This is a genomic window from Klebsiella sp. CN_Kp088 (assembly GCF_040064335.1).
GTDB lineage: Bacteria > Pseudomonadota > Gammaproteobacteria > Enterobacterales > Enterobacteriaceae > Klebsiella > Klebsiella aerogenes.
In genome coordinates this window covers 1-57182 of sequence record NZ_JBEAIQ010000037.1, presented here as the reverse complement: position 1 = coordinate 57182, position 57182 = coordinate 1, and the positions used below count along the sequence as shown (strand labels likewise).

The following is a 57182-nucleotide window of genomic DNA, read 5'->3' as shown; positions in this document are numbered from 1 at the left end:
AGCCGGTGCAGTTCACACCGTGAGTGGAACGCACGATTTTGTCATGCTGCCAACGCTGGCGGTATCCATCCTCCCAATCCCGGTTGGTTTTAAGAAGCTGGCCGTGCCCATCGGCAAAGGTTTCACCCTTCTGTTTGAAGTAGCGAAACCGGTCCAGAAATTTACTCATCGGGTTTCTCCTGATATGGAGCCTGACGGCTCTCTGATAAATCGACATTGCTGGATTTGCAGCGAAAATAGCGCCATGCCGGAAGAGGAGAATTGATGGCGATCAATGCGAAATAGCTTATAAATCCGCACCCAACCCGCAGATACCACCAAAGTAGTAATGATATTTATTAAATATCTAATTGTTTTATAAGGATTATTTTAAATATGACAGAATGTTAACCGGGATTTATGCCACGCTTAGGTATTAAGTGGTAGATGACGTACCGATAGTTATTTCCCTGAATTCAACAACTTTGCACAAGTAAAAGTATGTTGTAACTAACAACAAATAATAAAAAGGGCGCACCCTGTGGCGCGCCCTGTCACTTCACATTAAGAAAAGACTTATTTCTGTTTACGGCCGTATACCGCCCAGGTGATTACTACGCAGGCAATATAGAAAACGAGGAAGACTTTCATTGCCCCGGCCGGCGAGCCGGTCAGATCCAGCGAAATACCGAACGCTTTCGGAATAAAGAAACCACCGATCGCGCCAATCGCCGAAATAAAGCCCAACGCCGCGGCGGTATCCGTCGCCGCTTCACGCATCGCTTGCGCTTCGCTGCCGCCCTGCGCTTTCACACGGTCCATCGTAAGCTTACGGAAGATCACGGAAATCATCTGGAAGGTAGAGGCGCTGCCCAGCCCGGCGGTCAGGAACAGCACCATAAATACCGCGAAGAAGGCGATGAAGTTGCCGCCCTGACCATTTGTCGGCAGAGTCAGGAACAGTAACGCGCAGAAAATCGCCATCACCACGAAGTTCACCAGCGTCACGCGGGTCCCGCCGAGACGGTCGGAAATCGCCCCGCCCATCGAGCGCGCCAGCGCGCCAATAAACGGACCGAAGAAGGCGTAGTGCAGAATCTGCACGTCCGGGAACTGGGTTTTTGACAGCATAGCAAACCCGGCGGAGAAACCGATAAAGGAACCAAAGGTCGCCAGATACAGCAGCGCCATAATCCACAGATGCAGGCGTTTAAGTACCGGCAACTGTTCGCTCAGCGATGCTTTTGAGGCCGACAGGTCGTTCATAAAGAACCACGCGGCCAGGGTAAAGATGATCAGGAATGGAACCCAGATCCACGCGGCGTTTTCCAGATACAGCATTGAGCCATCCGGCTGCTCGCTACCGCTACCGCCAAAAACGGCAAAAATAGAAATCGAGACTACCAGCGGCGCAACCAGCTGCATCACGCTGACGCCCATGTTACCAAGGCCGCCGTTAACCCCCAGCGCGCCGCCCTGCTTTTCTTTCGGGAAGAAGAAGCTGATGTTCGCCATACTGGAAGCAAAGTTAGCGCCGGCAAAGCCGCACAGCAGAGAGATAATCACGAACACGCTAAACGGCGTGGAAGTATCCTGTACCGCAAAGCCCAGCCAAACGCACGGAATAATCATGATACCGGTACTGAACGCCGTCCAGCGGCGGCCGCCGAACAGCGGGACCATAAAGGCATAAGGTACGCGCAGCAGCGCGCCGGAAAGCGCTGGCAATGCGGTCAACATAAACAGCTGATCGGTAGTGAACTGAAAACCCACTTTATTGAGGTTTACCGCGACGGCGCTAAACAACATCCAAACGCAGAACGCCAGTAAAAGACAGGGAACGGAGATCCATAAATTGCGGCTCGCCACACGGTGGCCGCGCTGTTGCCAAAACTCAGGATCTTCAGGACGCCAGTCGGTGATGACTGAGCTGCTAGCCTTCTCCGGGATTGAAGATTGACTCATAGATACCTCTGATTATTCATATTTCCTGATGCTACCTTAGGGGTTGCTCAAGGCTGTAAGTTGATATAAATCAAAGGAAAAGCGCGAGCCATTTTGTACAAAAATAAATCATGCTCCGAAGTGAGTAGATAATTATGAGAAAAAAAGTGTGGTTTTTCACGCGACTGCTGGGTTTGTGGTTATCCCTCCCACCACGGCACCTACCACCGACAATTAAGGGGTAATCCCTTAGGGGTATGGGTATACTCCAGGGGATAGCCGAGAATAAGCGCCACTCCCGGAGAGATGACCCATCAGGAGCCACCCATTCCATGTTAAAACGTTTGTTTACGCCGCTCACATTGGTTAATCAGCTGGCGTTAATCGTACTGCTCGCCACCATTATTGGCGTGGCCGGTATGGCGATATCCGCCCGCCTGGTGCATGGAGTGCAGGGCAGCGCCCACGCCATTAACAAGGCAGGCTCGTTGCGTATGCAGAGTTACCGCCTGCTGGCGGCTATTCCGCTGACGGCCAACGATCAAAAGCTGTTTAACGATATGACCGCTACCGTTTTCAGCCCGGAGTTGCAATACTCCGCGCGTCGTGACGGCCAGGAAGTACAGCTGAAAGCGCTGCAGCAATATTGGCAGTTGTCGCTGGGACCGGGCATGAAACAGGCCGTCAGGCAAAGCGATGTGGCACAGGATGTCGCCGACTTTGTCGACCGTATTGACCAGTTGGTTACCGCTTTCGACCACACCACCGAACAGCGTATCGAGCGCGTGGTCTGGATCCACCGCATCCTCGCCATCGGCATGGCGCTGCTGCTGATCTTTACCATTATCTGGCTGCGCGCCCGCCTGCTGCGGCCATGGAAACAGTTACTGGGTATGGCGCGGGCGGTCAGCCAGCGCGATTTTACCCAGCGCGCGCACATCAGCGGTCGCAACGAAATGGCGACCCTCGGCATGGCGTTGAATAACATGTCGGAAGAGCTGGCGGAAAGCTACGCCGTGCTTGAACGGCGGGTACAGGAAAAGACCGCCGGGCTCGAGCAGAAAAACGAGATCCTGGCCTTTTTATGGCAGGCCAACCGTCGGTTACACTCCAGCGCCCCGCTGTGCGAGCGCATCTCACCGGTGCTGAACGGTCTGCAGGGGCTGACGCTGTTACGAGATATTGAAGTGCGGGTGTATGACCTCGAAGATGAAGACAATCATCAGGAGTTTGCCTGCCACTCCGATATCGAATGCGATGATAAAGGCTGCTATCTGTGTCCGCGCGATCTTCCCCCGCTGCCGGATGGCGGCACAACGCTGAAATGGCGGCTATCAGACGCGCATAACCAGTATGGCATCCTGCTGGCCACGCTGCCGGTTGGCCGCCACCTGAGCCACGACCAACAGCAACTGGTGGATACGCTGGTGGAACAGCTGACCAGCACCCTGGCGCTGGATCGCCATCAGGAAAAACAGCAGCAGCTCATCGTGATGGAAGAACGCGCCACCATCGCCCGCGAGCTTCACGACTCTATCGCCCAGTCGCTTTCGTGCATGAAGATGCAGGTCAGTTGTCTGCAGATGCAGGGCGATAGCCTGCCGGATGAAAGCCGGCTGCTGTTGGGGCAGATCCGCAACGAACTCAATACCTCATGGGCGCAGCTAAGGGAGCTGTTAACCACCTTCCGCCTGCAGCTTACCGAGGCGGGTCTGCGCCCGGCGCTGGAGGCCAGTTGTCAGGAGTACAGCGCGCACTTTGGTTTCACGGTACAACTGGATTATCAGTTGCCGCCGCGTTTTGTCCCGTCGCATCAGGCGATTCACCTGCTGCAGATCGCCCGCGAGGCGTTAAGCAATGCGTTGAAGCATGCTAACGCGACAGAAGTCATCGTGACCGTGTCACAACGCGATAATCAGGTACGTTTAGTCGTTGCCGATAACGGCCGCGGCGTACCGGAAAACGCGGAGCGAAGTAACCATTACGGTTTAATTATTATGCGGGATCGCGCGCAAAGCTTGCGCGGCGACTGTCAGGTGCGCCGCCGGGAGACCGGCGGTACCGAAGTCGTGGTGACATTTATCCCGGAAAAATCGTTTTCAATCCAATAAGGAGACCCCTATGAGTCAACAGGAACGGGCAACCATCCTTCTCATTGATGATCATCCCATGCTGCGCACTGGCGTAAAGCAACTGGTTAGCATGGCGCCGGACATTCAGGTTATCGGCGAAGCCAGTAATGGCGAACAAGGTATCGAACTGGCGGAATCGCTGGATCCGGACCTGATTCTACTGGACCTTAATATGCCAGGGATGAACGGCCTCGAAACGCTCGACAAGCTGCGGGAAAAATCGCTCTCCGGCCGCGTGGTGGTATTCAGCGTCTCCAATCATGAAGAGGACGTAGTGACCGCCCTGAAACGCGGCGCCGACGGCTACCTGCTGAAAGATATGGAACCAGAAGATCTGCTGAAAGCGCTGCAGCAGGCCGCTGCAGGCGAAATGGTATTAAGCGAAGCGTTAACCCCGGTACTGGCCGCCAGCCTGCGCGCTAATCGTGCAACGTCCGACCGCGACATCAGCCAGTTGACCCCGCGCGAGCGTGATATTCTGAAGCTGATTGCCCAGGGCCTGCCGAACAAAATGATTGCCCGCCGCCTGGATATCACCGAAAGCACCGTTAAAGTGCATGTGAAACACATGCTGAAGAAAATGAAGCTGAAATCACGGGTTGAAGCCGCCGTCTGGGTTCACCAGGAACGGATCTTCTAAGGCGATTCCGTCCAGGAAACGTCGGGAGCCGTAAACGTCACCAGCGGCTCGGTCAGCGCCAGTGCGATCTCATTGGAAGAGACGCGCTGACCCGATTTATCTTCAACCACCACCGACAGACGCCAGCGATTCACCGCGCCCGGCTCGCTGTTCCACACCGGCATAATGATGCTCCAGCCATCCGCACTGTTGGCATTAACCGGCGGCGTCAGGCTTAGCGCCTGAGTGTCCCCCTGCCAATGCAGCGATTTAATGCCGTGCAGGCTATTAATTTGCAACTTCAGCTGTACCGTTTCGCCGGAGTGCAGACCCCACGGCGGCGTCGCCAGATAGACCGTCAGATTCTTACGCTGTCGATACTCCACTACCGGCAGATTATCGCGTTCCGGACTATCGTAGCGGCTGCCGCGTAGCGAGTTGCTGATAGCCACTTCATCCGCCGCCAGTTGCTGTTTCAGCGGAACCCCAAAACGATAATTCAGCTTCAGGCCGACATTATTCTGGCTGACGCCATTTTCACCCTGTTTGTGTTTAGCGGTGACCGTCACCAACGGTACCGGGGTGTAATTCAGTCCCACCGAAACCGCCACCGGATTATGGTATCCGGTACCGGAATGAAACAGATCGACGCTATCGCCGAAGTACTGTTCGACGCTGACGCTGGTATTGATGTGCTGATAAAACGGCAATCGTGCCTGGGCAGTCACGTCATACCCGACGGCCATCCGCTGCTCCTGGGTCTGATTTTCCCGCAACTGCCAGTCGCCAAGTGGGTGGTAATAGTTGGCCGATAAGCGCAAATACTCGCCCCAGGCTTCCGCGCCGATGCTGCCGCGCGCCAGGCTCTCGCTGAGCACTTTGTCGTAAAACGAGTTATAACCCAGCAGCCAGCTACCGACACGCCAGCGCTGGCCCAGCCCAACATTGCCAACCAGATCGTTCTCGCGCCGGGTAACCGAATATTGATTCCAGGTGAGGTAACGCTCATTGTCCTGCAGCGGCACAAACCAGCTACCCTTGCTACCGGTGAAGTTACCCTCTTTATCCACCAACAGGTCGATATTGGCATTACCCCACGGCGACAGCCAGTTTTCCAGTTGATGGCTGAACTCATTGCCGATTTTGCTGATGGCGAACATCCGCGCCTGCTCGCCGGTGGTGAGTCCGTTATCGCTCATGCTGGCTTCGCCGAATTTCTTGGCCATCTCGGCGAAATGTTTGGCATCGTCGTCGACCTGCGGCGCTATGCCTAAATCGGGCAGCGTCGTTTGCGGCGGCATACTGCTATCGTTGGCAATCAGCGCCCAGGCGGGAGCGCCTGTCAGCAGCAGGAGAAGCGTCAGTGATGGGGTTAAGCGGTACGGCAAAGGCATCAAACGGATTAACGTAAGCTCACGGGGAATAACAACATCACGTTAGTTTATCGTTTTTTGCCCTTCCCCGCAGCCCTGTGGGCCATTCCAGGAATAAACTGAAACCGGTTGACGTTTGCTGTCCCCGATCATCAAACCGGCGTTCGGGTTTGATTTGCCGCCAGCAGCGCTTTGAGTTCCGGAATACAGGAACCACAGTTGGTGCCACACTTGAGCTTCGCGCCAAGCGCCTCTACGCTGACGCAGCCGCCGGCAATAGCCTCGCCGATCTGCCGCTCGCCGATACTAAAGCAACTACAGATAGTCTGCCCACGCGGCGCGCTGTCGCCACCCTTACGGCCGCTGAGCAACGCATGGCGTAGGCCGGCGGTCTGCGGCGGCGTCCGAAACGCCGTATACAGCCATTCAGCATCGATTTGCGGCGGCTTAATATCGCTCCAGCAGCCGAGCATCAATTGCCCGTCGTGCCAGGCCAGTAGGTTCCACAGCCCGCCGCCCTCGGCAATTTGCAACTGCCATCCCTGCTTGCGACACCACTCGGTCAGCCAGCTTTGCGGGCCGGTATCCGCGGCCAGCGACAAATGGCTAAGCCCTACCACCGCCCGTCGCCGCCAGTGCAGCGAGGATGGCAACGCTAAGGGCTCGCGAGATAATAGCTCCCCTTGCCACGCCGGCCGCCACGGCGCTATCGCCACCGCCGACTGCTTGCTCTCCGGCTGCCCGGAATGCGGATCGGTGACCGCCGCCAGTAAATTATTGACCCGTCCCTGGCGGGCAAACTGATTATTCCAGTGCATCGGCACAAAGAGCGAACCGGCGCGCTGCCCTTCGCTGACTATCACCTTCGCAATCATCACGCCGTGGCGCGACCAGACGCGAGCCAGTTCTCCCTCACGTAATTGAAAACGACGCGCATCGGCAGGCGCCACCTCGACGACCGGTTCGGCAATGTGCTGCATCAACCGCGGTATGTCGCCGGTGCGGGTCATGGTATGCCACTGATCGCGAATACGTCCGCTATTGAGGATTAATGGATAAAATGCCTCGGTCTGCGCCCGGGTCGGCTGCGGCGACACCGGCACCATCCGCAACCTGCCGTCGCCGTGCCAGCCCTCCGTTAACCGCCAGGGCGCGGCGCTGCGGCTCACCGGCCAGCGCACCGGCGTCAGGGCATCCCACGCCTCCCGGCTGAGGTCCGCCAGCCCGCCAATATCAAACGCCCGCTTACCGTCATTTTCAAACCCTGAGAGCGCCGCGTGTTCACAAAATACCTCATGCGGATGTTGCCATGAAAAAGCCCGGGCATAACCTAATTCGGCGGCGAGACGGGAAATGATCCACCAGTCGGCTTTCGCCTCCCCCGGCGGCGGCAAAAAAGCCCGCTGACGCGAAATTCGCCGCTCCGAGTTGGTCACGGTACCGTTTTTTTCGCCCCATGCCAGCGCCGGAAAGCGGATATGGGCAAAGCGCCCCGTATCAGTATTGGCGGCGACATCGGAGACCATCACCAGCGGACACCTGGACAGCGCCTGGCTCACCGCGTGGCTATCGGGCAGTGAGACCACCGGATTGGACCCCATAATCCACACCGCTTTGACCTCGCCGCGTCCAATCGCGGCGAAGAGTTCGACGGCGGTTAGTCCCGGCGTCTGCGCCAGTCGCTCGCTGCCCCAAAAGCGCGCTAATCGCTGCAGGTCCTGCGGCTCAAAATTCATATGCGCCGCCAGCATCGTCGCCAGCCCCCCCACTTCACGCCCGCCCATGGCGTTGGGTTGACCGGTCAGCGAAAACGGCCCGCAGCCGCGGCGGGCAAACTTCCCGCTGGCAAGATGGACATTGATAATCGCGTTGCACTTATCGCTGCCGCTGGCGGACTGATTAATTCCCATGGTGTACAGCGTGATGGCGCGCGGTGCAGCGATAAAATCACGATAAAAGCGAGCCACTTGCTCCGGCGCCAGGCCGCAGAAAGCGGCCGCTTTTTCCACGCTCCACTGCGCGGCGATGGTCAGCGCCTGCCGCTGGTCGCGAAAACCCGCCACCATTCCACCGCTGGCGGCAATGGCATTTAGCAGGCCGACAAATAGCCCGCCATCGCTACCGGGCGCCAACGCCAGATGATCGTCGGCAATATCACAGGTCGCGGTGCGTCGCGGATCCACCACCACGATCCGCAACCGCGGATTATCGCGTTTCGCCTGCACCAACCGCTGATAGAGAACCGGATGCGCCCAGGCGGCGTTGGAGCCCACCAGCACCACCAGATCGCTCTGCTCGACATCTTCATAGCTACACGGCACGACGTCCGCGCCGAGCGCCCGCTTATAGCCGGTGACCGCCGATGACATACATAACCGCGAATTCGTATCGATATTGGCGGCGCCGATAAAGCCCTTCATCAACTTGTTGGCGGCGTAATAATCCTCAGTTAACAGCTGACCGGAAGCGTAAAACGCCACCGCCTGCGGGCCGTAGCGCTCAATAATGTCGCGCAGACGTGAACCCGCCTCCGCCAGCGCCTGCGGCCAGCCGACCGCCCGGCCATCGACTTCAGGGTGTAATAACCGCCCGCTAAGCGAGGTCGTTTCCCCAAGCGCTGCCCCTTTTACGCACAAGCGGCCAAAGTTAGCGGGATGGTTTTCATCGCCGCGAACCGTGACGGTTCCACTGGGTTCAACGCGGGCGATAACTCCGCAGCCGACGCCGCAGTATGGACAGGTGGTTCGGGTTTCGCTCATCAGCTCGCCTCCGCGCGCAGCAGCAATGCCTGGTTGCCGACCCACACTTTGCCCTGTTCGATCTTCACCGGCCACGCGCGCACCGACGGCTCGCCGCTGTCGTACAAGCGACCATCTCGCAAGCGAATCCGCTGTTTATACAGCGGCGAAATAACGATCGGCTCGCCGCCCGCGTCGCCTAAAATGCCGCGCGATAACACGTTGGCCTCGCTGCCGGGTTCCTGGTTATCCAGCGCATAAACTTGCTCGCCGAAGCGGAACAGCGCAATTTGCCGCTCGCCGAGGCGCGCGCCGATCCCCGCCTGCGGCGGGATCGCGTCCAGATCGCAGATCGCCTGCCACGGCCGCGACGGCAGGGCCGGTTGCCCAAGCCCTTGCGGCGCCACCAGCTGCGGCTGACCACGCAGGATTTGCCGCTGCACCGCCTCATCGGCCTCATCGCTGTTAACGTAGGAACGGAATAGCGCCAGCCGCTGTGGGTCGTTCAGGGTGGTCTGCCATTCGCACTGGTAGCTATCCACCACCCGCGCCATCTCCTGCTCCAGCTCATCGCCGATACCGAGACTATCGTGCAAGATCACCTCGCGTAGATACGCCACGCCGCCTTCAAGATTATCCATCCAGCTACTGGTGCGCTGCAGGCGGTCGGCGGTGCGAATATAAAACATCAACAACCGATCGACGGTACGGATTAGGGTGGCGTCATCAAGGTCACTCGCAAAGAGGTCCGCATGGCGCGGTTTCATCCCGCCGTTGCCGCAGACGTAAAGATTCCAGCCCTTTTCAGTCGCAATAACCCCGATGTCTTTACCTTGCGCTTCGGCACATTCGCGGGTACAGCCCGAGACCGCCATTTTGATTTTGTGCGGCGCGCGCAGCCCCTTGTAACGATGTTCAAGCCTTACCGCCAGCCCCGTTGAATCCTGAACCCCATAGCGGCACCAGGTCGAGCCGACGCAGGATTTTACCGTGCGTAATGATTTGCCGTAGGCGTGTCCGGTTTCAAATCCCGCCGCCGCCAGTTCGCGCCAGATGTCCGGCAGTTGCTCCAGCCGCGCGCCAAACAGGTCGATACGCTGTCCTCCGGTCACTTTACTGTACAGCTGGTAACGTTTGGCGATCTGGCCGATAGCGATAAGCCCATCCGGTGTCACTTCGCCTGCGGCCATCCGCGGCACCACCGAGTAAGTGCCGTCTTTCTGAATATTGGCGAAGTAGCGATCGTTGGTGTCCTGCAGCGGCAAATGCGCCGGTTTCAGCAGATACTCATTCCAGCAGGAGGCCAGTACCGACGCCACCAGCGGTTTACACACTTCACAGCCGTGGCCCTGCCCGTAACGGCTAATGAGCTGATCGAAGGTATGGATGTGGTTGACTCGTACCAGATGATAGATCTCCTGCCGCGACCACGGAAAATGCTCGCAGATATCTTTTTTAACCTCGACGCCCTGCCCGGTAAGCTGGTGTTCCATCACCTGTTTGACCAGCGCGCTACAGCCCCCGCAGCCGGTCGCCGCTTTAGTGCAGCTTTTTATCGCCGCCATATCGCCCGCTCCGGCGCTGACCGCCTGGCAAATGTCTCCCTTACTGACGTTATGGCAAGAGCAAATCTGCGCGCTATCCGGCAGCGCCGCCACCCCCAGCGCTTTCGTCGTGGCCCCATCCATGGCCGGGAGGATCAGACTTTCCGGACGAGACGGTAGCGCCATGCCGTTCAGCATCATCTGCAACAGCGTCGCGTAGTCACCGGCATCGCCCACCAATACGCCGCCCAGCAGCGTTTTGCCATCAGCGCTGACAACGATCTTTTTGTAGATCTGCCGCGGACCATCGGTCCATTGATAGCTCTGGCAACCAGCTGTACGTCCGTGAGCATCGCCAAACGACGCTACATCCACGCCGAGCAGTTTGAGTTTGGTGCTCATATCGGCGCCGCTAAAGCGGGCGGTTTCGCCGGCCAACTGCGCCGCCGCGGTGCGCGCCATGTGGTAGCCCGGCGCCACCAGGCCATAAATTTTGTTGTCCCACAGCGCGCATTCGCCAATCGCCAATATATCTGCGTCCGAGGTCCGGCAGTGGTCATCGATACCGATACCGCCGCGTTCGCCGATTGCCAGGCCTGCGCCGCGCGCCAGCGCATCCTGCGGGCGGATCCCGGCGGAAAAGACCACCATATCGGTCTGCAGCGTGCCGCCATCGGCGAAGTTAAGCTGCAGCCCGTCGGCGGTGCGCACTATCGCCGTTGTCGCTTTGCTGGTGTGCACGCCAACCTCTAGATCGAGAATTTTCTCCCGCAGCATCGCCGCGCCGCCGTTATCCAGCTGCACCGCCATCAGATTGGCGGCGAACTCCACCACATGGGTCTTAAGCCCTAACTGTTTTAACGCGTTGGCGGCTTCCAGCCCCAACAGCCCGCCTCCGATGACCACCCCGCTCTGCGCAGTGGCGGCGCGGGCGGCAATGCGGTCAAGATCGTCAAGCGTACGATAGACGAAGCAGCCTTCTTCATCGTTACCGGGGATTGGCGGCACGAAGGGATAGGAGCCGGTCGCCAGCACCAGCTTATCCCAATGGGTTTCATGGCCGTGGGCATCGCGCACGATTCGCGCCGGACGATCGATTTCCGCGATCGTCTCTCCTGGCCGCAGCTCAATCCCGTACTGGCTAAAAAAGTCTCCCTCTACCAGCGATAGCGACTCTGCGCTGCGCCCGGCGAAATATTCCGAGAGATGAACCCGGTCATAGGCGGCATAGCGCTCTTCGCCAAAGACCACGATACGGTACTGCTGGTGCAGGTTCCGGCTCACGCATTGCTCAAGAAAATGGTGGCCGACCATACCGTGTCCGACCAGCACTAATACAGGTTTAGTCATCGTCATTTTTCCTGCAGCCCGCGGCTGCGTTATAGAAGGGTCAAAAAGCCACTCCGCTGAAGGAGACCTATCGCTGCCGAGCTGCGCGGTAAGCGGCGCCGCCTGCTGGCAGTCGCCCAGCAGCAGCACGCCGTGCAGCCGGCCATCGCGGATCAGCAGGCGACGGTAGTGGCGATCGATGGGGTCCCAACTGCTGTAGATCTGGTCCTGCTCGCCGGCCCGCTGTTCGCCGGCGCTAAAAAACTCGATACCGGTGACCTTCAGCCGGGTGCCGCCGTCCTGCCAGCTGAATTCTTCGCCGGGAACCCCGCACAGGCGTTCAACTAACACATCGGCCTGGCGCAAGCAGGGAGCCACCAGCCCCCAGGTTTGGCCGTCAATCTCACAACACTCGCCGATAGCGCTGATCCCCGGCAGCGAGGTCGCCATCCGGCGGTCGACGATAATCCCCCGCTGGCAGGCTACGCCGCTGCGCGCCGCCAGACGGATATCCGGCCGCACTCCGGTGGCCAACACCACCCGGCTGGCGGCAAAAGCGCGCCCGTCCTCCAGCCGCACATGCTGCTCGTCAATAGCGGCAATTCGGCTCTCCAGCTCGCAGCGGATGCCGCGTGCCTCAAGCTGTTGTTTTAACTGTTCCGCGGCAAAAGCATCGGTAAGCGGCTCCATCAAACCGCTACCGCGATGGAGTAGCGTCACTTCCCCACCGTGACGGCGCAGCGCCGCCGCGACCTCCACGCCCAATACGCCACCGCCGATTACCACCGCCGGGCCGGGGACTGCCAGGATGTCTTTAACATCCGCCAGGGTGCGAAAGGCGAATACCTGCGGGCGCTCAATACCCGGCAGCGACGGGATAAACGGCTGCGACCCGGTGGCGAACACCAGTTCATCCCATACCAGCCAGTCGCCGCCGACGCGCAGCCTCCGCCCCGCGACATCCACTTCGCTGACCGCCTCGCCAAGCCGCACGCGGACACCATGCTGGGCGTACCACTCCGTCGGCAGCAGTTGGATTTGCGCCGCCGTTTTTTCCCCGCCGAGTACCGGCGAGAGCTGAATGCGGTTGTAGGCCGGCTGCGGTTCATCGCCGATAAGCGTGATGATGAAACGCCCCTGCGCGCGCGCCGCCAGCTTCTCTGCCAGCCGGGTTGCCGCCATACCGTTGCCGATAATTACCAGTCGCCGCATCATTCCGCCTTAGGCCGCTTTCGGCTGCTTTTCGTAGAGGAAATGGAGGATCTGCTGACGCAGATGGTGGTAGTGGTTATCTTCCGCCAGCTGGACCCGGTTACGCGGACGCGGCAGATTAACGTCAAGGATCTCGCCGATCGTCGCGGCCGGTCCATTGGTCATCATTAACACCCGGTCGGAAAGCAGCACCGCTTCATCGACGTCGTGGGTGATCACGACAATGGTGGTGTTCAGTTCCTGCTGGATGTGCATTACCGCGTCCTGCAGATGGGCTCGGGTGAGCGCGTCCAGCGCGCCAAAAGGCTCATCAAGCAGTAACACTTTTGGCTTCATCGCCAGCGCGCGCGCGATGCCAACCCGCTGTTTCATACCGCCGGAGATCTCCCCCGGCCGTTTGTGCAGCGCGTGCCCCATCTGTACTCGCTGTAAATTGTGTTCGATCCACTCCCGGCGCTCTGCCTTGCTCATGGTGCGGCGAAACACCTGATCCACCGCCAGCGCCACGTTGTCAAAACAGCTCAGCCATGGCAGCAGCGAATGGTTCTGGAACACCACCGCCCGCTCCGGTCCCGGGCCGGAAATTTCACGGTTATCGCATAGCAGCCCGCCCTCAGTGGGCTGGGTAATCCCGGCAATCAGATTCAATAGCGTGGATTTGCCGCATCCGGAGTGGCCAATCAGGCTGATGGTTTCCCCTTCGTGAATATCAAAAGAGACGTTTTGCAGCGCCAGGAACTCGCCGCTGGCGGTGTTAAAGCGTTGACTGACGGCCTGTACCTGAATTAATGGTTTCATAGCGACTCCTTATTTTTCCTGCCAGCTGAAGCGGCGGGCGAGCAATATGAGCCCCTGTTCTAGCAGCAGGCCGACAACGCCGATAATGACGATGGCGATGATGATGTTTTCCACATTGAGGTTGTTCCATTCATTCCAGATCCAAAACCCGATACCCAACCCGCCGGTCAGCATCTCGGCGGCGACGATCACCAGCCAGGCAATGCCTATCGACAGCCGCACGCCGGTTAATACCGCGGGCAGCACTGCCGGAAAGAGGATTTTGCGCATCACCGTCCATTCCGACAGCTGCAGCACGCGAGCCACATTGAGATAGTCCTGCGGGATACGCTTGACGCCTTCCGCGGTGTTAATGACCATCGGCCAGATAGAGCAGATAAAAATGGTCCAGCTGGAAGCCGGTTCCGCCTTCTGGAACAGCAGCAGGCCAATCGGTAACCACGCCAGCGGACTCACCGGGCGCAGCAGCGCGATGAGCGGGTTAAACATTCGCGCAAAGAACAGCGAGCGGCCGATAAGAAAGCCCAGCGGAATACCGCCCAGCGCCGCTAAACCAAAGCCCACCGCGACCCGCTGTAGCGAAGCCAGCACGTTCCAGCCGATGCCCATATCGTTCGGTCCGTCGCGGTAGAAGGGGTCGGAAAACAGCGTCAGCGCCGAATCCAGAGTGCTCAGCGGCGTCGGGAAGCCTTTCGCGCCAATCGCCGCCAGCTGCCAGCCGAGCAGCAGCAGAGCCAGGCCCAGTAGCGGCGGCAGTAGACGCTGCAGTGCGGCGTTCAGCCAGCGCCTGGCGGACGGCGTAGCTTTGCGCACCTGCAGCGGCGGCAGGACAATGATTTCGCCCGGCGCGGTTGAGGTCTGCGCACGCGGCTGAGTGTTAATGGCTGGTTTCATCTCATGCCCCCTTATGTTGAATGGCGAAACTGGCGGCGTACCCTTCCGGGTCGGCGCCGTTCCACACTTTGCCGTCCAGCAGCGTGCTGCTGCGTAACGTTTGCGTTGGCGCAGTGATGCCGCCCACGGCCTGGGCCGCCTCTTTCCACAGGTCGATGCGGTTGATACGCTGCGCTACCGCCTGATAATCCGGCGCGCTTTTCAGCAGGCCCCAGCGGCGGAATTGGGTTAAGAACCACATGCCGTCGGAGAGCCACGGATAGCTGGCTTCCCCCTGCTGGAAGAAGCGCATGGGATGAGCGTCGCGCCAGCGTTTGCCGATGCCATTGTCGTATTCGCCAAGCATGCGCCCGCTAAGGTACTGTTCTTTGGTGTTGAGCCACGCCCGTCTGGCGAGGATCCGCGCGGTTTCGCGGGTGTTGTCGGCAGACGCTTCAATCCAGCGCTGGGCCTCCAGCAGCGCCGCCACCAGCGCCCTTGCGGTATTTGGATAGCGCGCCACCCAATCGCTGCGCGCGCCGAGGATTTTTTCCGGATGATCCGCCCAGATCTGCTGGCTGGTTGCCGCCGTAAAGCCGATGCGATCGTTGATCGCTCGCGCGTTCCACGGTTCGCCAACGCAGAAGCCAACCATATTGCCGATGCGCATGTTCATCACCATTTGCGGCGGCGGCACGACCACCATGCGCACATCGGCGAAGGGGTCGATACCGGCGTTCGCCAGCCAGTAATAGAGCCACATCGCATGGGTGCCGGTAGGAAAGGTGTGGGCGAAGGTGTAGCTGCCCGGCGCTTTTTGGTCGATCAGCCGCTTGAGCCCATGACCATCGCTCACGCCTTGCGCCTGTAGGTCACTAGAGAGGGTGATCGCCTGACCGTTGCGGTTCAGGGTCATCAGGTTGGCCATCTGCTGCGGTTTGCCGGCAATACCTAGCTCAAGGCCATACAGCATGCCGTAGAGGATATGCGCCGCATCGAGTTCGCCGGCGACCAGCTTATCGCGCACCGCCGCCCAGCTGGCCTCCTTACTTGGCTGCAGGCTGATGCCATACTTTTTATCGAATCCTTTCAATGCCGCAATCGCCAGCGGCGCGCAGTCGGTTAGCGGGATGAATCCGACCCGCACGGTGGCCAACTCCGGCTTATCGGAACCCGCCGCCCACGCCGCCTGCATCACGCCGGGCAGCAGCATAGCGCCGCTCAGCGCCGCCCCGGCCTGCAAAAAGCGCCGTCGTGAAATGAAAACTTTATCGCCCATAGCCGCTCCAGAACGCGCAAAAAAAAGCGCCCGGCAGTGCTTTCGCACCGCAGGACGCCTTTATCCAGAGACCTTCAGACCGCCATTGGTCCGTTGTCTCAAATTGTTGATTCACTCAAGTTCAGTAATGCAAAGCGGATGCCAATTTGTGTTATTGCCCGCCAGACGTTGTTTTACCGCTCTCCGCGTCAACTATTGCACCATCGTCAGGCAATGCCTGCCCGCTGATTGTGCATTCAATTTGACGATGAGTCCGGCAGCAGAGCTTTCACCGTCAGCAGCGCGCGGGCGATTTCGACCATCCGCTGGTTCTTATCCATCGCCATTTTACGCAACGCCTGCCAGGCCTGTTCTTCCTGCATTCCCTGATGGCTCATCAGCAGCGATTTCGCTTTATCTATAATCTTGCGCTCCTCAAACGCGGCTTGCAGCGAGGCCAGTTGGCCGGAGAGTTGCTCAAGTTCCCACGCCTGCTGGCGGACCAGCGGCAGCAGCTGCTTATCCAGGCGCAAAGTCAGGCTATCGCCGCACTCTTCTTCAGGCCATTGCAGCGGCGGCATATCGTCTTCTCCACGTTCGAGCAGTTGCCGGGTCGCGCTGAGCAGGTCGGCAATCAACACCTCCTCCAGACTGCGCATCTGCTCTAGCCGTTCAGTTTGCAGGCTAAACCAGCGCTGCGCCGCGGCCCCTTCGTCCGCCGAGGGCTGGCGGGTACAGGCTATGCGCCGCAGTTGCTCAATCTCGCGCCCGGCTTCGCAACCCTGCAGCAGCTCAAGCGCCCGCGGCAGACCGGAGAGCGCCTGAAAGCTGTCAAAACAGGGCTGCTGACCGTCAATGCGGTCAACCAACTGCTGACGGAGCTCGCCGTTAAATTGGCCGCGCGCGAAGCCCAACGCTCCCAGCGCGCGCTCCTGGCCCGCCAGCTCTTTACCCTGCATAAAGCTGTACAGGGCGACCATGCGCCCGGCGATCTGCGGATCGTCTATGGTGTCATTCAACTGCGGCACAATATTCAATAAATGGCGAATAATACGGCTAAAGCGCTGAGTGGCCTCCTGAGCGTCCACCGCGCGGCCTTGCACCGCCGCTCGCAGCGCCGGAAGCTGCGCCAGATACCACACCGCGCTGGCTATACGCCAACACAGCGCGCTGCTGGCGGATTCCCGCGCCGGTTGCAGCGCGGCATAAAAAGCGCTTAAGCGCGCGTCCACCAGCGCCCCGCCCGCCCGACGCTCGGCGTCATACAAGCGGCCCTCGGAAGAGAGCCACATATTGGAGGCGCCGCGTTCGCACTGCAGCATATGGACCAACCCACTTATTTCGCTCGCCAGCGTCCCTTGCTGCGTTAGCTGACGGAGCTGCTGTTTTTGTAGTTGGCGCGCATAATGAAACCAGCCGATTGCTTCAGGCGTCATGCCGGTCGTATTATTCATACCCCCTCCCGAATTACGTCTTTAGGTAAAGCTAAGCAATAACCGTGCCTGATAAAAGGAGTCTTTATGCAACGTATTGTGATTGTCGCCAACGGAGCCGCTTACGGCAGTGAATCCTTGTTTAATAGCCTGCGCCTGGCTATCGCCCTGCGTGAGCAGGAGTCAGACCTCGATCTGAAGCTGTTTTTAATGTCCGATGCGGTGACCGCCGGGCTTCGCGGACAGAAACCGGCGGAAGGCTATAACATCCAGCAGATGCTGGAGATCCTCACCGCGCAGAATGTGCCGGTAAAACTCTGCAAGACCTGTACGGACGGACGCGGGATCACCCATTTGCCATTAGTAGATGGCGTGGAAGTGGGAACGCTGGTCGAGCTGGCGCAGTGGACGCTGGCGGCGGATAAAGTGCTGACCTTCTGAAGTAACCGCCATTAACAGGATTAAATGTCAGGCTGGTGGCTATTGCTGATGCAAAAGTACGCCAGCTGAACGCTTTCAGGAAGATTGTCATTTTTGTTTAATCGTTATCCATTTTGTTGATCGAAATCATCATCCACATGCTCCCCCTTTGGTGTTATGCAACGAGCAAAGTGTGAACGATATCACGCGCGGGTTGATGAATTCAGAGACAGAAACGGGGTATGAAAATGGCAATGGTAAAAGCAAGTTTAACGTTATTCGGCGGTGATACGCTGGTGGTGCGCTGTTCAGAGCGCTGTCATATTCACTTAATGAGCGCCAAGGCCGCCGGCGACAGCCACGCCGATATTTTTAGCGTGCAGGACAGGGACAGCGCTTATCTCACCGTGCCCTACAGCGGCACCTGGAACGTGCTGATCGACAGCCATAGTCAGTCCCTCGAGCACTCCATTAGCTACGTTCCCGCCTGAATCTCCACGTCCGGTAGACCGGGCGTTTTATGCGAGCCCAGGTTGGCTCGCCTCGCCGACCAGATGTCGCACCTGGATAATCAGATCGTCAAGACTGGCGTCGCGCATGCCAAGCTTGCGTAATTCCTGATCCAACGAAAAGAGATACTGGGCATTGGTGCCGAGCGGCCCGCTGGCGCGGGCTATCAGCGGCGCGATGGTTTGTGCGCTGGTATCAGATTCATACAGTGGGTGGCGCGGATCCATAATAAACACCAGCGCATTCACCGTACGCCCATCGTCCAGCTCAAGACGGCACCAGGTTGGCAAATAGCAGCCGGTGATCATTTCCCGCTTCCACAGAAGCGTCAACTCTTGCTCCAGCGTCTCATCCGGCAGACGATAGGCCACGCCGGTGGTACGCCCGCCTTCCTTCAACGCCAACATCCTGCCCGGCTGATGTGCGCTGCCGCGACCGGCGGTCAGGCGCAGGCAAAATGCGCGATGCCAACCCGGCAGCGTACCGGTGCAGGATTCGCTGTATTCCAGCGCCGGGTTCCACATCAACGAACCGTAGCCGAAAATCCACACCGAACCGTTATCCGGACGACAGGCCAGAGTCGCCGCCAACGAGGCCGCCCGCTGCTCCGCCGACCACAGCAGCGATTCCTCAATCGCGCCAAACGCCGTTTTACAATCCGCATTCATTAAGAAATCACGAGTTAACACTTTCTACTACCTCCGCCACTGCCTGCTTCCCGGCGATAATCTGTGCCATCCGTGAATATTGCTGAATTATTATCCAGCTTTATTACTCAATAAGCAATTAACGGAGCGTTGACAAGGGGACTGACAAAAAATTAGATCGCAAAAGTGATTACTTTTTCTTATGCCATTTGTCGTCATCGCCTTTTTGATAATCATTTTTCACCGCCGCCCAGGCGACTTTATGCGCCGTCTCCTCACGGCTGGCATCATCGCGACGGTCGGCTTTATCTTTATATTGATCCCACGCGCTATTGAAAGCTTCTTTATAAATTTCCTGCGCGTGTTCCGGCAAGACGTGCTGAACGCTATCGGGAAGTTCTTGTTTACTACGGTAAGGCATAATGACCTCCAGAATCAGGGTAAAAGCTAAGTCTGGAACACAATTCCCGGGTTGGCAAATGACAGGAATATTGAGAAATGAATTTTAGTAATCATCTGAAAAATATGTATAAAACATACGTAACAGCCTTTTTTAGCAGACCAACGAATTTCTTATGCAAGAGTGGTAAATTTAAGTAAAAATACAAATTAAACCTATCAATGTCTGTTATTTTATCAACTTACGTTATCTATAATTATAACACCTGCATAAATGGAGATGGTTCATGACACATGCACATGAGGCGGTTAAGACCCGCCACAAGGAGACCTCCCTCGTTTTTCCGGTTTTAGCACTGGTGGTGCTGTTTCTCTGGGGAAGCAGTCAATCACTACCAGTGGTCGTTGCGATTAATATTCTGGCGCTGGTCGGGATTCTGAGTAGCGCATTTAGCGTGGTTCGCCATGCCGACGTTCTTGCTCACCGCCTCGGCGAGCCCTATGGTTCATTAATTTTGAGCCTGTCAGTGGTCATTCTTGAAGTGAGCCTCATTTCCGCATTAATGGCGACCGGCGACGCCGCGCCAACGCTAATGCGCGATACGTTATATTCAATCATTATGATCGTCACCGGCGGTCTGGTCGGCTTCTCTTTACTGCTGGGCGGACGTAAATTCGCCACGCAGTATATGAATTTGTTTGGTATCAAGCAGTATCTGATCGCCCTCTTCCCGCTGGCGATTATCGTACTGGTATTCCCGATGGCGTTACCGGGCGCCAATTTCAGCACCGGCCAGGCGCTACTGGTGGCGCTGATTTCCGCCGCCATGTATGGCGTATTCCTGCTCATTCAGACCAAAACGCACCAGAGCCTGTTTGTGTACGAGCATGAAGATGACAGCGACGATGACGACCCGCATCACGGTAAGCCCTCGGCGCATAGCAGCGGCTGGCACACGGCCTGGTTACTGGTACACCTGGTTGCGGTTATCGCCGTTACCAAAATGAACGCTAATCCACTGGAAACGCTGTTGACCAGCATGAACGCGCCGGTGGCCTTTACCGGTTTCCTGGTGGCGCTATTGATTCTCTCGCCGGAAGGACTCGGCGCCTTGAAAGCGGTGCTGAACAACCAGGTACAGCGCGCGATGAATTTGTTCTTCGGTTCGGTGCTGGCGACGATTTCCCTGACGGTGCCTGTCGTCACGCTTATCGCTTTCCTTACCGGCAATGAACTCCGCTTCGGTTTGGGAGCGCCGGAAATGGTGGTGATGGTGGCATCGCTGGTGCTGTGCCATATTTCGTTCTCAACCGGGCGCACCAATGTCCTTAACGGCGCGGCACATCTGGCGCTGTTCGCCGCCTACCTGATGACGATATTTGCCTGACCGGGTAATCAGTAATAAAGCCCAAAAAAAAGCCTGTCGGCGGCGAAACCGGCAGGCTTTTTTACAGCTCAGCGAAACTTAGTTGCTGGTATCCAGCTCGTCGAAGCTTTTCACCAGATCGTCGATCGCTTTCATTTGCTTCAGGAACGGTTCCAGTTTAGCCAGCGGCAGCGCGGACGGGCCGTCACATTTCGCGTGATCCGGATCCGGATGCGCTTCAATGAACAGACCGGCGATACCCACCGCCATCCCGGCGCGAGCCAGTTCCGTCACCTGAGCGCGGCGACCGCCTGAAGCAGCGCCAAACGGGTCGCGGCACTGCAGGGCGTGGGTCACGTCAAAGATGACCGGCGAGTTGTTGGACGCTTTCTTCATTACGCCGAAGCCGAGCATATCAACGACCAGGTTGTCGTAGCCGAAATTAGCGCCGCGATCGCACAGGATCACTTTGTCGTTCCCGCCTTCAATAAATTTATCAACGATGTTGCCCATCTGGCCCGGGCTGACGAATTGCGGTTTCTTGACGTTGATGACAGCGCCGGTTTTAGCCATCGCTTCTACCAGGTCAGTCTGACGCGCGAGGAACGCCGGCAGCTGGATCACGTCAACCACGTCGGCCACCGGCTGCGCCTGGCTGGCTTCGTGGACGTCGGTGATGATTTTCACGCCGAAGGTCTGCTTCAGCTCCTGGAAAATCTTCATCCCTTCTTCCAGACCCGGCCCACGATAGGAGTGGATGGAAGAACGGTTGGCTTTATCAAAAGAGGCTTTGAACACATACGGAATGCCCAGCTTTTGCGTGACGGTCACATAATGTTCGCAGATACGCATCGCAAGATCGCGGGACTCCAGCACGTTCATTCCGCCAAACAGCACGAACGGCAGGTCGTTTGCTACGTTGATATCACCAATGCTAACCACTTTTTGTTTCATAAGATCGCCTTATCAGGGTGTAACCGGAATGGTTCCAGACTAATGCAATGTAATTTGTTTATGTGAAATCGTGTTGATCTGCGCACGGATCATCTCGCTAATCGGATCCTCCGGACACTGCTCAACGAAATAATTGAGATCCAGCAGCGCCACGTGATCGCACTCCAGTTGGGCATAGATAAGCCCGCGGTCGCGAATTTCATACGGGTCTTCGGGATTAAACTGCAGCAGCGCTTCGCTGGCGCGTAGGGCCAGCTCCATCTGCCGCTCTTCCATCAACGCCGATTTCAGCGTATCGAGCAGTTTGCGGATCACTTCGGCGTTATCGGCCTCATCGAGATCTTCATTGAACAGCTCGGCCACCGGGCTGATATTCCCCTTCAGCCACACCTCGAGCGTGTGTTCATCAAGCGTCTCGCCGTTGAATGGATTAATCAACCACATCTCTTCGCTGGCTTCCGGGTCGGCGCGCAGCAGCATCTGCGTGGGGAAAATAACCGGTACCACCGGTAAATCCAGACGCTGGGCAATCCATAACAGAATCGCCCCCAGCGACACGGCGCTCCCCTGGCGATTCACCAGCACTTTATCCAGCCATAACGCATCGGACAGACGATAAATGCCCTGCGACGCGCCGAAGCCCCACTCGTGATAGAACAATTCCAGCAGCCGGTCGAGCTGACGCTCCTGATCCCAGGAGGTGGCAATCTCTTCCTGCGCCAGTGTTAACAACCGCTGCAGCTCATCCTGCACAAAGTGCGTCGGAAAGTCGTCGCGGATCAATTCAGAAATGAGGACCATGCCTTCGCATAATGGCGCTTTGTTAAATTCGAAATCAGCTAATGACCTCATGCCTTACCCCAGTAACGGTATTCTTGTGATGGCGAGTTGAACGATGAAGAACAACACCACCAGCGCCAGCAGAAAGGCGATGAACCGGGTCTGCTGGCGGCGTGGGCGACGTCGGCCCAACGCAATAAATCCTAATGCGATGTAAATGATAACGCCAAACAGCTTTTCAGTCAGCCATGCGCCATCTTCGGTAAACGGCAGATAGTGCGTAATCGCCATTAATCCCGCGCCGCTGAGAAACAGCAGCGTATCGCTACAATGCGGCGCGATACGCACCCAGCGCTGGTTGAGCATCGCGCTGCCGCTGTAGGTCCACCAGTAACGCAGCACGAAAAGCCCGACGGATGTCACCACGCAGGCAATATGCAAATAGAGTACTGCTGTAAATAAATTCATTCGCCGGCTTGCTCCTTGTGCGGCCAACGCCCGAGAGTCAGACGTTCGTTATCGCCATAATCGCGGCAGGTCTCGACATCGAGATAACCTGCTTCATTAAACAATGCGCGTACCGCCTCGCCCTGCTTCCAGCCATGCTCCAGTAGCATATAAGCGTTGGGTAACAAGTACTGACGCCCTTCACGGATGATATGCGCTAAATCGGCCAGCCCCTGGTCGGCGGCGACCAATGCCGTTCTCGGCTCAAAGCGGACATCGCCCTCGGCAAGATGCGGATCGGTTTCATCGATATAGGGGGGATTACTGACAATCATCGCGAACCTCTGCCCCTTGAGCGCGCTAAACCAGTCGCTCTGCAGCACGGTCACGTTGTTGAGAGCGAGATGGGCGGCATTGCGCGCGGCGAGCGCCGCGGCGTCAGGTATAAAATCAACGGCAGTGACCTTGCAGTCCGCCCGCTCGCTGGCCAACGCCAGGGCGATAGCGCCGGTGCCGGTGCCAAGATCCAGGATACGGCAGGCCGTCTGCGGCAAGCGTACCAGCGCCTGCTCGACCAGGCATTCGGTGTCGGGCCGCGGGATCAGCGTCGCCGGCGAGACAAACAGCGGCAGCGACCAGAACTCGCGCTGACCAACCAGATGAGCCACCGGCTCGCCGTTGGCGCGGCGCGCCAGCAATGCTTCCAGCTCCGCCAACTGTTCCGCCGTCAATACGGTTTCGTCAAAAGCGAGGATCCAGGTCCGCGCTTTGCCGGTGACGTGCCCCAGTAAGATCTCGGCGTCGCGACGCGGGCTGTCGCTCGCGCCGAGCCGGGCTATTGCCTGAGTAAGCCACTGTCGAAAGGTCATCATTCCTGCTCGGAAAGCGCCGCCAGCTGGTCAGCCTGGAATTCCTGCACAATCGGTTCGATCAGCATATCCAGTTTGCCTTCCATGGTTTCATCCAGACGGTAAAGAGTCAGGTTGATACGGTGGTCGGTCACGCGCCCCTGTGGGAAGTTGTAGGTACGATTGCGGTCGCTGCGGTCGCCGCTGCCCAGCAGGTTACGGCGGGTAGACGCTTCCGCCTGCTGACGCTTGGCGACTTCGGCGGCGCGAATACGCGCGCCCAGCACCGACAGCGCCTTGGCTTTGTTTTTATGCTGTGAACGTTCGTCCTGACACTCAACGACGATACCGGTCGGCAAGTGGGTAATACGGATAGCGGAGTCGGTGGTGTTGACGTGCTGACCGCCCGCGCCCGAGGAGCGGAAGGTATCAATACGCAGGTCCGCCGGGTTGATATCCGGCATTTCGGCTTCCGGCAGCTCCGGCATCACCGCCACGGTACAGGCGGAGGTGTGGATACGCCCCTGGGATTCGGTCGCCGGAACGCGCTGGACGCGATGGCCGCCGGATTCAAATTTCAGCCGCCCATAGACGCCATCGCCGCTGATCTTGGCAATCACTTCTTTAAATCCGCCATGTTCGCCTTCGTTGGCGCTCATGATTTCGACCCGCCAGCGGCGGGCTTCGGCGTAGCGGGTGTACATGCGGAAGAGATCCCCGGCGAACAGCGCCGCTTCATCGCCGCCGGTACCGGCGCGAACTTCGACAAAAGCGTTACGTTCATCGTCCGGATCTTTCGGCAGCAGCAACACCTGCAGCTGTTGTTCCAGCGCTTCGCTTTTTTCTTTGGCATCGCGCAGCTCTTCCTGCGCCATTTCGCGCATTTCCGGATCGTCGAGCATCATCTGCGCGGTTTCGATATCGTCCTGCACCTGGCGCCAGTCGGTATAGCAGCGGGCAACATCGCCAAGCTGCGCATATTCGCGCGACAGCGCGCGGAAACGGTCCTGGTCGGCAATGGTGGCGGCGTCGCCAAGCAGCGCCTGAACTTCTTCATGGCGTTCGTACAGAGCTTCCAGTTTAGCAACAATAGAAGGCTTCATAGGCGTGAATTCACCCTGTCTTTAAATAGAGAAATGTGCGCTATTCCAGCCCGAGGCTGTTGCGCAGAATATGCAGGCGTTCATCATCCCCGTCACGGGCAGCCTGCTGAAGAGATTTGGTTGGAGCGTGGATCAGGCGGTTGGTCAGCTTACGGGCCAGATCTTGCATAATTTCCTGCGCATCGCCGCCCTGCTCCAGCGCGGCAAGCGCTTTCGCCGTCAGCTCCTCGCGAACCTGCTCGGATTGGGAACGATATTCGCGGATAGTCTCGCTGGCGCTTTGGGCGCGCAGCCAGGCCATAAATTCGCTGGTTTCCTGCTCGACGATCGATTCCGCCTGCACCGCCGCGGCCTTACGCTGCGCCAGATTGTGCTGAATGATATTTTGCAGGTCATCAACGCTGTACAGATAGGCGTTGGCCAGCTTGCCGACTTCCGGCTCGACGTCGCGGGGCACCGCGATATCCACCAGCAGCATCGGCTGATTGCGGCGCGCCTTCAGCGCGCGCTCGACCATCCCTTTGCCGATGATCGGCAGCGGGCTGGCGGTAGAACTGATAATAATATCGGCGTCTTTTAAACGCTCGTCGATATCGCTGAGGGCGATAACTTCCGCGCCGACTTCATCCGCCAGCGCCTGGGCGCGTTCACGGGTGCGGTTGGCAATCACCATTTTGCGAACGTTATGTTCGCGCAGATGGCGGGCGACCAGTTCGATAGTTTCCCCCGCGCCAACCAGTAACACCGTGACGCTGGAGAGCGATTCAAAAATTTGTCGCGCCAGCGTACAGGCGGCGAAAGCAACAGAAACGGCGCTGGCGCCGATATCGGTTTCGGTCCGTACACGCTTAGCTACCGAAAACGATTTCTGGAACATACGCTCCAGTTCGCTGACGTTCAGATGGCCGCGGCTGGAATCCGCAAACGCTTTTTTCACCTGCCCGAGGATTTGCGGCTCGCCAAGCACGAGTGAATCCAGGCCGCTGGCGACACGCATCAGATGGCTGACGGCGTCGTTATCCTGATGCCAATAAAGACTTTTACGTAGGTCTTCTTCATTCAGGCCGTGGAAGTCACATAGCCAGCGGATCAGCGCTTCCTGCAGGTTGTCCTGCTCTTCAACGCTGAGATACAGCTCCGTGCGATTACAGGTTGATAGCACCACCCCGCCCTGCACCATCGGCTGAGCCAATAAGCTCTCCAGCGCCTTGTCGAGCGTATCCGGCGAAAACGTTACGCGTTCTCGCAGCGCTACCGGAGCTGTTTTGTGGTTGATGCCAAGAGCTAAAAGGGTCATGGTGAGGGAATAGTACCAGCGTTGCTAAGGTTAGTCTGAGCGCATCATACAGGATGCGCGTACTCAATAAAAGAGACGCCCCCCTTTTGGAGTAATAGTCAGGGCTTAATAGCCACTAACGGTAATTTTTTGATTTCAGACAACTTGAACGTAGACGCTATCGGCCAGCGACGCTAGCATTAAGGGTTATTATTGCAACCCGCTACACAAATCGGTGTGCGAACCATCAGTCGCCGCATTTCACTGTAGACATCAAGGATTTGTCATCATTATGAATCGACTGTTCCGCCTGCTGCCGTTGGCAAGCCTCGTTCTGACCGCCTGTGCAATCAATACTCCGCCGCAAGGGCCAGGCAAAAGCCCGGACTCCCCGCAATGGCGCCAGCACCAGCAGGATGTCCGCAACCTTAACCAGTTCCAGACCCGCGGGGCGTTTGCCTATCTTTCCGATGAGCAGAAAGTGTATGCCCGTTTCTTCTGGCAACAAACCGGCCAGGACCGCTACCGCCTGCTGCTGACCAACCCGCTTGGCAGCACCGAACTGTCATTAACCGCGCAGCCGGGCGGCGTCCAATTGATTGACAACAAAGGCCAAACCTACAACGCCACCGATGCCGAAGAGATGATTGGCCGCCTGACCGGCATGCCGATCCCGCTTAACAGCCTGCGTCAGTGGATTATCGGCCTGCCGGGCGATGCCACCGACTATTCGCTGGATGACCAGTACCGCCTGCGCGAACTCAACTACACGCAGAACGGTAAAACCTGGCACGTGACCTACAGCGGCTACACCAGCGACACCAAACCCACCCTGCCGTCTAATATGGAACTCAACAACGGCAGCCAGCGCATCAAGCTGAAAATGGATAACTGGATTGTGAAATGATGAGTCGCTGGCCCGCCCCTGCAAAATTGAATCTGTTTTTGTATATCACTGGTCAACGCGCCGATGGTTATCACACGCTGCAGACGTTGTTTCAGTTTCTCGACTATGGCGACACGCTGACCATTGAACCGCGCCGCGACGGGAAACTGCGGTTGTTAACGCCGGTCGCCGGCGTGCCGGATGAAGAGAACCTGATTATCCGCGCCGCCAGATTGCTGATGGCAGCGGCGGAGTCTCACGGTCAACTCCCCGCAGGCAGCGGCGCGGATATCAGCATCGACAAACGCCTGCCGATGGGCGGCGGCTTAGGCGGCGGCTCTTCTAACGCCGCGACGGTGCTGGTAGCCCTCAATCATCTGTGGGGCTGCGGGCTTAGCGAAGACCAGCTGGCGACGCTTGGGCTACAGCTCGGCGCCGATGTCCCGGTTTTCGTTCGCGGTCACGCGGCGTTTGCCGAAGGGGTTGGCGAGATTCTCACCCCGGTCGATCCGCCGGAAAAATGGTATCTGGTCGCCCACCCGGGCGTGAGTATCCCGACGCCGATCATTTTTCGCGATCCGGAGTTACCACGAAATACCCCGAGCAGGTCAATTAATACCTTACTAAACTGTGAATTCGGCAACGATTGCGAGGTTATCGCAAGAAAACGTTTTCGTGAGGTTGATGCAACGCTTTCCTGGCTGTTAGAATACGCGCCGTCGCGCCTGACTGGCACAGGAGCCTGTGTGTTTGCTGAATTTGACACCGAATCCGCCGCTCGTCAGGTGCTGGAAAAAGCCCCGGAATGGCTGCAAGGCTTTGTTGCGCGAGGAATTAATGTCTCGCCGCTGAAGCAAGCCCTACTGAAGTAATTCTGCTTTTTGCATGAATAACGGCAAGTTTGCCGGGCAAACAGAGTATCGGTGACAACGTCACCCTGTTCCAGACGTTGCATCGTGCTCTTTAATACACCGCCTGGATGAGATGGCGCCGGCCCGCACAGTTTTATGGCCCGTTTCATCCACCACTGGACGCATGCCTGAGGTTCTTCTCGTGCCTGATATGAAGCTTTTTGCTGGTAACGCCACCCCGGAACTAGCACAACGTATTGCCAACCGCCTGTACACTTCTCTTGGCGACGCCGCTGTAGGTCGTTTTAGCGACGGCGAAGTCAGCGTACAAATCAACGAAAACGTACGCGGTGGTGATATTTTCATCATCCAGTCCACTTGTGCTCCCACCAATGACAACCTGATGGAATTGGTTGTTATGGTTGATGCCCTGCGTCGCGCTTCTGCAGGTCGTATCACCGCTGTTATCCCTTACTTCGGCTATGCCCGCCAGGACCGTCGCGTACGTTCCGCTCGTGTGCCAATCACCGCTAAAGTCGTCGCTGACTTCCTGTCCAGTGTCGGCGTTGACCGCGTACTGACCGTTGACCTGCACGCTGAACAGATTCAGGGCTTCTTTGATGTTCCTGTTGATAACGTATTCGGTAGCCCAATTCTGCTCGAAGATATGCTGCAGCTGAATCTGGACAACCCGATCGTGGTTTCTCCGGACATCGGCGGCGTGGTTCGCGCTCGCGCTATCGCGAAGCTGCTGAACGATACCGACATGGCGATCATCGATAAACGCCGCCCGCGCGCTAACGTTTCTCAGGTGATGCATATCATCGGCGACGTCGCTGGCCGTGACTGCGTGATGGTTGATGACATGATCGATACCGGCGGTACCCTGTGTAAAGCCGCGGAAGCGCTGAAAGAGCGCGGTGCGAAACGTGTCTTCGCCTACGCGACTCACCCGATCTTCTCCGGCAATGCTATCCAGAACATTAAAAACTCTGTGATTGATGAATTCGTCGTCTGCGATACCATTCCGCTGACGCCGGAAATCAAAGCGCTGGACAAAGTCCGCACCCTGACCCTGTCAGGTATGCTGGCCGAAGCGATTCGTCGTATCAGCAACGAAGAATCCATTTCCGCTATGTTCGAGCACTAATCGAGCCCAGCCGAAAAACCCGCTGCGGCGGGTTTTTTTGTCTCTGGTTCATATTTGTATGACTAATGCCTCCTTCACCTGCCATTCAGTTGACAGATGATTCGCTCATGGATGAAACATTATTGTGAATAGATTATTTTCCTCACATGTGATGCCTTTCCGCGCCCTCATCGACGCTTGCTGGAAAGAAAAGTACACCGCATCGCGCTTTACCCGCGATCTCATCGCCGGGATAACCGTCGGGATCATCGCTATCCCGCTGGCGATGGCGTTAGCAATTGGCAGCGGCGTAGCGCCTCAATATGGACTCTACACCTCGGCGGTGGCGGGGATTGTCATCGCCCTGACCGGCGGTTCGCGCTTTAGCGTTTCCGGCCCCACCGCGGCCTTCGTGGTGATCCTCTATCCGGTGTCACAACAGTTTGGCCTGGCCGGCTTGCTGGTGGCGACGCTAATGTCGGGTATCTTCTTAATCCTTTTCGGCCTCGCCCGCTTTGGCCGTCTGATTGAATATATCCCGCTTTCAGTCACTCTTGGCTTTACCTCCGGTATCGGCATCACCATCGGTACCATGCAAATTAAAGACTTCCTTGGTCTGCAGATGGCGCATGTCCCAGAGCACTATCTGCAGAAAGTCGGCGCGCTGGTGATGGCGCTGCCGACAATTAACGTTGGCGATGCCGCCATCGGTATCGTGACGCTGGGTATTCTGATTTTCTGGCCGCGTTTGGGCATCCGCCTGCCGGGGCACCTGCCGGCGCTGCTGGCGGGCTGTGCGGTGATGGGCATCGTTAATTTGCTCGGCGGACATGTGGCGACCATCGGCTCGCAGTTCCACTATATCCTCGCCGATGGCAGCCAGGGCAACGGTATCCCGCAATTGCTGCCGCAGCTGGTGTTGCCGTGGGATATGCCGGGCTCGGAGTTCACCCTGAGCTGGTCGTCGCTGCGCGCGCTGCTGCCTGCCGCCTTCTCTATGGCGATGCTGGGCGCCATTGAATCACTGCTCTGCGCGGTGGTGCTCGATGGTATGACCGGCACCAAACACAAAGCGAATAGCGAGCTGGTCGGCCAGGGCCTGGGCAATATCATCGCGCCATTCTTTGGCGGCATTACCGCCACCGCGGCGATTGCTCGCTCCGCGGCTAACGTGCGCGCCGGCGCGACCTCGCCGATTTCCGCGGTGATCCATGCCCTGCTGGTGATCCTCGCGCTGCTAATCCTCGCCCCGCTGCTCTCGTGGCTGCCGCTGTCGGCCATGGCTGCCCTGCTGCTGATGGTAGCGTGGAACATGAGCGAGGCGCATAAGGTGATTAACCTGCTACGCCACGGGCCAAAAGACGACATCGTTGTGCTGTTGATGTGCATGTCGCTGACCGTGCTGTTCGATATGGTCATCGCCATTAGCGTCGGTATCGTGCTGGCTTCGCTGCTGTTTATGCGCCGCATCGCGCGCATGACGCGACTGGCGCCGGTCAACGTTGAAGTGCCGGACGATGTTCTGGTGCTACGGGTGATCGGCCCGCTGTTCTTCGCCGCGGCGGAAGGATTGTTCACCGATTTGGAAAGCCGGATTGCAGGCAAGCGCGTGGTGGTGCTGAAGTGGGATGCGGTGCCGGTGCTGGACGCCGGCGGTCTTGACGCTTTCTTGCGCTTTGTGAAGCGCCTGCCGGAAGGCTGCGAGCTGCGGGTATCGAACCTTGAGTTCCAGCCGCTGCGTACTTTGGCGCGCGCAGGGGTCCAGCCGATTCCGGGACGCCTGAGCTTCTACCCGGACCGTACCGCGGCGCTGGCGGATATTGAATTAACGCAATAAACGAGAGGCTCGCCGGAAGGGAGATCCGGCGAGCTAAATTTAGTTAGCTGTGACGATGCTGGTCGCGACGGCAGCGTTTATCGTAGTGGCGTACCCACCAATAACGGTCGGAGACTCTTTCATGACCGCCAACGCGAGCGCCCGCCAGCCACAAAACGGCGCCGACGAAAATACTCAACACCGCGCCATGAGCAAAGAATTGCGGCAGGTTAAATTGTGGAAGCTGGTTTAAAATAGAGTAACCAACGCCGACCACCATTACAACCAACCCTAAACCCATCAGTATGTTACCGAGTAACGAAGCGTTTCTGCGTTTCATATGTCACCTCCGGACCTTGGGCTACATGGGAATATCCCCAAAATTTATAGGTTAAGTATAGACAATAGGGATATGAGTGATTGCGTGAGTGATCACATTCGGGAACATCTGATCAACAAAAGTTTACAAATAAGCCACTGAACAACATCAAATTCTAATGGTTCAAAGTGGAAATTATCAGTAACGGTAGCGTTTCGCTGGCAGAATTTTGTCAAGCGCCGACGCAGGCAGTACACTACGCGGCAAAGAAAGACCCATGCAGGAATAAAAAGTGACGATAAAACTGATTGTCGGCCTGGCTAACCCCGGAGCGGAATACGCGGCAACGCGCCATAACGCCGGCGCCTGGTACGTAGATTTACTGGCGGAGCGCCACCGCGCGCCGCTGCGAGAAGAGAGCAAATTCTTCGGCTATACCTCGCGCCTGAGCCTGGCGGGGGAAGACGTGCGCCTGCTGGTGCCGACCACCTTTATGAATCTCAGCGGCAAAGCGGTGGCCGCGATGGCTACCTTTTACCGTATTAATCCGGATGAAATTCTGGTCGCCCACGACGAGCTCGATTTACCCCCCGGCGTCGCTAAATTCAAACTTGGCGGCGGGCACGGCGGTCATAATGGCCTGAAGGACATTATCAGCAAGCTGGGCAATAACCCAAACTTTCACCGCTTACGCGTCGGAATTGGCCATCCGGGCGATAAAAATAAAGTTGTCGGCTTTGTGCTGGGTAAACCACCGGCCAGCGAACAGAAGCTAATTGACGAAGCGGTTGATGAAGCGGCGCGCTGTACCGAGGTGTGGCTGAAAGACGGTTTAACCAAAGCAACCAACCGTTTACACGCCTTTAAAGCGCAATAAGCGTCCGACGTGCGGAATTTTTGCCGCACACCGTGTATAATAGGCGAAGCTATTTACTTTTCTACAGTCTGTTATTCATAACAGACTGATTATCCAAAGATTAAGGTGATTTAAATCATGGGATTCAAATGCGGTATCGTCGGTTTGCCCAACGTCGGCAAATCCACCCTGTTCAATGCGCTCACCAAAGCAGGTATTGAAGCGGCCAACTTCCCGTTCTGTACCATTGAGCCGAACACCGGTGTCGTACCGATGCCCGATCCGCGTCTGGACAAGCTGGCTGAGATCGTCAAGCCGCAGCGTATCCTGCCGACGACCATGGAATTCGTTGATATTGCCGGTCTGGTTAAAGGCGCGTCCAAAGGCGAAGGTCTGGGTAACCAGTTCCTGACCAATATTCGTGAAACCGAAGCCATCGGCCACGTAGTGCGTTGCTTTGAAAATGACAACATTATCCACGTCGCGGGTAAAGTCGATCCGGCGGAAGATATTGACGTTATCAACACCGAGCTGGCGCTGTCCGACCTCGACACCTGCGAACGCGCCATTCACCGCGTGTCCAAGAAGGCCAAAGGCGGCGATAAAGACGCTAAGGTTGAACTGGCCGCGCTGGAAAAATGCCTGCCGCAGCTGGAAAAAGCAGGCATGCTGCGGGCGCTGGATCTGAGCAAAGAAGAGAAAGAAGCGATCCGCTATCTGAGCTTCCTGACCCTGAAGCCGACCATGTACATCGCCAACGTTAACGAAGACGGTTTTGAAAACAATCCGTATCTCGACCAGGTTCGCGCTATCGCTGAGCAAGAAGGTTCCGTGGTGGTTCCGGTTTGCGCCGCCGTTGAATCCGACATTGCCGAGCTGGACGACGAAGATCGTGACGAGTTCATGGCCGAGCTGGGCCTTGAAGAGCCGGGCCTGAACCGCGTGATCCGCGCAGGCTACGCTCTGCTGAACCTGCAGACTTACTTCACCGCTGGCGTCAAAGAAGTTCGCGCATGGACTATTCCGGTTGGCGCGACCGCGCCACAGGCTGCCGGTAAAATCCACACCGACTTCGAAAAAGGCTTTATCCGCGCCCAGACCATCGCCTATGAAGATTTCATTGCTTATAAAGGTGAACAAGGCGCGAAAGAAGCCGGTAAAATGCGTGCGGAAGGGAAAGACTACATCGTTAAAGATGGCGACGTAATGAACTTCTTGTTCAACGTCTAATCCCGGACGATAAAATCCGCGCTCCGGCGCGGATTTTTCATTTCAAAGCCTCGCAGGTTTTATGACTCGCGAGGCTTTAAATTATCTGAATGGCGCATCTAACGGAATTTCTGCGTCAGGCTCGTGGGTAATTCGGTTACGCAGATCGCGACGAATCATTTCAATTGCCCAGAACCAAAAAATATGGCCAAGCAGTTCAGAAATATATTCATCAGCCGGAATGTTTAATAACGACGGCGTAAGTCCTAATAGCGGAAATGAAATCCAGTGTACCGCAATGGTGGCGACAATCCCGGCCCATACTCCCTGCCATAATTTAACTTTTGGGAATATCTCCGCCACCACGCAATAGCCAATCGCGAACACCAGCGAAAAGATGATATGCGTGACCATTACCGGATTGATGATATGCTCAGAGAAGGTGTACACGGTATGAGTAGGGTCAATGCCAAGATAGTCGCGTAAAAAGAGATAAGGAGGATTAAATTCATCACGCCCACCGGAAAATGTTCGCGGCGGCAGAGGTACTTCCGCCCCCCACTTAACGAATGCCGACATAATTCCGGCAATAACCCCAACTAATAATGCGACGCCATAGCGACGCCGACCTGGTGCAGTTTGTACAAAAAAGTCCTTAATTGCCATAAATCCCTCGCCATGAATAATATTGTTACAGCATTGCAATATTCTTTAAGTCCGCGCGGGTATGGCTTGATCAAGATCACACTTTTTGTTCAAAAGATAAACAAAGCTAATATTTTTATGTCATCGCGGAGCATCAATTAATGCCCCGCGTGGCATTCTTTTAATCACGCCAACCCATTGCCGGTGCAACGTGCTTCAGAATAGACTCAATCACGTGAGCGTTATAATCCACGCCCAGCTGATTCGGCACCGTCAGCAATAAAGTATCCGCTTCTGCGATCGCCTCATCCTGTTTCAGTTGCTCGATGAGCTTATCGGGTTCAGCGGCATAGCTGCGGCCGAAAATGGCGCGGGTTTTCTCATCAAGAAAACCAATACTATCGCTGTTATCCCGGCTGGAGCCAAAATACATCCGGTCGCGATCGTCCATCAGGGCAAAAATACTCCGACTGACCGATACCCGCGGCGTACGCGTGTGCCCCGCCTCCGTCCAGGCCTGACGATAAGCGCGGATCTGTTTCGCCTGTTGGATATGGAATGGTTCGCCCGTCTCATCATCTTTCAGCGTCGAGCTCTGCAGGTTCATACCGAGCTTCGCCGCCCACATCGCCGTAGCATTAGAGCCCGCGCCCCACCAGATACGTTCACGTAGTCCGGCGGAATACGGCTCAAGACGCAGCAATCCCGGCGGGTTGGGGAACATCGGTTGCGGGTTAGGTTTAGCGAAACCTTCGCCGCGCAGCACGTCCAGCAGCACCTCAGTATGGCGCCGCGCCATGTCAGCGTCGGACTCGCCATCCTGCGGTTGAAAACCGAAATGACGCCAGCCATCAATCACCTGTTCCGGCGAACCGCGGCTGATGCCAAGCTGCAAACGCCCTCCCGAGATCAAATCCGCAGCGCCGGCATCCTCCGCCATATATAGCGGGTTTTCGTAGCGCATATCGATAACGCCGGTGCCAATCTCAATCTTTTTAGTTTTCGCGCCGATAGCGGCCAGTAGCGGGAACGGTGAACTGAGCTGGCGGGCGAAATGGTGAACCCGAAAATAGGCGCCGTCCGCGCCTAGCTCTTCGGCGGCAACGGCCAGATCGATGGATTGTAAAAGCGTGTCGGCAGCGGAACGAGTCGCCGACTGCGGCGATGGCGTCCAGTGGCCAAATGACAAAAATCCAATCTTTTTCATGAGGATAGACCCTGGTTTGGCAAAACATTCAGCAGACGCGGAGATAATATTCCGCGTCTGTTGGTGGTTCCCCCTACTCTACCCCTTAACCAAAATGTATAAATGGCGTTTATTTAACAGAATGGTTCAAATAAATTGACCAAATGTAACGATGGCTATTTCTGCATCAGCGCAAAAACGCCCCAACCGAAATATTCCCGGGTATAAGTGACGTGGCGAAGCGGTGCGGCATTGAGCTCCGCACGTACCTCAGCCGCAAATTCATCGTCGGGATTCGCCAGCAGCCAACGGCGCATCGTTAGCCATTTAGCGGCTTCATAACGGTCCCACCCTTCGCGGTCAGCCAGCACCATCTCAACAATGTCATAGCCCAGTTCGCCAAAAGTGGCGACCAGCGCTGGAAGCGGCAACAAATCGGCCACCGCAGAAACGCCGCAGGCGCGCGCCTCTTCTTCTGTAGCGGGTACCTTACGCCACCAGGGTTCCCCGATAAGTAGCATACCGCCTGGCTTAAGGCTGCGGGCTAACTGCGCCACGGTTCCAGCGACGCCGCCGGCTATCCACGTCGCGCCGATACAGGCCGCTACATCGTATTGCCGTTCGGCAACGTAACCTGCCGCATCGCTATGGAGAAAAGTGACGCGATCGCTAACGCCAAGTGCTGCGGCGCGTTGTTTTGCCTGCGCGGTAAACAATGGGCTCATATCAATGCCCAGACCGCCGATAGCATGGTCCCGCGCCCAGGTGCAGAGCATTTCACCAGAACCGCTGCCAAGGTCGAGGATCTGCGCCCCTGCCTGCAGGCGAAGTACGCGGCCAAGCGTGGCATATTTTTCCGCCGTGAAGGGGTTATGGATACGATGTTCACTTTCGCTGATGGTAAAGATACGTGGGATATCGATAGTTGTGGTCATGTCACTCTCCTTAGCGGTTATCCGGCTGGGCGCGAACGTTATTCAGCCCGCTGGTGTTGATGCGGTATGGTTGGCCGTTAACGGATTTAATCAGTTTTTTAGTGCGGAGCTTTTTGAAAACGGCGAGCGTACAGTCGCTGAGCAGTAGGCCTTCGCGGCTATAGCACTCCACGGCGATGACGCGGCCTGAGGTATCGCGAATGTGCGCAATACGTCCGCCTTTCGCGAGAACGTGTAAGGTACGTTGTTCCTGACGGGATAAATTCATACTGGAAAACCTGTTTAATCATCATGTGCAAAACGTGCAAACACGCAGCGGTGTCCGCATTCGATTTCAGCGCAGTGATAACCAGCCCGGCCTGAAAGGTCGGCAAACTGATTATCAGATGATTACATTCTCCAGCATCAAAGCCTCGGTAGAGTTGAAAGGTATTTACCGGCTGGATGATAACATCCAGTGACAGAAAGGATATTTATAAACGGGAAAATTGTGATCGGTATCTGAAATTGCGCCCCCGCCCCATGACGAAAGGCGCACAATGAATGGCAGCAACGCATTGCTCCTGATTACCACATCAAATCATCAGGTACTTTAAAGTCAGCGTACGGATCGTCTTCGTCCTCTGCTTCCTGGCTCAGGGCGCTGTTCAACACAATACTCTCGGCGTCGCGCTGGGCGATTTTATCCGCCACGCTGGCGGGAATAATCGCGTATTCATATTTACCGTTATTATCAACAGCAAGGCGGGCAATCGCCAGACGGCCGCTAATGAGCTGCGCCTGGGTGGTTTTATCCACATCAATGTTTTTGATGAGATTATTATCCGTAAAGTTAAAAGCGATATGGCCTTTCGCAATCGTGATTCGGTTCATTTCGATCAGCTGCTTAACCTGCGCTTTATACTCTTTTGCTAAAGCCGCTTGCTTTTGCTGCTCGCTGAGCTGCTTGTCGCGCTCAAGCTGGGCTTTTTTGTTTTCCTCAACGGCCTCGCGGGCTTCACGCGCCTGAACACGTGACTTTTTCGCCGTTCTCTGAACCTTAGCCATCTTTTTACTGGTGACCAGACCCGCTTTCAGCATCTGCTCTTGTAAGGTAAGTTTTGTCATCGTCGTTTCTACAATCGTTTGAATGATGTTTTGGATACGGTAAATCAGGGTCAGACTTTCAGGAGCTTCACCGTGGCGTCGATGTCGATTTCATCTTCAGAGAAGATGAGCGTGGTGCCCTGAAAGGTAGTGATCGCCAGCTTTTTCAGCGTACGCATTTCACCCGGCTTCACGCTCGCTTTGGGCTTGATGCTGTTCATCAGCAGCCCCACGGAGAGCACCGCATTTTCCTTGTCGATATGCGTATCTGCTGGCACTTCCTCACTGTAGACCAGGTAAGACTTAATCGATGTCAGCTTCAGGCGCTCACCGGCAATATACAGATGTTTGCTTTCCGGGATGACCTTCACCGCGTAAGCCGATAGGCCTTTATTATTGGTCGTAGGTTCAAACGTGACCGCCGCATCTTTCTTAATCAGCTCCGGATTGGCGACCTTAATCACGTGAAAATAGCGGTTATCACCATTTTCATCTTTGATAAATCCGAAACCTTTATCTTTAAACCACGTTGTGATCGTACCGTTCATCGCCATTACCGCCTGATTAATCGTTTATCTACTCAATTTTGCAGCGCGCAGTTTAAAGCACAATGTCAGCGTAGACCATGCCTTTACTCTAAGTGTTGCCTGATATCGGCAATTGATCCTGGCTTTTGCCGAAAATTTGATTCATTAATGAGTACGGTTCATTCAGGAGAATGCATGATGCCTAATCTACCCTCCATTGCGTTGCTAGGTCCTGGCGCTATCGGCACGACCATCGCCGCCGTACTGCATGAAGCGGGCCGCAAACCGCTGCTCTGCGGGCGCACCGCGCATCAGCGGTTGATTTTGCGCCGGGATGACGGCGAAACGATCATTCCAGGACCAGTATTGACCGATCCACATACGCTGGAGCACCCGATTGAGTTGCTGTTTGTGGCGGTGAAAACCACCCAGGTAGCGGATTGCGCGGGCTGGCTTAACGCGCTGTGCGATGAAAACACGGTGGTCTGCGCACTACAGAACGGTGTCGAACAGGAAAGCCTGCTTGACCCTTATGTTAACGGCGCAAAGGTATTGCCTTCGGTCGTCTGGTTTCCGGCACAACGAGAGGCGGATGCTTCGGTATGGTTACGCGCCAAACCGCGCCTGACGCTACCCGATACGCCGCAAGGGAAGAAGATAGCCGAGGTTCTCGACGGTACCCGCTGCGCGGTTGAGTTGACGGCAGATTTCGCATCGGTCGCCTGGCGGAAACTGCTGCAAAATGCAGTCGCTGGCCTGATGGTGCTGGCGAATCGCCGCGCCGGGATGTTTTCGCGCCAGGACATCACCGGGCTGGCGCTGGCCTATCTGCACGAGTGTCTGGCGGTGGCGCGCGCAGCAGGGGCAGTACTCGCCGATAGCGTGCCGCAGGAAATTGTTGATGGGTTTCATCAGGCACCGGCGGATTTAAGTACCTCGATACTTGCCGACCGTCAGGCCAATCGTCCGCTGGAATGGGACATCCGCAACGGAGTTGTACAGCGCTATGGCCGAACGCTGGGCGTTGCCACCCCCATCAGCGATGTCGTCGTGCCGCTGCTGGCGGCCGGAAGCGAGGGGCCAGGCTAAGATTGCTTCAAAAAAATTACCGTATTTGTTATAGTGTTACTCACTGATTATTTACCTCTGCGGTGCCAAAAAGAACAAGATTCACCGCAACCCAGGACAAGAAAATGTTAGATTACCGCTTCCCGACAGCTTTGCAGATGGTTCTCAGCGTAGCGATGGCGGAGCAATTGGGTGAACGTTCGACGAGTGCGATCCTGGCCTACGGCCTGGAAGCCAACCCGAGCTTTATCCGTAAACTCATGGTTCCGCTCACCCGCGACGGCATCATCGTCTCCACACTTGGCCGCAACGGCTCTATTCATCTTGGCCGTCCTGCCGATCAAATCACGCTGCGTGATATCTATCTTTCCGTTATTGAAGATAAAAAACTGTGGGCGTCTCGCCCTGACGTCCCGGCTCGCTGCGTGGTCAGCGCCAACGCTTGCTGGTACTTTAAGTCCGTAGCCGATGAAGCCGAGCAGGCGTCGCTCGCGGTGTTAGCTCGCCACACCGTGGCGAGCGCCCTGGAAGAGGTCAAAAAAGCCGATACCAGCGGCTGCGATCCGCTGCCTGAGCTGACTGCCCGCTATAAAGAAGCGCATTAACTTTTCTTGTTGCGAAAAAAAACCGCCTTAAACGAAAAGGCGGTTTTTTGTTATTAGCAGCGACCTACTCAGGCAGGACGTCCCTAAGCGGTTTGCCGCGCGTCACCAGTTTTCGCAGCGTCACGTAAAACACCGGCGTCAGGAACAGCCCAAACAGCGTCACGCCGAGCATACCGGAGAACACCGTGATCCCGGTGACGCCGCGCACTTCCGCCCCCGCGCCGTGGCCAAGAATCAGCGGAATCGTCCCGGCAATAAAGGCAATCGAGGTCATGATAATCGGACGTAAACGCAGACGACAGGCTTCCAGCGCCGCTTCCATAATCCCTTTGCCCTGAATTTCCAGTTCGCGGGCAAACTCGACAATCAGAATCGCGTTTTTACAGGCCAGCCCCATCAGCACCACCAGCCCCACCTGCACAAATACGTTATTGTCGCCGCCGGTCAGCCAGACGCCAAACAGCGCGGAGAGCATGGTCATCGGGACGATAAGGATCACCGCCAGCGGTAGCGTCCAGCTTTCATATAGCGCCGCCAGCACCAGGAACGCCAACAGTACCGCGACCGGGAAGACGATTAGCGCCGTATTGCCCTGCGTGGCCTGCTGGAAGCTGAGATCCGTCCACTCAATATTCATCCCATTCGGCAGTATCTGCTTAGACATGCCTGCCAGCAGCGTCATCGCCTGCGTGGACGAGAGCACGCGGGGATCGGCATCGCCAATCAAATCCGCCGCCGGATAACCATTGTAGCGAATCACCGGATCCGGTCCGTAGGTGGTATTAATATTCACCATACTGCCAATCGGCACCATTTCGCCCTGATTATTGCGGGTACGTAAATTAGCAATATCTTCCACGCTGTCGCGGAACGGCCCGTCAGCCTGCGCCATTACGCGCCAGGTACGCCCAAACTGGTTAAAGTCATTCACATACGATGACCCCAGATAAGTTTGCAGCGTCCCGAAAAGGTCGGTCAACGACACGCCCTGCGCTTTCGCTTTATCTCGATCGACCTGCACATCCAGCTGCGGCACGTTCGCCTGATAGGTCGAGATCGGGAAATGCATCCCCGGCGTCTGCATAATCGAACCCGACATCGCGTTCACTGCGTTTTGCAACGCGCCATAACCCAGACCGGCGCGATCTTGAATATACAGTGAATAACCGGACCCCTGACCCAGTCCTAAAATCGGCGGCGGCAGAATCGAGAAACCAAAGCCCTGCTGAATTTGCGCGATTTTGGCATTAATCTCGGCATTAATTTCCGCTGCGGTGTGTTTTCGCTGATCGAACGGTTTCAGACCAAAAAAGACCGTCCCGGTATTCGGCGTATTGGTGAACTGCAGCGCATTAAGCCCCGGAAAAGCCACCGCATAATCCACGCCTTCGGTATTCATACCGATTTCGCTCATTTTGCGGATCACGGCGTCGGTGCGCGCCAGTGAAGAGCCTTCGGGCATTTTCACGCCGCCAATTAAATACAGTTTATCCTGCGTCGGAATAAACCCGCCGGGTACGACTTTAAACATCACGCCAGCGGCGCAGAGCAGCAGGACGTAGACCACAAACACCGCGCCGCGTCGCCCGAGCGTTTTGCCTACCAGCCCCTGATAGCCGTTTGAGCTACGATGGAAAAAACGGTTAAACGGACGGAAAATCCAGCCGAACAAGCGATCGATAAGCCGGGTCGGGAAGTCTTTCGCCGCGCCGTGCGGTTTTAACAGCAGCGCAGCCAGCGCTGGCGAGAGCGTCAGGGAGTTGATGGCGGAGATCACCGTCGATATCGCAATCGTCACCGCAAACTGCTTATAAAACTGCCCCGTTACCCCGGAGAGGAACGCCATCGGCACAAACACCGCGCACAACACCAGCGCGATAGCGATAATCGGCCCGGAGACTTCGCGCATCGCCTGATGCGCCGCCGCTAGTGGCGCCAGCCCCTCTTCGATGTTTCGTTCGACGTTTTCCACCACCACGATGGCATCATCCACGACGATACCGATCGCCAGTACCAACCCGAACAGACTCAGGGTATTCAGCGAAAAGCCCAGCAGATAAAGAATGCTGAAGGTACCCACCACCGATACCGGCACCGCGATAAGCGGAATAATCGACGCACGCCACGTCTGCAGGAACAAAATTACCACCAGCACCACCAACACTACCGCTTCCAGCAGCGTTTGCACCACCGCGCGAATCGAATCGCGCACAAACACGGTCGGATCGTACGGCGCCGCCCATTTCATATCTTCCGGGAAACGGGTGGAGAGTTCGTTCATTTTCGCGCGTACGGCGTTAGACAAATCGATAGCATTCGCCCCCGGCGACTGGAAAATACCAATCCCGACCGCGTCTTTATTGTTAAGCTGGGAACGTAACGCATAGCTACCCGAGCCCATTTCGATACGCGCCACGTCGCGCAGGCGCACCAGCGAACCGTCTTGCGCCGTTTTCAGAATAATATTGCCAAACTCTTCTTCCGTATGCAGACGCCCCTGGGCGTTAATAGAGATCAAAAAATCGCTCTCTTTCGGCAGCGGCTCGGCGCCCAGCTGTCCGGCGGAAACCTGAACGTTTTGCTCCTGCATCGCCGTCACCACATCCGATGCGGTTAACCCGCGCGCCGCAACCTTATTGGGATCCAGCCAGATGCGCATCGCATATTCACCCGAGCCAAAAATCTGGATCTGCCCGACGCCTGGCAAACGCGCGAGTTCATCTTTTACTTTCAACGTGGCGTAGTTACGCATATACAGTGAATCGTACTTACCGCCGGGTGAAAACAGATGCACCACCAGCGTCAGCGTTGGCGATTGCTTCTGGGTGGTGATGCCTAAACGGCGCACATCTTCCGGGAGACGCGCCTCGGCCTGCGAGACCCGGTTTTGCACCTGAACCTGCGCCTGATCGGGGTCGGTTCCCGGACGGAAAGTGACGGTAGTGACCAGTACGCCGTCAGAGCCTGCGACGGACTTCATGTACATCATATTTTCGACGCCGTTGATGGCTTCTTCCAATGGCGTCGCCACGGTTTCGGCGATCACTTTCGGGTTAGCGCCGGGGTACTCCGCCCGCACCTGCACGCTAGGCGGTACGACATCAGGATATTCGCTGACCGGCAACAGCGGAATGGCGATCAAGCCGGTGATAAAAATCAGAATCGACAGCACGGCGGCAAAAATCGGCCTGTCGATAAAAAAGCGGGAAAAGTCCATAGATCGGATTCTCAGAAAAGGGATCAGTTAAGTGCGGCGCTGGTGGTCATGGCAACGGTCTTCGCGTTAACCGGCATTCCCGGCATAAACACTTTTTGCAAACCATCGACGATGACTTTATCCCCAGGGTTCAATCCCTGTTTGACGATACGTAAACCGGCAGCCAACCGCCCCGGCGTAATATCGCGACGCTGGGCTTTACCCTCTTTATCAACGATATAGACATATTTACGGTCCTGATCGGTCAGTACCGCTTTGTCGTCGATAAGCGTGGCTTTGAATTCAGCGCTACCCGGCAAGCGGACGCGGGCAAAGAGCCCTGGCGTGAACAGACGCTGCGAATTGTCCAGCAGCGCGCGCATGCGGATCGTACCGGTGCTCGGCGTTAACTGATTATCCAGAAAATCCACTTTGCCCTGATGAGGGTAGCCCTCTTCGCCCACAAGGCCGATCTCAACCGGCAATGCCTGGTGGCTGCTGGAGGCCCCCTGCCCCCTGCGGGCAAGATTTTGGTAGTGAAGATAGGTCGACTCATCCACGTCAAAGTAGACATAAACCGTTTTCTGCGACACCAGCGTGGTAAGGACGCTGGCGGTATCGCCAGCGGTGACCAGATTACCGCTGGTGATTAACGCGCGGCTGGCGCGGCCATCAATAGGCGCGGTCACTTTGGTGAAATCCAGATTAAGCTGCGCGGCATCAACCGCCGCCTGCGCGGCGCGAATATCCGCTTGCGCCTGGACCGCTGCAGAGCGGCGCTGCTCCCACTCTTCACGTGAAACCAGATTGGTATTGATTAATTTATCGGTACGGTTTGCTTCACTGCGCGCCAGGCTGGCTTGCGTTTTCGCTCTCGCCAGGGTTGCCTGCGCCTGTTCCAGCGCCGCGCGATAGGTTCGATCGTCAATGGTGAATAACACCTCCCCCTTCTTCACCTCCTGACCGTCGGTGTAATTCACTTTATCAATATAACCAGAAACGCGGGGACGTAGCTGCACGCTTTCCACCGCCTCAATCCGGCCATTAAAGCTATCCCACTGACTAATGGATTTCACCACCACCTCAGCGGCGCTGACGGCAGGCGCTTGCGGCGCGGCGTTTTGCGCGACGCCTTCATCGCAGCCGGCGAGCAGCGCCGAGAGTAGCACCATACCTACTGCAGTCAGATGACGTTTTCCCCAGGTTTTTTGCAGGCTCATTATTTTTATTCCGGTAATTGTCGCCGCCGGGCAAGACGCTGCGGGAGACGCTGCGCCACTTCCTTTGTCCGGGCAGGCTTGAGGCCATTTGTGTCGTTCATCGCCACAAAACTGTAACAGTTGCGAATACACTATCGCGGCGATTGTAGGAAGGCGCTAAACTAAGTGCAAGAATAATTGTTGCACTTTATGTGCTATTCTTCTGGATCGAAAAAAGCCCATTTCAGGCAGGGAATTAATTGCAACAATAAAACTTGCAATTAATGCTAAAACGGGCCACCTTAAATGCAACAATTAAAGATGCTTTTATTATCTGCGTGGAGCAACAAGATGAACACTGCTGCGGTTATTCACGATCTACTCGATTGGATCGACAACAATCTCGAGAGCCGTCTGGATATTGAGACCGTTGCCAGGCGTGCGGGCTATTCGAAATGGCACCTGCAGCGGATCTTCAAGGAGCACACCGGTTACCCTCTCGCTGAATATATTCGCATGCATAAGCTACAAAGATCGGTCGAACGCTTAGCCAACAGCGACGAGCCTATTTTAAACGTGGCGATCGCACTGGGTTTCGACTCCCAGCAATCCTTTAACCGCAGCTTCAAGCGCCAGTATGGTCAGGCGCCCGGCGCCTGGCGACGCAGTATCTGCGGCGCAGAAACACAGCATTTACGCTAACAGTCGTGATAATTGTCCTCAGAGATTCGGCGAGCGAACAGTAGAAGCACCTATGTTTAGCAGCTATCAGGGCGTAGCGCCTACCGTTATGATTGGCCCATACCAAACAAACAAGGACGCGTTACCATGCTGAACAAATCGCCGTTGGTGTTGTTATTGTTCCCTTTACTGCTGGCAGGTTGTCACCATCATCAGCCCACGCCGCGCGCGGCGGCGAGCGCCACTGAAGTAGACGATCTGTTCGCCAGCCTCCCTTCGTCGAAACCATCGAGTCGGGTTACCTACGCCCGACAGATAATGACCGCCATCAGGGCAAAAATGCCTGATTCCGTGGAGTATCCCGGGCAAACCTGTCGAATTCGTTTGTCGCTGCAGCGTGATGGCACCGTAAATTCCGCTACCGTGGAAAAGGGTGATGAAGAACTATGCAACACTGTTGTAGCCGCATTTATGCAAGCAGACATTCCCGCCGCGCCGGATGATGACGCTTATCAGACGTTTAAAAATACCAGTATCGATTTTAAAGCATAAGACTAGCGCTTTATTACCAGCAGCATGGCATTCAACCAACCGTAATTCGTAGTATATTAAAAACAATCTCTGTTATCAGGTATACGGAATGTCCTACTCCATCGGCGAATTTTCCCGTCTTTGCGGCATCAATGCGACCACGCTGCGGGCCTGGCAACGCCGGTACGGCCTGCTAAAACCCGAGCGTACCGATGGAGGCCACCGCCTCTATAACGATGATGATGTCCAACTGGCGCTAAAAATTCTCGACTGGGTAAAAAAAGGCGTGCCTGTAAGCCAGGTTAAACCGCTGTTGACCCGTCCTGACGCCGGCCCTGGTGATAACTGGCTTGTCCTGCAGGACAATATGCTGCAGCAGCTGAAAGAGGGAAAAATCGAATCCCTGCGCCAGCTGATCTACGATGCCGGTCGGGAAAATCCCCGCCCTGAGCTGGTTTCCAACGTATTGCGCCCGTTACGCAGTAAAGTATCGGCTAATGTGCCGGCGATGCAGACCCTACGTGAGATCCTCGACGGCATCATTATCTCCTACACCTCTTTTTGTCTTGAAGGCGATAAACGCGCGCCGGGCGATAACTCTCTGATTACCGGCTGGCACCTGAGCGACCCATGTGAAATCTGGCTGGAAGCGCTCATGCGTACCGGACAAGGTCATCGCATCGATGTGCTACCGATGCCGTCCACCGCGCTGGCCCCGGAAATATTTCCTCAACGCCACTGGTTGCTGGTGACCACGGGCCAGCTCACCGCCGCACGCCAGAGACAGATAGATCTCTGGCGTCAATTGGTTATTTCTCTGGACGTTATCTCCTTGTAAAAAAGCTTTGCTCCCCTACGCCATGTTCTCCGCTAAAAAAGCACGCCAAAAACTTGGACAAAAATACGTGATTGTGTAAGTTTAATGTATCGGGCTAACCGTTTTTGCGCGATGGCCCATCCAGTGAGAGCAAAGCGAGGAGTACGCCATGAATAAGCAACCTGTCATTGGCATCAGCGGCTGTTTAACCGGCTCGTCCGTGCGCTTTGATGGCGGACATAAACGATTGCCATTTGCGATGGATGAACTGGCGCCGTGGGTAACCTTCAAACCCATTTGTCCGGAAATGGCCATCGGTCTCAGCTCTCCTCGTCCGGCTCTGCGCCTGGTGCGGACCGACGAAGGTGAGATTCAGATGCGTTTTAGCAGCGAGCCGCACGACGATGTCACGGGCAAAATGGCGGACTTTACCGCCGGTTACCTGCCTGGGCTTGGCGAATTAGCAGGTTTTATCGTCTGCGCCAAATCACCGAGCTGCGGCATGGAACGCGTGCGCCTGTATGATGAAAATGGCAACCGCGGGCGCAAAGAAGGAACCGGCCTGTTTACCCACGCGTTGATGGAAGCCTATCCGTGGTTGCCGGTAGAAGAGGATGGACGACTGCACGACCCGCAGTTAAGAGAGAATTTTGTCGAGCGTCTTTTCGCCCTGCATGAACTGAATACGCTGCGGGCCAATGGCCTGACCCGTCGGGCGTTAATGGATTTTCATAGCCGCTATAAACTGCAGCTACTGGCGCATCATCAGGCCGGCTATCGAGAAATTGGCCCTTTCGTCGCGTCGATGCATCAATGGCAAGACCTGGATGCCTTTTTCGTCGCCTACCGCGATAAGCTGATGGCGATCCTGAAAAATACCGCCTCCAGGAAAAACCACACCAATGTGCTGATGCATATTCAGGGCTATTTCCGCGAACGGTTGAATAGCCGCCAGCGCGGCGAGCTGCGTGACGTGATACTGCATTATCGCGCGGGGCTGCTCCCAATCCTGGCGCCCCTTACGCTGCTTAAGCATTACCTGGCCGAGTATCCTGATCGCTATCTACAGACGCAAAACTATTTTGATCCCTACCCGCAGGCCTTAGCCCTGCGCCTGGGCGTTAATTAACCGCCAGGCGGTGTGCAATTACGACGAAGCGTGACTACTTCTTCTTGTTCATCATGGCTTTTAAATCGGCAAAAGGATTGTAGGTGGCTTCACCGACATCCTTTTGCGCATCTTCACCGGCCACCACTCTGGTACCGTACTGGTCGGCCTCAGTGTACTTGGAGTGCTCATGATCGTGGCAATAGAGGCACAATAGCTCCCAGTTGCTGCCATCTTCCGGGTTATTGGTATGATCGTGATCGATGTGATGTACCGTCAGTTCACGCAGGTTGGAGTAGACAAATTCGCGCGAGCAGCGTCCGCATACCCATGGATAAATTTTAAGCGCCTTCTCGCGATAGCCACTTTCCAGGCGGGCGTAGTTTTTGGGGATCAAAGCCATGGCAGATGTTACCTGTGATAAAGAGATAATTTACGATAATAGCGCCAATATAGCGTAAAACGGAGCAGGAAAGGAAATCGATGCGCTGAGGTGGGCGGGGGCAAAATCCCGGCGTGGCGCCGGGAAGATGATTATTAATGGCTGGTCACTGCCGCCGCCGCGACCGGATGATCCGCTGAAGCGACAACCGTGGTACGCGCCACAGGATGGCGACCGTTATCGCTGGTTGCCGCCGCCACCGCCACCGGATGGTCAGCCGAAGCGACAGCCGCGGTGCGCGCCACCGGATGGTTGCCATTATCACTGGTTGCCGCCGCGACCGCCACCGGATGATCGGCTGAGGCTACAGCTGCGGTCCTTGCGACCGGATGGTAACCCGCGAAGGCAGAAATACTTGCTGATGCTAATACCAGGGTCAGAATAATCTTTTTCATAATATCACCTCTAATAATAATAACCTGAAAAAAACCAGGAAAAATATGGCAATAAATACAGCCAATGGATGGTTTACCGTAGCAAGCGGCAGCGGGCATGGATAGCTCACTGTTATTTAATTATGGATAACCCGGTACACAACAAATAAAAACGGGAACCCTTAGGCTCCCGTTTCGCATTAATCCAGAAAAATGGATTACATGTTTTTGATGATCGCGTCGCCGAACTCAGAGCATTTCAGCAGTTTAGCGCCTTCCATCAGACGTTCGAAGTCATAGGTCACGGTCTTGGCGGCGATGGCGCCTTCCATGCCTTTAACAATCAGGTCTGCGGCTTCAAACCACTGCATGTGGCGCAGCATCATTTCTGCAGACAGGATGATGGAACCTGGGTTCACTTTATCCTGGCCGGCATACTTCGGCGCGGTACCGTGGGTGGCTTCGAACAGCGCGCACTCGTCGCCAATGTTGGCGCCCGGCGCGATACCGATACCGCCAACCTGCGCCGCCAGGGCGTCAGAGATATAGTCGCCGTTCAGGTTCATACAGGCGATAACATCGTATTCAGCCGGACGCAGCAGGATTTGCTGCAGGAACGCATCGGCGATCACGTCTTTAACCACGATCTCTTTGCCGGTCTTCGGGTTCTTGATTTTCACCCACGGGCCGCCATCGATCAGCTCACCGCCGAACTCTTCGCGAGCCAGCTGGTAACCCCAGTCTTTGAACGCGCCTTCGGTGAACTTCATGATGTTGCCTTTGTGCACCAGGGTCACGGAATCACGATCGTTAGTGATCGCATATTCGATAGCGGCGCGTACCAGGCGTTTGGTCCCTTCTTCAGAGCACGGCTTGATGCCGATACCGCAATGTTCCGGGAAGCGAATTTTCTTCACACCCATCTCATCGCGCAGGAATTTGATAACTTTGTCAGCTTCGGCAGAATCTGCTTTCCACTCGATACCCGCATAAATATCTTCGGAGTTTTCACGGAAGATAACCATATCGGTCAGCTCCGGGTGTTTAACCGGGCTCGGGGTGCCCTGATAGTAACGTACCGGACGCAGGCAAACGTAGAGATCCAGCTCCTGACGCAGCGCCACGTTCAGAGAACGGATGCCGCCGCCAACTGGCGTCGTCAGAGGACCTTTAATAGCAACACGGTAATCACGAATCAGATCGAGGGTTTCAGCAGGCAGCCAGACATCCTGGCCGTAAACGTGGGTAGATTTTTCACCGGTGTAAACTTCCATCCAGGAAATTTTACGCTCGCCTTTATAGGCTTTCTCAACGGCGGCATCAACCACTTTCAGCATCGCTGGGGTAACGTCAACACCGATACCGTCGCCTTCAATGAACGGGATAATCGGGTTATGAGGGACGTTCAGTTTGCCGTTTTGCAGGGTGATTTTCTGACCTTCCGCCGGAACTACTACTTTGCTTTCCATTAACCTCTCCTTCGAGCGCTTCTGGTTCTGCTCTTCCCTCTTCACGCGAGCCTGGTGTTGGCTTAGTCGGCCTACTCCTGAGTACCGGGTTGCCCCGCTAACCGGAGATTCGCGTCCGTGTTGCCTTCCTGCCTGTATTGCGAATCGGTTTGAGCAATTTTTTGTTAATAATTTGTAATGAGCATGTCAATACTACCTGAATGTTTGCGTCCATGAAAGGCATTCGTAATTAGGCTATAATGCGGCAATTGAGAGAGCCTGAAAATACCATGCAGAAAACTTCATTTAGAAAACATCGCGTTGAGCGATTCAGCACACAACAAGTGACCAGACAACGTAAAGAACGCCAGCTTAAAACTGTGATCTTGTTCAATAAACCCTACGATGTGTTGCCGCAATTTACCGACGAGTCCGGGCGCCGCACGCTGAAGGATTTTATCCCTGTCGCCGGCGTTTACGCTGCCGGTCGCCTTGACCGCGACAGCGAAGGTCTGCTGGTGCTGACCAACGACGGCGCGCTACAGGCAAAACTAACCCAGCCCGGTAAGCGCACCGGCAAAATTTATTTCGTTCAGGTGGAAGGCGAACCTACAGAAGAAGCGATCCGCGCGCTGCGCGACGGGGTGACGCTCAACGATGGCCCCACCCTGCCCGCCGGCGTGGAGCTGGTGGATGAACCCGCCTGGCTTTGGCCGCGCAATCCGCCGATTCGCGAGCGTAAATCGATTCCCACTCGCTGGCTAAAAATCACCCTATATGAGGGGCGCAACCGTCAGGTTCGCCGGATGACCGCCCACGTCGGTTTTCCGACGCTAAGGCTAATTCGCTACGCCATGGGCGGCTATACGCTTGATGGTTTAGCCAACGGCGAGTGGCGTCAAACCGAATAACCGCATTCATAAGGAAGCTCGATGTTTAAACCGCACGTCACCGTCGCCTGCGTGGTTCACGCCAAAGGCAAATTCCTGATTGTTGAAGAGACGATTAACGGCAAAGCGCTATGGAACCAGCCAGCCGGTCATCTTGAGGCCAATGAGACCCTGGTGCAGGCCGCCGAGCGCGAACTGTGGGAGGAGACCGGTATTCGCGCCGCGCCGCAGCACTTCATCCGCATGCACCAGTGGCAGGCCCCGGATAATACGCCGTTCCTGCGCTTCCTGTTTGCCATTGAGCTTAACGATACGTGCGCTACTGAACCGCACGACAGCGACATCGATCGCTGTCTGTGGCTCAGCGCTGAGGAAATTCTTAACGCTAAAAACTTGCGCTCGCCGCTGGTGGCGGAAAGCATTCGCAGCTATCAGCAGGATCCGCGGCATCCGCTGTCGCTGATTGCGGAATTTAACTGGCCGTTCACAGGGGGTGCCTGAACGGTTAGCGCGTGCTAGAATACGCCGCCTTGAAGTTCAATGTGGTGAGTATTCCAATGTCAGAAAGTCCAAAAAAAGTGATCGTCGGCATGTCCGGCGGCGTCGATTCCTCTGTTTCCGCCTACCTTCTGCAACAGCAAGGGTATAAGGTGGAAGGCCTGTTCATGAAGAACTGGGAGGAAGACGACGGTGAGGAATACTGCACCGCCGCTGCCGACCTCGCCGACGCGCAAGCCGTCTGCGATAAGCTCGGTATTGAACTGCATACCGTCAACTTTGCCGCAGAATACTGGGATAACGTCTTCGAGCTGTTCCTCGAAGAGTATAAAGCAGGCCGTACGCCGAACCCGGATATCCTGTGCAACAAAGAGATCAAATTCAAAGCCTTCCTTGAGTTCGCCGCAGAAGACCTCGGCGCTGACTACATCGCCACCGGTCACTACGTGCGCCGCGCCGATGTCAACGGCAAAAGCCAACTGTTGCGCGGGCTCGACGGCAATAAAGACCAGAGCTATTTCCTCTACACCCTCAGCCACGAACAAATCGCGCAAAGTCTGTTCCCGGTCGGTGAGCTGGAAAAACCGCAGGTGCGTAAAATCGCCGAAGAGCTGGATCTTATCACCGCGAAGAAAAAAGACTCTACCGGCATCTGCTTTATCGGCGAGCGTAAGTTCCGCGACTTCCTGGGCCGCTATCTGCCTGCGCAGCCGGGCAAAATCATCACCGTCGACGGCGATGAGATCGGCGAACACCAGGGGCTGATGTATCACACCCTCGGCCAGCGTAAAGGGCTCGGCATCGGCGGCACCAAAGAAGGTAGCGAAGATCCGTGGTATGTGGTCGATAAAAACGTGGAAAACAACGTGCTGATCGTCGCCCAGGGTCACGATCACCCGCGTCTGATGTCCGTCGGCCTGATTGCCCAGCAGTTACACTGGGTCGATCGTCAGCCGCTGCAGGGCACCCTTCGCTGCACGGTGAAAACCCGCTACCGCCAGACCGACATCCCCTGCACCGTGAAGGCGCTGGATGACGACCGCATCGAGGTTATCTTTGATGAACCCGTCGCCGCCGTGACGCCGGGACAGTCGGCTGTTTTCTATAGCGGCGAAGTGTGTCTCGGCGGCGGAATTATCGAACAGCGTCTGCCGCTGGCGTCTTGATCGACCATTTTCCGCCGGATGCCTGATTAACGCCCGGCGGGTTACAAGGAGTAAGCGTGGCGAAGAATTATTATGACATCACTCTGGCGTTGGCGGGCGTTTGCCAGGCAGCGCGGCTGGTTCAGCAACTGGCGCATCAGGGGCATTGCGACAGCGACGCCCTGCACGTTTCGCTGAACAGCATCATCGATCTCGACCCGGATTCAACGCTGGCGGTATTCGGTGGGAGTGAAGCCAATCTTCGTCTCGGGCTTGAGACTCTGCTCGGCGTGCTGAATACCAGCAGCCGTCAGGGCCTCAACGCGGAGCTCACCCGCTACACATTAAGCCTGATGGTGCTGGAACGTAAACTCGCCGCCAGCAAAGGGGCGATGGATACCCTCGGCAACCGCATCGGCGGCCTGCGCCGTCAGTTAGAACATTTTGATCTACAATCTGAAACGCTGCTCAGCGCGATGGCCGGCATTTACGTTGACGTCATCAGTCCGCTGGGGCCGCGCATTCAGGTCACAGGTTCCCCTGCCGTGCTGCAAAGCCCGCAGGTTCAGGCGAAAGTCCGTTCTACCCTGCTCGCCGGCATTCGTTCCGCCGTGCTCTGGCATCAGGTTGGCGGCGGACGTCTGCAGCTCATGTTTTCTCGCAATCGTCTGGTTAACCAGGCAAAACAAATTCTTGCTCATTTAACCCCGGAGTTATGATTTATGGAATTATCCTCACTGACCGCCGTTTCCCCCGTAGACGGCCGCTACGGCGATAAAGTCAGCGCGCTGCGCGGTATCTTCAGCGAATTCGGTTTGCTGAAATTCCGTGTACAGGTAGAAGTCCGCTGGCTGCAAAAACTGGCCGCGCACGCAGCGATCAAGGAAGTTCCTGCTTTTGCTGCCGACGCAAACGGTTTCCTTGATAAAATCGTTGCCGACTTCAGCGTAGAGGACGCGGAGCGTATCAAAACCATCGAACACACCACCAACCACGACGTGAAAGCGGTAGAATATTTCCTCAAGGAAAAAGTCGCCGATATCGCCGAGCTGCACGCGGTGTCAGAATTCATTCACTTCGCCTGTACTTCTGAAGACATCAACAACCTGTCGCACGCGCTGATGCTGAAAACCGCCCGTGACGAAGTGGTGCTGCCGTACTGGCGCAAGCTGATTGACGCGATTAAAGATCTGGCGACCCAATACCGTGACGTGCCGCTGCTTTCTCGTACTCACGGTCAACCGGCTACCCCGTCCACCATGGGCAAAGAGATGGCCAACGTCGCCTACCGTATGGAGCGCCAGTACCGTCAGCTGAATCAGGTGGAAATCCTCGGTAAAATCAACGGCGCGGTCGGTAACTACAACGCCCACATCGCTGCCTATCCGGAAGTTGACTGGCACCAGTTCAGCGAAGAGTTCGTTACTTCGCTTGGCATTCAATGGAACCCGTACACCACCCAGATCGAGCCGCACGACTACATTGCCGAACTGTTCGATTGCATGGAGCGCTTCAACACCATCCTGATCGATTTCGATCGCGATGTGTGGGGCTACATTGCGCTCAACCACTTCAAACAGAAAACCATCGCCGGTGAAATCGGCTCTTCGACCATGCCGCATAAAGTGAACCCGATTGACTTCGAAAACTCCGAAGGCAACCTCGGCCTGGCGAACGCCGTGATGCAGCATCTGGCCAGCAAACTGCCGGTTTCCCGCTGGCAGCGCGACCTGACCGACTCCACCGTGCTGCGTAACCTCGGCGTAGGTATCGGCTATGCGCTGATCGCGTACCAATCCACGCTGAAAGGCGTGAGCAAACTGGAGCTGAACCAGGATCGTCTGCTGGACGAACTGGATCACAACTGGGAAGTGCTGGCTGAGCCGATCCAGACCGTCATGCGCCGCTACGGTATCGAAAAACCGTACGAGAAGCTGAAAGAACTGACCCGCGGTAAGCGCGTTGATGCCGAAGGCATGCAGCAGTTCATCGACGGCCTGCCGCTGCCGGAAGCAGAAAAAATCCGCCTGAAGGCGATGACCCCGGCTAACTACATCGGCCGCGCGACCACCATGGTCGACGAGCTGAAGTAACCGGCCTGACTCAGGTAGCATGGGCAATCTCTTCGCGCATGCTACCTGGCAATCCCCCACTTTCCACGCAGAAAAACGCGCTCTCCCGCCTGGTTTAAATAATGTTTACCCCCAGCCCCACATAATGGCGTTAAACTATTAAAATCGAAAATGAAATGGAGAATGGGCATGCGCGTACTCGTCGTTGAGGATAATGCTCTGCTGCGCCATCACCTCAAGGTCCAGCTACAGGAATTGGGGCATCAGGTGGATGCTGCGGAAGATGCAAAGGAAGCAGACTACTACCTGGGCGAGCACATCCCGGATGTCGCCATCGTTGACCTCGGCCTACCGGATGAAGACGGTCTGTCGCTAATCCGCCGCTGGCGCAGTCACGACGTATCGGTACCGGTACTGGTGCTGACCGCCCGTGAAGGCTGGCAGGATAAAGTTGAGGTGCTGAGCGCTGGCGCCGATGATTACGTCACCAAACCCTTCCATATCGAAGAGGTCGCCGCCCGCATGCAGGCGTTGCTGCGTCGCAATAGTGGCCTGGCCTCGCAGGTTATCTCGATCCCGCCGTTCCAGGTGGATTTATCGCGCCGCGAGTTGTCGGTCAATGAACAGCCGATCAAGCTCACCGCCTTTGAGTACACCATCATGGAAACGCTGATCCGTAACCGCGGCAAAGTGGTGAGCAAAGATTCGCTAATGCTGCAGCTCTACCCGGATGCCGAACTCCGCGAAAGCCACACCATCGATGTGCTGATGGGGCGGCTGCGTAAGAAAATCCAGGCGCAATATCCGCAGGACGTGATCACCACCGTGCGCGGCCAGGGCTACTTATTCGAACTGCGCGGATGAAAAGCGTGTTACGACATATTCTTCCGCTTTCTCTGCGCGTCCGCTTTCTGCTGGCGACCGCCGCCGTGGTACTGATCCTGTCGTTGGCGTACGGCATGGTTGCGCTGGTAGGCTACAGCGTGAGCTTTGATAAAACCACCTTCCGCCTGCTGCGCGGCGAGAGCAACCTGTTCTACATGCTGGCGAAGTGGGAAAATAACCACATCGATGTCGATATCCCCGAACACCTGAACATGCAGAGCCCGACGGTGACGCTGATTTACGACGCCAAAGGTAAACTGCTGTGGGCGCAGCATGACGTCCCGTGGCTGGTGAAGCGGATCCAACCTGAATGGCTGAAAAGCAACGGCTTTCATGAAATAGAAGCCGATGTTGGCAGCAGTAGTCTGCTGCTGCGCAATAATGATGAAATGCGCGAACAGCTTGACGCCATCCGCGAGGAAGACGACTCCTCGGAGATGACGCACTCGGTGGCGATTAATCTCTATCCAGCCACCGCGACGATGCCGCAATTGAGTATTGTGGTGGTCGACACCATTCCGGTGGAGCTAAAACGCTCTTACATGGTGTGGAGCTGGTTTATTTACGTGCTGGCGGCCAACCTGTTGCTGGTCATTCCGCTGCTGTGGCTTGCCGCCTGGTGGAGTTTACGCCCTATCGAATCCCTGGCGAAAGAGGTCCGCGAGCTGGAAGAACATCATCGCGAGAGGCTCGATTCTCACACCACTCGTGAACTTACCGGCCTGGTCAGTAACCTCAATCGCCTGCTGAAAAGCGAGCGTGACCGCTATGACAAATACCGAACCACCCTCACTGACTTAACCCACAGCCTGAAAACGCCGCTGGCGGTGCTGCAAAGTACCCTGCGCTCGTTGCGCGGCGAGAAAATCAGCGTCAGCGAAGCTGAGCCGGTAATGCTGGAGCAGATTAGCCGCATCTCGCAGCAAATCGGCTACTATCTCCACCGCGCCAGCATGCGCAGCGGCAATGCGCTTCTCAGCCGGGAACTGCACCCCATCGCCCCGCTGCTGGATAGCCTGACCTCTGCTTTAAATAAGGTCTACCAGCGTAAAGGGGTCAACATCACGCTGGATATTTCGCCGGAGATAAGCTTTGTCGGCGAGCAGAACGACTTTATGGAAGTGATGGGCAACGTTCTCGATAACGCCTGCAAGTACTGTCTGGAGTTTGTCGAAGTCTCGGTACGCCAGACCAACGACAACCAGTTGCATATTCTGGTGGAGGACGACGGCCCCGGTATCCCCCGCAACCAACGCACGGCGGTGTTCGATCGCGGCCAGCGCGCCGATACGTTGCGTCCGGGTCAGGGGGTAGGCCTGTCTGTCGCCCGCGACATTGTCGAACAGTACGACGGCGATATCCTGACCGGCGACAGCCTGCTCGGCGGCGCCTGCATGGAAGTTATCTTTGGCCGCCAGCTTCCTGATGATAAAGAGAGCTAACGCAACAGTTTTTTAACGGCGCCTGCATCGCCGCGGCGCCGCATCCGTTATAATCCCAGACAGACACCTGCTGTGGAATATAAATATGGACTATCAATTAACGCTTAACTGGCCCGACTTCATCGAACGCTACTGGCAAAAACGCCCGGTAGTGTTAAAGCGCGGCTTCGCCAATTTCATCGACCCAATCAGCCCGGATGAACTGGCCGGCCTGGCCATGGAGAATGAGGTCGACAGCCGCCTGGTGAGCCATCAGGACGGAAAATGGCAGGTCAGCCATGGTCCATTTGAAAGCTACGATCATCTTAGCGAGAACAACTGGTCGCTGCTGGTGCAAGCAGTAAACAACTGGCACGAGCCGACGGCGGCATTGATGCATCCCTTCCGCGCCCTGCCGGACTGGCGTATCGATGACCTGATGATCTCTTTCTCCGTTCCCGGCGGCGGCGTGGGTCCACACCTTGATCAATACGACGTGTTTATTATTCAGGGCACCGGGCGCCGGCGCTGGCGCGTGGGCGAAAAGGTGCCGATGAAGCAGCACTGCCCGCATCCCGATCTGCTACAGGTTGATCCATTCGAGGCCATCATCGATGAAGAGATGGAACCTGGCGATATTCTCTACATTCCGCCAGGATTCCCACATGAAGGCTATTCGCTGGAAAATTCGCTTAACTATTCGGTCGGCTATCGTGCGCCGAATGCCCGCGAGCTGTTCAGCGGTTTTGCTGACTATATTTTGCAACGAGAGTTGGGCAGCCAGCGCTATGCCGATCCGGACGTGCCATCCCGCGACCATCCGGCCGATATTCTGCCGGTTGAACTGGATCGCCTGCGGGAGATGATGCTGGGGCTGATTAACCAACCTGAACACTTTAAGCAGTGGTTTGGCGAGTTCATTACCCAATCCCGCCACGAGCTTGACGTAGCGCCGCCGGAGCCGCCATACCAGCCGGATGAAATTTACGATGCGCTGCAGCAGGGCGATAAGCTCGCCCGCCTTGGCGGCCTGCGCGTGCTGCGGATCGATGGCGAAGTGTTCGTCAACGGCGAGAAAATCGACTCTCCGCACCGCCCGGCGCTAGACGCCCTGGCAACACATCTGTCGCTGCGCGCCGAACATTTCGGCGATGCGCTGGAAGACCCATCTTTCCTCGCCATGCTAGCGGCGCTGGTCAACAGCGGATACTGGTTCTTCGAGGACTGAGTCGACACCCTGCCCGGTGGCGCTACGCTTACCGGGCCTACAAATGGCATCAACCCACATCCTGCCCGGTGGCGCTGCGCTTACCGGGCCTACAAACCACATCAACCCACATCCTGCCCGGTGGCGCTGCGCTTACCGGGCCTACA

At 56.4% G+C, this 57182-nt stretch carries 54 protein-coding genes (1 of these 54 running past the window's edge); 25 read left to right on the top strand and 29 right to left on the bottom strand.

Features of this window, described 5'->3' with window-relative positions; translation table 11 throughout:
• Positions 1-169: the 5' portion of a nitrate reductase subunit alpha gene (locus ABLV08_RS22620; RefSeq protein WP_015367086.1), read on the bottom strand. It extends 3575 nt beyond the left edge of the window; 169 of the gene's 3744 nt are visible here — the first part of the coding sequence; its start codon is at positions 167-169; its stop codon lies beyond the left edge, outside the window.
• 386 nt (positions 170-555) lie between these two features.
• Positions 556-1944, bottom strand: coding sequence for a NarK family nitrate/nitrite MFS transporter (locus tag ABLV08_RS22615; RefSeq protein WP_015705095.1), 1389 nt, complete (start codon positions 1942-1944; stop codon positions 556-558).
• 311 nt (positions 1945-2255) lie between these two features.
• On the opposite strand from ABLV08_RS22615, the gene narX reads away from it, so the two are divergent.
• Both narX and narL read left to right on the top strand, forming a co-directional pair.
• On the top strand, positions 2256-4034 hold the full coding sequence (narX, locus tag ABLV08_RS22610) for a nitrate/nitrite two-component system sensor histidine kinase NarX (RefSeq protein WP_015367089.1): 1779 nt from the start codon (positions 2256-2258) through the stop codon (positions 4032-4034).
• 10 nt (positions 4035-4044) lie between these two features.
• Complete coding sequence (narL, locus tag ABLV08_RS22605; protein WP_015705094.1) at positions 4045-4695, top strand: two-component system response regulator NarL; 651 nt, start codon at positions 4045-4047, stop codon at positions 4693-4695.
• On the opposite strand, the gene ABLV08_RS22600 is transcribed toward narL, so the two are convergent.
• From ABLV08_RS22600 to nasR, 7 genes are all read right to left on the bottom strand, one after another.
• Complete coding sequence (locus tag ABLV08_RS22600; RefSeq protein WP_348856278.1) at positions 4692-6068, bottom strand: YchO/YchP family invasin; 1377 nt, start codon at positions 6066-6068, stop codon at positions 4692-4694. The two genes, narL and ABLV08_RS22600, sit on opposite strands and share 4 nt — an antisense overlap.
• A 131-nt stretch (positions 6069-6199) precedes the next feature.
• The gene (locus ABLV08_RS22595) at positions 6200-8806 is read right to left on the bottom strand and encodes a nitrate reductase (protein WP_348856277.1); all 2607 of its coding nucleotides are present in this window, start codon (positions 8804-8806) and stop codon (positions 6200-6202) included.
• Positions 8806-12873: a nitrite reductase large subunit NirB gene (gene nirB, locus ABLV08_RS22590; protein WP_348856276.1), complete on the bottom strand. Its 4068-nt coding sequence runs from the start codon at positions 12871-12873 to the stop codon at positions 8806-8808. Before nirB ends, ABLV08_RS22595 begins: the two co-directional genes overlap by 1 nt.
• A 6-nt stretch (positions 12874-12879) precedes the next feature.
• The gene (locus ABLV08_RS22585) at positions 12880-13668 is read right to left on the bottom strand and encodes an ABC transporter ATP-binding protein (RefSeq protein ID WP_015367094.1); all 789 of its coding nucleotides are present in this window, start codon (positions 13666-13668) and stop codon (positions 12880-12882) included.
• A 9-nt stretch (positions 13669-13677) separates the two neighbouring features.
• Entirely contained in the window at positions 13678-14562 is an 885-nt protein-coding gene (ntrB, locus tag ABLV08_RS22580) for a nitrate ABC transporter permease (protein ID WP_032711417.1), read from the bottom strand.
• Between the two features lies 1 nt (position 14563).
• The gene (locus ABLV08_RS22575; protein WP_032711416.1) at positions 14564-15820 is read right to left on the bottom strand and encodes a CmpA/NrtA family ABC transporter substrate-binding protein; all 1257 of its coding nucleotides are present in this window, start codon (positions 15818-15820) and stop codon (positions 14564-14566) included.
• Between the two features lie 236 nt (positions 15821-16056).
• Positions 16057-17253: a nitrate regulatory protein NasR gene (gene nasR / locus ABLV08_RS22570; RefSeq protein ID WP_348856274.1), complete on the bottom strand. Its 1197-nt coding sequence runs from the start codon at positions 17251-17253 to the stop codon at positions 16057-16059.
• 66 nt (positions 17254-17319) lie between these two features.
• Between nasR and ABLV08_RS22565 the strand changes: the two genes are divergently transcribed.
• Positions 17320-17673: a DsrE/DsrF/TusD sulfur relay family protein gene (locus ABLV08_RS22565; RefSeq protein WP_015367099.1), complete on the top strand. Its 354-nt coding sequence runs from the start codon at positions 17320-17322 to the stop codon at positions 17671-17673.
• A 227-nt stretch (positions 17674-17900) separates the two neighbouring features.
• Positions 17901-18143 (top strand): DUF1883 domain-containing protein, encoded by a 243-nt coding sequence (locus tag ABLV08_RS22560; protein ID WP_015705086.1) that lies wholly within the window; start codon positions 17901-17903, stop codon positions 18141-18143.
• 27 nt (positions 18144-18170) lie between these two features.
• Here ABLV08_RS22560 and ABLV08_RS22555 read toward each other — a convergent pair whose 3' ends face one another.
• Positions 18171-18851, bottom strand: coding sequence for a gamma-glutamylcyclotransferase (locus tag ABLV08_RS22555; RefSeq protein WP_015705085.1), 681 nt, complete (start codon positions 18849-18851; stop codon positions 18171-18173).
• Positions 18852-18999: 148 nt separating this feature from the next.
• A complete protein-coding gene (chaB, locus tag ABLV08_RS22550; RefSeq protein WP_015367102.1) occupies positions 19000-19230 on the bottom strand; it encodes a putative cation transport regulator ChaB in 231 nt (76 codons plus the stop codon).
• 265 nt (positions 19231-19495) lie between these two features.
• On the opposite strand from chaB, the gene chaA reads away from it, so the two are divergent.
• Positions 19496-20596 carry a sodium-potassium/proton antiporter ChaA gene (chaA, locus tag ABLV08_RS22545; protein ID WP_015367104.1) on the top strand — a complete coding sequence of 367 codons (1101 nt, stop codon included), beginning with the start codon at positions 19496-19498 and terminating at the stop codon, positions 20594-20596.
• 78 nt (positions 20597-20674) lie between these two features.
• On the opposite strand, the gene kdsA is transcribed toward chaA, so the two are convergent.
• From kdsA to hemA, 6 genes are read right to left on the bottom strand one after another with little or no spacing between them, the layout of a single operon-like run.
• Positions 20675-21529, bottom strand: coding sequence for a 3-deoxy-8-phosphooctulonate synthase (gene kdsA / locus ABLV08_RS22540; RefSeq protein ID WP_015367105.1), 855 nt, complete (start codon positions 21527-21529; stop codon positions 20675-20677).
• Positions 21530-21568: 39 nt separating this feature from the next.
• Positions 21569-22381 carry an invasion regulator SirB1 gene (sirB1, locus tag ABLV08_RS22535; protein WP_015367106.1) on the bottom strand — a complete coding sequence of 271 codons (813 nt, stop codon included), beginning with the start codon at positions 22379-22381 and terminating at the stop codon, positions 21569-21571.
• A 3-nt stretch (positions 22382-22384) separates the two neighbouring features.
• Entirely contained in the window at positions 22385-22777 is a 393-nt protein-coding gene (gene sirB2, locus ABLV08_RS22530; protein WP_015367107.1) for an invasion regulator SirB2, read from the bottom strand.
• Positions 22774-23625: a peptide chain release factor N(5)-glutamine methyltransferase gene (gene prmC, locus ABLV08_RS22525; protein WP_047077296.1), complete on the bottom strand. Its 852-nt coding sequence runs from the start codon at positions 23623-23625 to the stop codon at positions 22774-22776. The genes sirB2 and prmC overlap by 4 nt, the downstream gene beginning before the upstream one ends.
• On the bottom strand, positions 23625-24707 hold the full coding sequence (prfA, locus tag ABLV08_RS22520; RefSeq protein WP_015367109.1) for a peptide chain release factor 1: 1083 nt from the start codon (positions 24705-24707) through the stop codon (positions 23625-23627). The genes prmC and prfA overlap by 1 nt, the downstream gene beginning before the upstream one ends.
• Before the next feature lie 40 nt (positions 24708-24747).
• A complete protein-coding gene (gene hemA, locus ABLV08_RS22515; RefSeq protein WP_015367110.1) occupies positions 24748-26004 on the bottom strand; it encodes a glutamyl-tRNA reductase in 1257 nt (418 codons plus the stop codon).
• Between the two features lie 271 nt (positions 26005-26275).
• On the opposite strand from hemA, the gene lolB reads away from it, so the two are divergent.
• The 4 genes from lolB (at position 26276) to dauA (ending at position 30686) form a co-directional block, all read left to right on the top strand.
• Positions 26276-26890 (top strand): lipoprotein insertase outer membrane protein LolB, encoded by a 615-nt coding sequence (gene lolB, locus ABLV08_RS22510; RefSeq protein ID WP_015705083.1) that lies wholly within the window; start codon positions 26276-26278, stop codon positions 26888-26890.
• Positions 26890-27741, top strand: a complete 852-nt coding sequence (ispE, locus tag ABLV08_RS22505) for a 4-(cytidine 5'-diphospho)-2-C-methyl-D-erythritol kinase (RefSeq protein ID WP_015367112.1) — start codon at positions 26890-26892, stop codon at positions 27739-27741. The genes lolB and ispE overlap by 1 nt, the downstream gene beginning before the upstream one ends.
• A gap of 181 nt (positions 27742-27922) precedes the next feature.
• Positions 27923-28870 carry a ribose-phosphate diphosphokinase gene (gene prs, locus ABLV08_RS22500; RefSeq protein WP_015367113.1) on the top strand — a complete coding sequence of 316 codons (948 nt, stop codon included), beginning with the start codon at positions 27923-27925 and terminating at the stop codon, positions 28868-28870.
• A gap of 124 nt (positions 28871-28994) precedes the next feature.
• Positions 28995-30686, top strand: a complete 1692-nt coding sequence (gene dauA, locus ABLV08_RS22495; protein WP_026612348.1) for a C4-dicarboxylic acid transporter DauA — start codon at positions 28995-28997, stop codon at positions 30684-30686.
• Between the two features lie 43 nt (positions 30687-30729).
• On the opposite strand, the gene ychH is transcribed toward dauA, so the two are convergent.
• Entirely contained in the window at positions 30730-31005 is a 276-nt protein-coding gene (ychH, locus tag ABLV08_RS22490; protein ID WP_015367115.1) for a stress-induced protein YchH, read from the bottom strand.
• 271 nt (positions 31006-31276) lie between these two features.
• Between ychH and pth the strand changes: the two genes are divergently transcribed.
• Both pth and ychF read left to right on the top strand, forming a co-directional pair.
• Positions 31277-31861 (top strand): aminoacyl-tRNA hydrolase, encoded by a 585-nt coding sequence (pth, locus tag ABLV08_RS22485; RefSeq protein WP_020079124.1) that lies wholly within the window; start codon positions 31277-31279, stop codon positions 31859-31861.
• Between the two features lie 117 nt (positions 31862-31978).
• Complete coding sequence (ychF, locus tag ABLV08_RS22480) at positions 31979-33070, top strand: redox-regulated ATPase YchF (RefSeq protein WP_058649404.1); 1092 nt, start codon at positions 31979-31981, stop codon at positions 33068-33070.
• Between the two features lie 81 nt (positions 33071-33151).
• Here ychF and ABLV08_RS22475 read toward each other — a convergent pair whose 3' ends face one another.
• The 6 genes from ABLV08_RS22475 to ABLV08_RS22450 all read right to left on the bottom strand — a co-directional run bounded on the left by ABLV08_RS22475 (position 33152) and on the right by ABLV08_RS22450 (position 37455).
• Positions 33152-33715 carry a DUF1440 domain-containing protein gene (locus tag ABLV08_RS22475; protein ID WP_015367118.1) on the bottom strand — a complete coding sequence of 188 codons (564 nt, stop codon included), beginning with the start codon at positions 33713-33715 and terminating at the stop codon, positions 33152-33154.
• Positions 33716-33875: 160 nt separating this feature from the next.
• Positions 33876-34901, bottom strand: coding sequence for an LLM class flavin-dependent oxidoreductase (locus ABLV08_RS22470; RefSeq protein WP_108418987.1), 1026 nt, complete (start codon positions 34899-34901; stop codon positions 33876-33878).
• A 155-nt stretch (positions 34902-35056) separates the two neighbouring features.
• On the bottom strand, positions 35057-35815 hold the full coding sequence (locus tag ABLV08_RS22465; RefSeq protein WP_320895437.1) for a class I SAM-dependent methyltransferase: 759 nt from the start codon (positions 35813-35815) through the stop codon (positions 35057-35059).
• Positions 35816-35825: 10 nt separating this feature from the next.
• Positions 35826-36083, bottom strand: coding sequence for a YjhX family toxin (locus ABLV08_RS22460; protein WP_015705074.1), 258 nt, complete (start codon positions 36081-36083; stop codon positions 35826-35828).
• Between the two features lie 299 nt (positions 36084-36382).
• Positions 36383-36922 carry a DUF2058 domain-containing protein gene (locus tag ABLV08_RS22455; RefSeq protein ID WP_015367123.1) on the bottom strand — a complete coding sequence of 180 codons (540 nt, stop codon included), beginning with the start codon at positions 36920-36922 and terminating at the stop codon, positions 36383-36385.
• Between the two features lie 50 nt (positions 36923-36972).
• On the bottom strand, positions 36973-37455 hold the full coding sequence (locus ABLV08_RS22450) for a cold shock domain-containing protein (protein WP_015705072.1): 483 nt from the start codon (positions 37453-37455) through the stop codon (positions 36973-36975).
• 171 nt (positions 37456-37626) lie between these two features.
• Here ABLV08_RS22450 and ABLV08_RS22445 point away from each other — a divergent pair, with 171 nt between their 5' ends.
• A complete protein-coding gene (locus tag ABLV08_RS22445) occupies positions 37627-38517 on the top strand; it encodes an oxidoreductase (protein ID WP_047076313.1) in 891 nt (296 codons plus the stop codon).
• Between the two features lie 104 nt (positions 38518-38621).
• A complete protein-coding gene (locus tag ABLV08_RS22440; RefSeq protein ID WP_015705070.1) occupies positions 38622-39101 on the top strand; it encodes an Rrf2 family transcriptional regulator in 480 nt (159 codons plus the stop codon).
• Between the two features lie 64 nt (positions 39102-39165).
• Here ABLV08_RS22440 and oqxB read toward each other — a convergent pair whose 3' ends face one another.
• Together oqxB and ABLV08_RS22430 are read right to left on the bottom strand one after the other, a co-directional pair.
• Positions 39166-42318: a multidrug efflux RND transporter permease subunit OqxB gene (oqxB, locus tag ABLV08_RS22435; protein ID WP_063422002.1), complete on the bottom strand. Its 3153-nt coding sequence runs from the start codon at positions 42316-42318 to the stop codon at positions 39166-39168.
• A 23-nt stretch (positions 42319-42341) separates the two neighbouring features.
• Positions 42342-43517: an efflux RND transporter periplasmic adaptor subunit gene (locus tag ABLV08_RS22430; protein ID WP_313768694.1), complete on the bottom strand. Its 1176-nt coding sequence runs from the start codon at positions 43515-43517 to the stop codon at positions 42342-42344.
• A 330-nt stretch (positions 43518-43847) separates the two neighbouring features.
• On the opposite strand from ABLV08_RS22430, the gene ABLV08_RS22425 reads away from it, so the two are divergent.
• From ABLV08_RS22425 to ABLV08_RS22410, 4 genes are all read left to right on the top strand, one after another.
• Positions 43848-44198, top strand: coding sequence for a helix-turn-helix domain-containing protein (locus ABLV08_RS22425; RefSeq protein ID WP_015367129.1), 351 nt, complete (start codon positions 43848-43850; stop codon positions 44196-44198).
• A gap of 126 nt (positions 44199-44324) precedes the next feature.
• Complete coding sequence (tolA, locus tag ABLV08_RS22420) at positions 44325-44729, top strand: cell envelope integrity protein TolA (RefSeq protein WP_032714282.1); 405 nt, start codon at positions 44325-44327, stop codon at positions 44727-44729.
• A gap of 88 nt (positions 44730-44817) precedes the next feature.
• Positions 44818-45546, top strand: coding sequence for a MerR family transcriptional regulator (locus ABLV08_RS22415; protein ID WP_348856270.1), 729 nt, complete (start codon positions 44818-44820; stop codon positions 45544-45546).
• 148 nt (positions 45547-45694) lie between these two features.
• Complete coding sequence (locus ABLV08_RS22410; RefSeq protein ID WP_348856268.1) at positions 45695-46654, top strand: DUF523 and DUF1722 domain-containing protein; 960 nt, start codon at positions 45695-45697, stop codon at positions 46652-46654.
• 34 nt (positions 46655-46688) lie between these two features.
• Here the strand turns inward: ABLV08_RS22410 and yajD are convergent, their stop codons facing one another.
• The 3 genes from yajD to icd all read right to left on the bottom strand — a co-directional run bounded on the left by yajD (position 46689) and on the right by icd (position 48918).
• A complete protein-coding gene (gene yajD, locus ABLV08_RS22405) occupies positions 46689-47036 on the bottom strand; it encodes an HNH nuclease YajD (RefSeq protein ID WP_015367133.1) in 348 nt (115 codons plus the stop codon).
• A gap of 134 nt (positions 47037-47170) precedes the next feature.
• A complete protein-coding gene (locus ABLV08_RS22400; RefSeq protein WP_047041657.1) occupies positions 47171-47470 on the bottom strand; it encodes a hypothetical protein in 300 nt (99 codons plus the stop codon).
• 197 nt (positions 47471-47667) lie between these two features.
• A complete protein-coding gene (gene icd / locus ABLV08_RS22395; protein WP_015367140.1) occupies positions 47668-48918 on the bottom strand; it encodes an NADP-dependent isocitrate dehydrogenase in 1251 nt (416 codons plus the stop codon).
• 239 nt (positions 48919-49157) lie between these two features.
• On the opposite strand from icd, the gene rluE reads away from it, so the two are divergent.
• From rluE to ABLV08_RS22355, 8 genes are all read left to right on the top strand, one after another.
• Positions 49158-49808: a 23S rRNA pseudouridine(2457) synthase RluE gene (gene rluE / locus ABLV08_RS22390; protein ID WP_032705674.1), complete on the top strand. Its 651-nt coding sequence runs from the start codon at positions 49158-49160 to the stop codon at positions 49806-49808.
• Positions 49809-49829: 21 nt separating this feature from the next.
• Entirely contained in the window at positions 49830-50288 is a 459-nt protein-coding gene (locus tag ABLV08_RS22385; RefSeq protein WP_045386304.1) for an NUDIX hydrolase, read from the top strand.
• A 56-nt stretch (positions 50289-50344) separates the two neighbouring features.
• Entirely contained in the window at positions 50345-51451 is a 1107-nt protein-coding gene (mnmA, locus tag ABLV08_RS22380; RefSeq protein ID WP_348856266.1) for a tRNA 2-thiouridine(34) synthase MnmA, read from the top strand.
• A gap of 56 nt (positions 51452-51507) precedes the next feature.
• Positions 51508-52149, top strand: a complete 642-nt coding sequence (hflD, locus tag ABLV08_RS22375; protein ID WP_015367144.1) for a high frequency lysogenization protein HflD — start codon at positions 51508-51510, stop codon at positions 52147-52149.
• A gap of 3 nt (positions 52150-52152) precedes the next feature.
• Positions 52153-53523, top strand: a complete 1371-nt coding sequence (gene purB, locus ABLV08_RS22370; RefSeq protein ID WP_348856264.1) for an adenylosuccinate lyase — start codon at positions 52153-52155, stop codon at positions 53521-53523.
• A gap of 168 nt (positions 53524-53691) precedes the next feature.
• Entirely contained in the window at positions 53692-54366 is a 675-nt protein-coding gene (gene phoP / locus ABLV08_RS22365) for a two-component system response regulator PhoP (protein ID WP_015367146.1), read from the top strand.
• On the top strand, positions 54363-55829 hold the full coding sequence (gene phoQ / locus ABLV08_RS22360) for a two-component system sensor histidine kinase PhoQ (RefSeq protein WP_015705063.1): 1467 nt from the start codon (positions 54363-54365) through the stop codon (positions 55827-55829). The genes phoP and phoQ overlap by 4 nt, the downstream gene beginning before the upstream one ends.
• A gap of 85 nt (positions 55830-55914) precedes the next feature.
• Complete coding sequence (locus tag ABLV08_RS22355; RefSeq protein ID WP_063422004.1) at positions 55915-57036, top strand: cupin domain-containing protein; 1122 nt, start codon at positions 55915-55917, stop codon at positions 57034-57036.
• The last annotated feature ends 146 nt before the right edge of the window (positions 57037-57182 follow it).

Bases quoted from the DNA above. Each gene is read 5' to 3' on its own strand.
- ychF (WP_058649404.1), top strand. From the start codon at position 31,979: ATGGGATTCAAATGCGGTATCGTCGGTTTGCCCAACGTCGGCAAATCC.
- phoP (WP_015367146.1), top strand. From the start codon at position 53,692: ATGCGCGTACTCGTCGTTGAGGATAATGCTCTGCTGCGCCATCACCTC.
- chaA (WP_015367104.1), top strand. From the start codon at position 19,496: ATGACACATGCACATGAGGCGGTTAAGACCCGCCACAAGGAGACCTCC.
- ABLV08_RS22575 (WP_032711416.1), bottom strand. From the start codon at position 15,820: ATGGGCGATAAAGTTTTCATTTCACGACGGCGCTTTTTGCAGGCCGGG.
- ABLV08_RS22425 (WP_015367129.1), top strand. From the start codon at position 43,848: ATGAACACTGCTGCGGTTATTCACGATCTACTCGATTGGATCGACAAC.
- ABLV08_RS22470 (WP_108418987.1), bottom strand. From the start codon at position 34,901: ATGAAAAAGATTGGATTTTTGTCATTTGGCCACTGGACGCCATCGCCG.
- oqxB (WP_063422002.1), bottom strand. From the start codon at position 42,318: ATGGACTTTTCCCGCTTTTTTATCGACAGGCCGATTTTTGCCGCCGTG.
- ABLV08_RS22450 (WP_015705072.1), bottom strand. From the start codon at position 37,455: ATGGCGATGAACGGTACGATCACAACGTGGTTTAAAGATAAAGGTTTC.
- ABLV08_RS22385 (WP_045386304.1), top strand. From the start codon at position 49,830: ATGTTTAAACCGCACGTCACCGTCGCCTGCGTGGTTCACGCCAAAGGC.
- ABLV08_RS22560 (WP_015705086.1), top strand. From the start codon at position 17,901: ATGGCAATGGTAAAAGCAAGTTTAACGTTATTCGGCGGTGATACGCTG.
- chaB (WP_015367102.1), bottom strand. From the start codon at position 19,230: ATGCCTTACCGTAGTAAACAAGAACTTCCCGATAGCGTTCAGCACGTC.
- ABLV08_RS22600 (WP_348856278.1), bottom strand. From the start codon at position 6,068: ATGCCTTTGCCGTACCGCTTAACCCCATCACTGACGCTTCTCCTGCTG.
- ABLV08_RS22595 (WP_348856277.1), bottom strand. From the start codon at position 8,806: ATGAGCGAAACCCGAACCACCTGTCCATACTGCGGCGTCGGCTGCGGA.
- hemA (WP_015367110.1), bottom strand. From the start codon at position 26,004: ATGACCCTTTTAGCTCTTGGCATCAACCACAAAACAGCTCCGGTAGCG.
- ABLV08_RS22445 (WP_047076313.1), top strand. From the start codon at position 37,627: ATGCCTAATCTACCCTCCATTGCGTTGCTAGGTCCTGGCGCTATCGGC.
- nirB (WP_348856276.1), bottom strand. From the start codon at position 12,873: ATGATGCGGCGACTGGTAATTATCGGCAACGGTATGGCGGCAACCCGG.
- narL (WP_015705094.1), top strand. From the start codon at position 4,045: ATGAGTCAACAGGAACGGGCAACCATCCTTCTCATTGATGATCATCCC.
- nasR (WP_348856274.1), bottom strand. From the start codon at position 17,253: ATGAATAATACGACCGGCATGACGCCTGAAGCAATCGGCTGGTTTCAT.
- ABLV08_RS22400 (WP_047041657.1), bottom strand. From the start codon at position 47,470: ATGAAAAAGATTATTCTGACCCTGGTATTAGCATCAGCAAGTATTTCT.
- ntrB (WP_032711417.1), bottom strand. From the start codon at position 14,562: ATGAAACCAGCCATTAACACTCAGCCGCGTGCGCAGACCTCAACCGCG.
- rluE (WP_032705674.1), top strand. From the start codon at position 49,158: ATGCGGCAATTGAGAGAGCCTGAAAATACCATGCAGAAAACTTCATTT.
- ABLV08_RS22460 (WP_015705074.1), bottom strand. From the start codon at position 36,083: ATGAATTTATCCCGTCAGGAACAACGTACCTTACACGTTCTCGCGAAA.
- ABLV08_RS22615 (WP_015705095.1), bottom strand. From the start codon at position 1,944: ATGAGTCAATCTTCAATCCCGGAGAAGGCTAGCAGCTCAGTCATCACC.
- sirB2 (WP_015367107.1), bottom strand. From the start codon at position 22,777: ATGAATTTATTTACAGCAGTACTCTATTTGCATATTGCCTGCGTGGTG.
- ABLV08_RS22440 (WP_015705070.1), top strand. From the start codon at position 38,622: ATGTTAGATTACCGCTTCCCGACAGCTTTGCAGATGGTTCTCAGCGTA.
- prmC (WP_047077296.1), bottom strand. From the start codon at position 23,625: ATGACCTTTCGACAGTGGCTTACTCAGGCAATAGCCCGGCTCGGCGCG.
- kdsA (WP_015367105.1), bottom strand. From the start codon at position 21,529: ATGAAACAAAAAGTGGTTAGCATTGGTGATATCAACGTAGCAAACGAC.
- ABLV08_RS22410 (WP_348856268.1), top strand. From the start codon at position 45,695: ATGAATAAGCAACCTGTCATTGGCATCAGCGGCTGTTTAACCGGCTCG.
- yajD (WP_015367133.1), bottom strand. From the start codon at position 47,036: ATGGCTTTGATCCCCAAAAACTACGCCCGCCTGGAAAGTGGCTATCGC.
- prfA (WP_015367109.1), bottom strand. From the start codon at position 24,707: ATGAAGCCTTCTATTGTTGCTAAACTGGAAGCTCTGTACGAACGCCAT.
- ABLV08_RS22455 (WP_015367123.1), bottom strand. From the start codon at position 36,922: ATGACAAAACTTACCTTACAAGAGCAGATGCTGAAAGCGGGTCTGGTC.
- ABLV08_RS22465 (WP_320895437.1), bottom strand. From the start codon at position 35,815: ATGACCACAACTATCGATATCCCACGTATCTTTACCATCAGCGAAAGT.
- icd (WP_015367140.1), bottom strand. From the start codon at position 48,918: ATGGAAAGCAAAGTAGTAGTTCCGGCGGAAGGTCAGAAAATCACCCTG.
- mnmA (WP_348856266.1), top strand. From the start codon at position 50,345: ATGTCAGAAAGTCCAAAAAAAGTGATCGTCGGCATGTCCGGCGGCGTC.
- lolB (WP_015705083.1), top strand. From the start codon at position 26,276: ATGAATCGACTGTTCCGCCTGCTGCCGTTGGCAAGCCTCGTTCTGACC.
- ABLV08_RS22585 (WP_015367094.1), bottom strand. From the start codon at position 13,668: ATGAAACCATTAATTCAGGTACAGGCCGTCAGTCAACGCTTTAACACC.
- narX (WP_015367089.1), top strand. From the start codon at position 2,256: ATGTTAAAACGTTTGTTTACGCCGCTCACATTGGTTAATCAGCTGGCG.
- ABLV08_RS22475 (WP_015367118.1), bottom strand. From the start codon at position 33,715: ATGGCAATTAAGGACTTTTTTGTACAAACTGCACCAGGTCGGCGTCGC.
- ychH (WP_015367115.1), bottom strand. From the start codon at position 31,005: ATGAAACGCAGAAACGCTTCGTTACTCGGTAACATACTGATGGGTTTA.
- ABLV08_RS22565 (WP_015367099.1), top strand. From the start codon at position 17,320: ATGCAACGTATTGTGATTGTCGCCAACGGAGCCGCTTACGGCAGTGAA.
- ABLV08_RS22430 (WP_313768694.1), bottom strand. From the start codon at position 43,517: ATGAGCCTGCAAAAAACCTGGGGAAAACGTCATCTGACTGCAGTAGGT.
- ABLV08_RS22355 (WP_063422004.1), top strand. From the start codon at position 55,915: ATGGACTATCAATTAACGCTTAACTGGCCCGACTTCATCGAACGCTAC.
- ispE (WP_015367112.1), top strand. From the start codon at position 26,890: ATGAGTCGCTGGCCCGCCCCTGCAAAATTGAATCTGTTTTTGTATATC.
- purB (WP_348856264.1), top strand. From the start codon at position 52,153: ATGGAATTATCCTCACTGACCGCCGTTTCCCCCGTAGACGGCCGCTAC.
- tolA (WP_032714282.1), top strand. From the start codon at position 44,325: ATGCTGAACAAATCGCCGTTGGTGTTGTTATTGTTCCCTTTACTGCTG.
- ABLV08_RS22415 (WP_348856270.1), top strand. From the start codon at position 44,818: ATGTCCTACTCCATCGGCGAATTTTCCCGTCTTTGCGGCATCAATGCG.
- sirB1 (WP_015367106.1), bottom strand. From the start codon at position 22,381: ATGAGGTCATTAGCTGATTTCGAATTTAACAAAGCGCCATTATGCGAA.
- phoQ (WP_015705063.1), top strand. From the start codon at position 54,363: ATGAAAAGCGTGTTACGACATATTCTTCCGCTTTCTCTGCGCGTCCGC.